The organism is Herbaspirillum sp. CF444 (assembly GCF_000282135.1).
Lineage (GTDB): Bacteria > Pseudomonadota > Gammaproteobacteria > Burkholderiales > Burkholderiaceae_D > Herbaspirillum.
This window is the reverse complement of record NZ_AKJW01000058.1, coordinates 1-57,671: the sequence shown is the minus strand read 5'-3', so window position 1 is coordinate 57,671 and position 57,671 is coordinate 1. Positions and strand designations below refer to the sequence as shown.

Annotated in this window: 44 protein-coding genes and 1 pseudogene (1 of these 45 running past the window's edge); 19 read left to right on the top strand and 26 right to left on the bottom strand. The window is 55.3% G+C overall.

Annotated features, from left to right (window positions below):
* Window positions 1-203, top strand: partial view of a chemotaxis protein CheW gene (locus tag PMI16_RS10750; RefSeq protein WP_007879344.1) — the final stretch only. Its footprint begins 2,398 nt before the window's first position; only the last 203 of its 2,601 coding nucleotides appear in the window; its start codon lies off the left edge, out of view; the stop codon is at window positions 201-203.
* Between the two features lie 74 nt (window positions 204-277).
* On the top strand, window positions 278-775 hold the full coding sequence (locus tag PMI16_RS10745; RefSeq protein WP_007879343.1) for an asparaginase domain-containing protein: 498 nt from the start codon (window positions 278-280) through the stop codon (window positions 773-775).
* Window positions 776-943: 168 nt separating this feature from the next.
* Here PMI16_RS10745 and PMI16_RS10740 read toward each other — a convergent pair whose 3' ends face one another.
* From PMI16_RS10740 to PMI16_RS10720, 5 genes are all read right to left on the bottom strand, one after another.
* A complete protein-coding gene (locus PMI16_RS10740; protein ID WP_007879342.1) occupies window positions 944-2,005 on the bottom strand; it encodes a porin in 1,062 nt (353 codons plus the stop codon).
* An 81-nt stretch (window positions 2,006-2,086) separates the two neighbouring features.
* Window positions 2,087-3,166: an ABC transporter ATP-binding protein gene (locus PMI16_RS10735; RefSeq protein WP_007879341.1), complete on the bottom strand. Its 1,080-nt coding sequence runs from the start codon at window positions 3,164-3,166 to the stop codon at window positions 2,087-2,089.
* 65 nt (window positions 3,167-3,231) lie between these two features.
* Window positions 3,232-4,989, bottom strand: coding sequence for an ABC transporter permease (locus tag PMI16_RS10730; protein ID WP_237719850.1), 1,758 nt, complete (start codon window positions 4,987-4,989; stop codon window positions 3,232-3,234).
* A gap of 234 nt (window positions 4,990-5,223) precedes the next feature.
* On the bottom strand, window positions 5,224-6,342 hold the full coding sequence (locus PMI16_RS10725; RefSeq protein WP_007879338.1) for an ABC transporter substrate-binding protein: 1,119 nt from the start codon (window positions 6,340-6,342) through the stop codon (window positions 5,224-5,226).
* Window positions 6,343-6,404: 62 nt separating this feature from the next.
* Window positions 6,405-7,373, bottom strand: a complete 969-nt coding sequence (locus PMI16_RS10720) for a tripartite tricarboxylate transporter substrate binding protein (protein ID WP_034380078.1) — start codon at window positions 7,371-7,373, stop codon at window positions 6,405-6,407.
* A gap of 369 nt (window positions 7,374-7,742) precedes the next feature.
* On the opposite strand from PMI16_RS10720, the gene PMI16_RS10715 reads away from it, so the two are divergent.
* Together PMI16_RS10715 and PMI16_RS10710 are read left to right on the top strand one after the other, a co-directional pair.
* Window positions 7,743-8,420, top strand: coding sequence for a response regulator (locus PMI16_RS10715; protein WP_007879334.1), 678 nt, complete (start codon window positions 7,743-7,745; stop codon window positions 8,418-8,420).
* Window positions 8,417-9,913, top strand: coding sequence for a sensor histidine kinase (locus tag PMI16_RS10710; RefSeq protein WP_007879332.1), 1,497 nt, complete (start codon window positions 8,417-8,419; stop codon window positions 9,911-9,913). The genes PMI16_RS10715 and PMI16_RS10710 overlap by 4 nt, the downstream gene beginning before the upstream one ends.
* Window positions 9,914-9,925: 12 nt before the next feature.
* Here the strand turns inward: PMI16_RS10710 and PMI16_RS10705 are convergent, their stop codons facing one another.
* The gene (locus tag PMI16_RS10705) at window positions 9,926-10,831 is read right to left on the bottom strand and encodes a LysR family transcriptional regulator (RefSeq protein WP_007879330.1); all 906 of its coding nucleotides are present in this window, start codon (window positions 10,829-10,831) and stop codon (window positions 9,926-9,928) included.
* A gap of 129 nt (window positions 10,832-10,960) precedes the next feature.
* Here PMI16_RS10705 and PMI16_RS10700 point away from each other — a divergent pair, with 129 nt between their 5' ends.
* Entirely contained in the window at window positions 10,961-12,028 is a 1,068-nt protein-coding gene (locus tag PMI16_RS10700; RefSeq protein ID WP_007879327.1) for a YeiH family protein, read from the top strand.
* A gap of 281 nt (window positions 12,029-12,309) precedes the next feature.
* Window positions 12,310-13,419 carry a glycosyltransferase family 2 protein gene (locus PMI16_RS10695; RefSeq protein WP_237719845.1) on the top strand — a complete coding sequence of 370 codons (1,110 nt, stop codon included), beginning with the start codon at window positions 12,310-12,312 and terminating at the stop codon, window positions 13,417-13,419.
* A 112-nt stretch (window positions 13,420-13,531) separates the two neighbouring features.
* Here the strand turns inward: PMI16_RS10695 and PMI16_RS10690 are convergent, their stop codons facing one another.
* Entirely contained in the window at window positions 13,532-14,002 is a 471-nt protein-coding gene (locus tag PMI16_RS10690) for an SRPBCC family protein (RefSeq protein WP_007879325.1), read from the bottom strand.
* Window positions 14,003-14,111: 109 nt separating this feature from the next.
* Here PMI16_RS10690 and PMI16_RS10685 point away from each other — a divergent pair, with 109 nt between their 5' ends.
* The 11 genes and pseudogenes from PMI16_RS10685 (at window position 14,112) to PMI16_RS10635 (ending at window position 26,728) form a co-directional block, all read left to right on the top strand.
* Window positions 14,112-16,175: a UvrD-helicase domain-containing protein gene (locus PMI16_RS10685; protein WP_007879324.1), complete on the top strand. Its 2,064-nt coding sequence runs from the start codon at window positions 14,112-14,114 to the stop codon at window positions 16,173-16,175.
* 108 nt (window positions 16,176-16,283) lie between these two features.
* The gene (locus PMI16_RS10680; RefSeq protein ID WP_157212604.1) at window positions 16,284-17,063 is read left to right on the top strand and encodes a class I SAM-dependent methyltransferase; all 780 of its coding nucleotides are present in this window, start codon (window positions 16,284-16,286) and stop codon (window positions 17,061-17,063) included.
* Window positions 17,064-17,313: 250 nt separating this feature from the next.
* Entirely contained in the window at window positions 17,314-18,108 is a 795-nt protein-coding gene (locus PMI16_RS10675; RefSeq protein WP_007879322.1) for a basic amino acid ABC transporter substrate-binding protein, read from the top strand.
* Between the two features lie 132 nt (window positions 18,109-18,240).
* Complete coding sequence (locus PMI16_RS10670; RefSeq protein WP_007879321.1) at window positions 18,241-18,984, top strand: amino acid ABC transporter permease; 744 nt, start codon at window positions 18,241-18,243, stop codon at window positions 18,982-18,984.
* Window positions 18,965-20,242 carry a TIGR03862 family flavoprotein gene (locus tag PMI16_RS10665; protein WP_007879320.1) on the top strand — a complete coding sequence of 426 codons (1,278 nt, stop codon included), beginning with the start codon at window positions 18,965-18,967 and terminating at the stop codon, window positions 20,240-20,242. The genes PMI16_RS10670 and PMI16_RS10665 overlap by 20 nt, the downstream gene beginning before the upstream one ends.
* Window positions 20,239-20,451: a SlyX family protein gene (locus PMI16_RS10660; RefSeq protein WP_007879318.1), complete on the top strand. Its 213-nt coding sequence runs from the start codon at window positions 20,239-20,241 to the stop codon at window positions 20,449-20,451. The genes PMI16_RS10665 and PMI16_RS10660 overlap by 4 nt, the downstream gene beginning before the upstream one ends.
* A gap of 49 nt (window positions 20,452-20,500) precedes the next feature.
* Window positions 20,501-20,887: pseudogene (locus PMI16_RS10655) on the top strand (DNA polymerase Y family protein); the annotation flags it as partial.
* Window positions 20,888-21,050: 163 nt separating this feature from the next.
* Window positions 21,051-22,358 carry a site-specific integrase gene (locus tag PMI16_RS25285; protein WP_007879316.1) on the top strand — a complete coding sequence of 436 codons (1,308 nt, stop codon included), beginning with the start codon at window positions 21,051-21,053 and terminating at the stop codon, window positions 22,356-22,358.
* A complete protein-coding gene (locus PMI16_RS10645) occupies window positions 22,355-23,872 on the top strand; it encodes a site-specific integrase (RefSeq protein WP_007879315.1) in 1,518 nt (505 codons plus the stop codon). The genes PMI16_RS25285 and PMI16_RS10645 overlap by 4 nt, the downstream gene beginning before the upstream one ends.
* A 5-nt stretch (window positions 23,873-23,877) precedes the next feature.
* Window positions 23,878-26,280, top strand: a complete 2,403-nt coding sequence (locus PMI16_RS25870) for a hypothetical protein (protein WP_007879314.1) — start codon at window positions 23,878-23,880, stop codon at window positions 26,278-26,280.
* Window positions 26,255-26,728: a hypothetical protein gene (locus PMI16_RS10635; protein ID WP_157212603.1), complete on the top strand. Its 474-nt coding sequence runs from the start codon at window positions 26,255-26,257 to the stop codon at window positions 26,726-26,728. Before PMI16_RS25870 ends, PMI16_RS10635 begins: the two co-directional genes overlap by 26 nt.
* Window positions 26,729-27,091: 363 nt before the next feature.
* On the opposite strand, the gene PMI16_RS10630 is transcribed toward PMI16_RS10635, so the two are convergent.
* The 4 genes from PMI16_RS10630 to PMI16_RS10615 form a co-directional block, all read right to left on the bottom strand.
* A complete protein-coding gene (locus tag PMI16_RS10630) occupies window positions 27,092-28,192 on the bottom strand; it encodes an alpha/beta hydrolase (RefSeq protein WP_007879313.1) in 1,101 nt (366 codons plus the stop codon).
* A 55-nt stretch (window positions 28,193-28,247) separates the two neighbouring features.
* Window positions 28,248-29,333, bottom strand: a complete 1,086-nt coding sequence (locus PMI16_RS10625; RefSeq protein ID WP_007879312.1) for an alpha/beta hydrolase — start codon at window positions 29,331-29,333, stop codon at window positions 28,248-28,250.
* A gap of 2 nt (window positions 29,334-29,335) precedes the next feature.
* A complete protein-coding gene (locus tag PMI16_RS10620; protein WP_007879311.1) occupies window positions 29,336-30,520 on the bottom strand; it encodes a (R)-mandelonitrile lyase in 1,185 nt (394 codons plus the stop codon).
* An 80-nt stretch (window positions 30,521-30,600) separates the two neighbouring features.
* Complete coding sequence (locus PMI16_RS10615) at window positions 30,601-31,452, bottom strand: aldo/keto reductase (protein ID WP_007879305.1); 852 nt, start codon at window positions 31,450-31,452, stop codon at window positions 30,601-30,603.
* 123 nt (window positions 31,453-31,575) lie between these two features.
* Between PMI16_RS10615 and PMI16_RS10610 the strand changes: the two genes are divergently transcribed.
* A complete protein-coding gene (locus PMI16_RS10610; protein ID WP_007879303.1) occupies window positions 31,576-32,517 on the top strand; it encodes a LysR family transcriptional regulator in 942 nt (313 codons plus the stop codon).
* A gap of 239 nt (window positions 32,518-32,756) precedes the next feature.
* On the opposite strand, the gene dinB is transcribed toward PMI16_RS10610, so the two are convergent.
* The 7 genes from dinB to PMI16_RS10580 all read right to left on the bottom strand — a co-directional run bounded on the left by dinB (window position 32,757) and on the right by PMI16_RS10580 (window position 41,776).
* On the bottom strand, window positions 32,757-33,917 hold the full coding sequence (gene dinB / locus PMI16_RS25280; protein ID WP_007879301.1) for a DNA polymerase IV: 1,161 nt from the start codon (window positions 33,915-33,917) through the stop codon (window positions 32,757-32,759).
* Window positions 33,918-34,345: 428 nt separating this feature from the next.
* Complete coding sequence (locus PMI16_RS25005; RefSeq protein ID WP_007879299.1) at window positions 34,346-35,536, bottom strand: RHS repeat-associated core domain-containing protein; 1,191 nt, start codon at window positions 35,534-35,536, stop codon at window positions 34,346-34,348.
* Between the two features lie 79 nt (window positions 35,537-35,615).
* Window positions 35,616-36,722: an RHS repeat-associated core domain-containing protein gene (locus PMI16_RS10600; RefSeq protein ID WP_007879289.1), complete on the bottom strand. Its 1,107-nt coding sequence runs from the start codon at window positions 36,720-36,722 to the stop codon at window positions 35,616-35,618.
* A 212-nt stretch (window positions 36,723-36,934) separates the two neighbouring features.
* Window positions 36,935-37,261 (bottom strand): integrase core domain-containing protein, encoded by a 327-nt coding sequence (locus tag PMI16_RS25275; RefSeq protein ID WP_237719844.1) that lies wholly within the window; start codon window positions 37,259-37,261, stop codon window positions 36,935-36,937.
* Between the two features lie 140 nt (window positions 37,262-37,401).
* Window positions 37,402-38,529, bottom strand: coding sequence for an RHS repeat-associated core domain-containing protein (locus PMI16_RS10590; protein WP_007879285.1), 1,128 nt, complete (start codon window positions 38,527-38,529; stop codon window positions 37,402-37,404).
* Between the two features lie 276 nt (window positions 38,530-38,805).
* Entirely contained in the window at window positions 38,806-39,858 is a 1,053-nt protein-coding gene (locus PMI16_RS10585; RefSeq protein WP_007879281.1) for a scabin-related ADP-ribosyltransferase, read from the bottom strand.
* 742 nt (window positions 39,859-40,600) lie between these two features.
* Window positions 40,601-41,776 (bottom strand): D-alanyl-D-alanine carboxypeptidase family protein, encoded by a 1,176-nt coding sequence (locus tag PMI16_RS10580; protein WP_007879279.1) that lies wholly within the window; start codon window positions 41,774-41,776, stop codon window positions 40,601-40,603.
* Window positions 41,777-41,858: 82 nt separating this feature from the next.
* On the opposite strand from PMI16_RS10580, the gene PMI16_RS26675 reads away from it, so the two are divergent.
* Window positions 41,859-41,987, top strand: a complete 129-nt coding sequence (locus tag PMI16_RS26675) for a hypothetical protein (protein WP_007879277.1) — start codon at window positions 41,859-41,861, stop codon at window positions 41,985-41,987.
* A 1,313-nt stretch (window positions 41,988-43,300) separates the two neighbouring features.
* Here the strand turns inward: PMI16_RS26675 and PMI16_RS25270 are convergent.
* From PMI16_RS25270 to PMI16_RS10540, 8 genes are all read right to left on the bottom strand, one after another.
* Window positions 43,301-44,350, bottom strand: a complete 1,050-nt coding sequence (locus PMI16_RS25270; protein WP_007879275.1) for a scabin-related ADP-ribosyltransferase — start codon at window positions 44,348-44,350, stop codon at window positions 43,301-43,303.
* Window positions 44,351-44,431: 81 nt separating this feature from the next.
* On the bottom strand, window positions 44,432-45,373 hold the full coding sequence (locus PMI16_RS25865; RefSeq protein WP_007879274.1) for a hypothetical protein: 942 nt from the start codon (window positions 45,371-45,373) through the stop codon (window positions 44,432-44,434).
* Between the two features lie 299 nt (window positions 45,374-45,672).
* Window positions 45,673-46,818 (bottom strand): RHS repeat-associated core domain-containing protein, encoded by a 1,146-nt coding sequence (locus PMI16_RS25000; protein WP_007879273.1) that lies wholly within the window; start codon window positions 46,816-46,818, stop codon window positions 45,673-45,675.
* Between the two features lie 77 nt (window positions 46,819-46,895).
* On the bottom strand, window positions 46,896-48,023 hold the full coding sequence (locus PMI16_RS10565; RefSeq protein WP_007879272.1) for an RHS repeat-associated core domain-containing protein: 1,128 nt from the start codon (window positions 48,021-48,023) through the stop codon (window positions 46,896-46,898).
* Between the two features lie 134 nt (window positions 48,024-48,157).
* On the bottom strand, window positions 48,158-52,228 hold the full coding sequence (locus PMI16_RS10560) for an RHS repeat protein (RefSeq protein WP_034379963.1): 4,071 nt from the start codon (window positions 52,226-52,228) through the stop codon (window positions 48,158-48,160).
* 124 nt (window positions 52,229-52,352) lie between these two features.
* On the bottom strand, window positions 52,353-53,546 hold the full coding sequence (locus PMI16_RS10555; RefSeq protein ID WP_007879270.1) for a hypothetical protein: 1,194 nt from the start codon (window positions 53,544-53,546) through the stop codon (window positions 52,353-52,355).
* A 569-nt stretch (window positions 53,547-54,115) separates the two neighbouring features.
* The gene (locus PMI16_RS10545) at window positions 54,116-55,327 is read right to left on the bottom strand and encodes a hypothetical protein (RefSeq protein ID WP_007879269.1); all 1,212 of its coding nucleotides are present in this window, start codon (window positions 55,325-55,327) and stop codon (window positions 54,116-54,118) included.
* A 416-nt stretch (window positions 55,328-55,743) separates the two neighbouring features.
* Window positions 55,744-56,952, bottom strand: a complete 1,209-nt coding sequence (locus PMI16_RS10540; protein WP_007879268.1) for a hypothetical protein — start codon at window positions 56,950-56,952, stop codon at window positions 55,744-55,746.
* Between the last annotated feature and the right edge of the window lie 719 nt (window positions 56,953-57,671).

Genomic DNA, 57,671 nt, shown 5'->3' with positions numbered 1-57,671 from the left:
TCCACACGCCCTTCGCCGTGCAAGGGGCGTCGATGCTGGTGACGCAGGTCATCAAGGCCAACAATGGCCAATTGCTGATCCAGGCCATCGACGTCGAACGCCTGTTCGCGCTGCTGATCGACGGCCAGATTCCGATGCCGCCGGAGGTGGCTGAACAGGCCGCCGAAAATACCGGCTCGACGCTGCAGCTCATGGCAGCCTGAGGCCGCACAGTGCTGCTGGTGCCGAGATGTGGGGTATGATGGCAACGACTCATTCTTTCTGATTCGTCACCATCATGACTTTACGCATCATCGCCACCGGCGGCACCTTCGACAAACACTACGACGAAATCGCCGGCCAGCTCGGGTTCACCACCAGCCACCTGCCTGAAGTGATCGCGCGGGCACGCCTGACCGTCCCCGCGACACTGGAAGAACTGCCCCTGCTCGACTCGCTCGACATGCAGGACATCGACCGCCGCCGCGTGCTGGCCTCGTGCGACCGCTCGGAAGAAAACGCCATCGTCATCATCCACGGCACCGATACGATGCAAGACACCGCACGCGTATTGGGCGCCGCCCAGCTCGCCAAAACCATCGTGATCACCGGTGCCATGATTCCCTACGCCATCCAGGGATCGGACGCGCAATTCAACTTCGGCTTTGCCTGCGGCGTCGCGCAGGTGCTGACGCACGGCGTCTATGTTGCGATGAACGGCCGCGTTTTCGCATGGGATCAGGTGCAAAAGAACCGCAGCGCCGGCGTGTTCGAGCCGATCGATCCGCAAGACTGATTCCGCTTTTCTGCCGATTCATAAAAAAAAGCGAGGCCGAAGCCTCGCTTTTTTAACATCATCACAACCGGTGGAAGTCGCTACAAAATGAAGCTGACTGGGCGCACCGATGCAGACAGTACTTTATCGGTGCAACAACGCCAGCTTCATTTTTAGCGGCTTCTACAATTAGAACCGGTGTTGCATGCCCAGTGTCACACCGGTCTGGCTGTTGCCAAACCCGACATCGTCACGCGACAGGCCAACCAGTTGATTGTTCTTGGCCTTGGCATAGGCACCGCTGGCATACAGATCGGTGCGTTTGGACAAGGCGTATTTCAGACGCAGCGAATACATGATCGGATCGGCATCGGTTACCAGATTTTTCTGATTCTGATAGTAGATGGCGCCGATCAGGCTCCATGCCGGCGTGAACTTGTACGTCGCGCCGCCCCAGTAGAAATCGCTGCGCAAATCAGCCGCGCCGGATGCCTGCGTCTTCTTGAAATAACGGTAGCCGAGATTGAACTTCAGTTCCTCCATCACCTGATAGCCGGCAGCCAGATGCACCGTCGTGGTCTTGTCATAGGCGCCGCCGGCAACCGCCGCCGTGCCGTTGACGCGATCGTAGGTGGTCGCCAGCGAGAACGGACCGGTACCGTAAGCCACGCCGACGCCATACTTCGACGTGTCGCTGACGCTGCCGGCCACTTCGCCGAAGCCGTACATCGCGCCGATCTTGACGCCGCCGAAATCACCCTGGTACTTGATCATGTTCGACACGCCGGTCGGCATGCCGTCCTTGCGGCCGCCGGTGGCGCCGGCGGACGTCACCCACGAATACTGCGCCGAGTAACCCATCGGGTCGAACGGCAGGATGAAGTCATAGGTGGTGCTGAACGAACGTCCGGCGACGACGCGGCCGAAGCTGCCTTCCAGGCCGACGTTGGATTGGCGGTTGAACAGTTGGTTGGCATCGCCGTCGAAGGCGCCGGTATCAAGCTTGAAGCCGTTTTCCAACTGGAAGATCGCCTTCAATCCGCCGCCCAGATCCTCGGTGCCGCGAAAACCGATGCGCGAAGTATTCATCGCGCCCGAACTCATGCGCGTCACGCTGCCGCCGTTGGCGCCGGCGTTGTTGACGTATTCGATGCCGGTGTCGATCAGGCCGTAGACGGTCACGTTGCTCTGTGCCGCCGCCGCGCCGCTCAGGGCCGACAGGATTGCTGCTGCCAATAGTTTCTTTTGCACTCTTCGTTCTCCTTGGTAAAAATCGTTTTTATGGTCCTGTGACATTTTTTTATTCATGCTCCTCCCTGCTGAGTGAATCAATTAAAAGGCCCAGAGCGCTTGCTCCGGCAGGGTCAGCCAGTACTCGCCCTGTTCCAGCTTGTGCGGCGCGTAGGCGCGCAAGCCGACCGTTGTGCTGTCCGCGCTTTTGGCTTTGAACAGGCACTCCCAGCGATCGCCCAGATACATGCAGGTCGACAGGGGAAGGCGAATGGCGTTATCGGTCTGGTGATCGGCGATGCGGACTTGTTCGAGGCGGATGATCCCCGTGACGTCGTTGCCGGTACTGCCGCCGCGCGCCGTGGCGAGCACGGTGCCGCCTTCGACCTGCAAGGTGACGCGCTGGCCGTCGCGCTGCAGCACCTTGCCGGGCAGGCGATTGTTGCTGCCCATGAATTCGGCGGTGAACAGGGTATCCGGCGTCTGGTACATGCTTTGCGGCGTGCCCTGCTGTTCGATCTTGCCGTTGTTGAGCAACAGGATGCGATCAGAAATCGCCATCGCCTCGCCCTGGTCGTGCGTCACCATCAGCGCCGACAGGCCGAGACGCACGATCAGCTCGCGCAGGAAGGCGCGCGCTTCTTCGCGCAGCTTGGCGTCGAGGTTGGACAGCGGCTCGTCGAGCAGGATGACTTGCGGGTTGTAGACCAGTGCGCGCGCGATCGCGACACGCTGTTGCTGGCCGCCGGAGAGTTGATGCGGGAAACGTTCGCCGAGATGACCGAGGCCGAGTTGCGACAATACGGCCTTCACCCGTTCGGCGATCTCGCTGCTGCCCATCTTGCGCAGCTTGAGGCCGTAGGCGACGTTGTCGAACACGGTCTTGTGCGGCCACAGCGCATACGACTGGAACACCAGGCCGAGGTTGCGTTCTTCGGCCGGCATTTCAAACTTGCGCGAGCCGTCGAAGACGCGACGGTCGGCGATGTCGATGGTGCCCGCCTTGGGCGATTCCAGCCCGGCCACCGCGCGCAGCAGCGTGGTCTTGCCGCTGCCGGAAGGTCCGAGCAGAGCGACCACTTCGCCGCGCTGCAATTGCATGGAGACGCCCTTGAGAATCGGATTGGCGCCGGCGCCGCTGCCGTAGTCCAGATGCAGGTCGTTGACGGTAAGTTCTGACATGATGATTCCTTTGGTTGCGGGCTGCGGCCGACGTCATTGCGCCGCAGCCTCGTGTATTGGATAAGTTAATCGTGGAGCTTGATGCCGAAGCGCAGCGCAATGCCGAGGCCGATCGCCACCAGCGTGATGTTGATGAAGGACAGCGCCGCCACCAGTTCCACCGCGCCGGCCGCCCACATCGAGACGATCATCGAGCCGATCACTTCGGTGCCCGGCGACAGCAGGTACACGCCGGTCGAATACTCGCGTTCGAAGATCAGGAACACCATCAGCCAGGCGCCGAGCAGGCCGTACTTGACCAGCGGCAAAGTAACGTCGCGCGTCACCTGGCCGCGCTGCGCACCGACGGCGCGCGCCGCTTCTTCCAGCTCCGGACCAACTTGCAACAATGCAGTTGTAATGAGGCGCAGGCCGTAAGCCATCCACACCACCGAATACGCCAGCCAGACCGAGAAAATGGTCGAGCGCAGCGAGCGCAACTGCGGAATGAAGCTGTCCACCAGCCAGCGCGCGACGTCGTTGTCGAAGCCCTTGAGGAAGTTGTCCAGCAAGGACGGCACGAACAGGAACACCCACAGGAAGGACAAGCCGGCCAGCAGGCCCGGCACCGCACGCGGCACCAGCACGCTGTAATCGAGGAAGCGGGTGATGCCGTCGTTCTTGCGGTGCATCGCCAGCGCGATCGCGCTGTAGCAAGCAACGGCAATCGCACCGCCGATCACGCCGATCAGCACGGTGTTGATGATGCCGCGCACCAGCGACGGCTGATCCCAGACGTCGCGGAAGTTTTGCAGCGTCAGCACGTCAAGCAATGTCACGCCGTCGCCCCAGTGCGAAACGAAGGTGCGCAAGGCAATGCCCGACAGCGGCACGATCACGGTAAACAACAGCCAGCCGGCGATCAGCGCAAACGCGATCCAGCGCCACTTGCCCAGCGGCAGCGCTTTCTGGCGCGCGCCCTTGCCCTTGATCGAAACGTACTTGTTGGCCGACTTCAGCAGCCAGCGTTGCAGCATCACCAGCGGCATCGTCACCGCCACCAGGCAGACCGCGACCGCCGCCATCAGGTGATACGAAGGCGTGCCGAGCTTGTTGGTGAGTTTGTAGAGATAGGTCGCCAGCACCAGATGGCCTTCCGGATCGCCGAGCACCAGCACCAGGCCGAACACTTCGAAGCCGAGGAAAAACACCAGCACGCCCGAATACGCCAGCGCCGGCATGATCATCGGCAGCGACACGTTGAGCGCCACCTGCAGCGGCGATGCGCCGGAGACGCGGGCGGCTTCTTCGACGTCGGAACCGAGGCTCTTGAGCGCCGCGGAGGCGTACAGGTAAACGTGCGGCACGTGCGTCAGGCCGGCGATGACGATGATGGCCGGGAAGGAATACACGTTCCACGGATCGCCTTCGAAACCGAACACCGACAAGAAATTGCGCACCCACACCGTATAGAAGCCGACCGGCCCCATCGACACCACATAGCCGAACGCGATCACCATCGGCGACACGAAGATCGGCACCAGCAGCATCGGCGCAATCCAGCTGCGTCCCGGCAAATCGGTGCGCACCATCAGGAAGGCCAGCATGCCGCCCAGCGGCACCGCGATCAGCGCCAGGCCGGATGCCAGATAAAAGCCGTTGACGAAGGCCTGGCGGAAATCCGGATCGTCAAAAATGAACCGGTAGGAATCCAGCGTCAGCGTCTTCACCGGCGCAAAGAACGGCGCCGACAAAAAGCTCTGATAGAAGATCAGCAGCAGCGGCACGAAGATGGCCAGCGACGCCAGGGCGACAACGACGCCGCGCGGCCAGTTCAGGCGCATGCGGAAACGCTTGCCGGCAGGCTCGAGGCGTTGAGGGGTTGAAAGTGTTTGCATAAATGTTGCCACCTAAGAAGAAGACAGCTCCGTGCCGCTTCCCATCCGAAAGTCCGGACAAGCCTCCGGCCAGGGAAGGCGCAAAAGCGACTTCCCACACGAAGAGAGGAACGGTGATGTCTTGAAAACTGCAGCCCGGCCGGTTAGCCGGACTGCTTGTTGCAGAAGACGCGCGGCAGCTTATTTCTTGCCGGCCGCGTCCTTCCATTGCTTCAGGAAAGCCAGACGCTTGGTCTGGTCCAGGTACTCCAGCAATTCGGTGCCGACCGGCATCGGCTTCAACGCCGATCCCAGTTGCTTGTTCAGTTCCGCCGATGTGGTGGCGCCGGTCACGTCGCCGCGGATGGCGAACAATTGCGCGTCATTGGCGATGATGGTCTGGCCGCGCTTGGACAGGATGTAGTCCATCCACAACTTGCCGGCATTGAGGTTCTTGGCAGACTTGTTGACGAAGATCACGCGCGACAGCACCAGGTTGTAATCCTTGGTGAAGGCGATGCCGATCGACGGATCCTTCTTGGCGCGGGTCAGCGCGTAAGGACCGAGGATGTTGTAGCCGATCAGGTTCTCGCCGGAGGAAATGCGTTCGAGCATGGTGCCGGTCGAGGACTGCACGCGCACCGCCACGCCGCCGAGGGCCTTGGCGAAGTCCCAGAACTGCGGATTGAGTTTCAGGTCATGGGTGATCAGGCTGAAACCGACGCCGGATTTTTCGATGTCGTAGGTCGTGACCTTGTTCTTGTACTTGTCGAGCCTGGTGGTCAGCAGTTTGGTGAATTCCGCGTGCGTGGTCGGCACTTCGGCTTCCGGTACCAGTCGCTTGTTGTAAACGATGGCGGCAGGTTCATAGGTGGTGCCGTAGGCGGTGTCTTTCCAGTTCGCCCATGCCGGGATGGCGGCGGCTTCCGGCGATTTGTAGGCCAGGCCGTAACCTTCCGACGCCAGCTTGACCTGCAGGTCCATCGAGGACGACCACATCACGTCGGCAGTGGCGCCGCCGGCAGCCGCTTCGGAGATGAAGCGGTTGTAGACTTCGGTGGAGTTCATGTCGTTGTATTCCACCTTCACGGCCGGATACAGCGCGCTGAAATCCTTGATCAGCGATTCCGCCGCCTTGGAGTCCGTCGTGCTGTAGACCACAACCTTGCCCTCTTTCTTCGCCGCTTCGACGACCTTGGCATAGTCGGCGGGATAACCGGCCGGCACTTGTGCCAAAGCGTACGAGGACAAACCGGCCAGCGGCAGAGCCAGGGCCAGGGCAACAGTGATGCGGCGCTTCACGAATACACGAACGGACATGCGAAATCTCCTTTAGGTTTTATGGTGGGCAGGAAGAGCCCGGTCAATGTTCTTCAATGTGCTTATCTGACCAGCCCCAGTTCCTGCGATTGCTTGCGATATTGCTCAACGATCTTGCGGACGTATTCGGTCAGTTGCGAGCCCGTCATGGAAAACGGATAGAGGCCGCTGGCCGCGCGTTGGCGCTTGAATTCTTCCGTCGCCATGGCGCGGTCGAAGATCGCGACCCAGCGCTGGTAATCGGCGTCCGACGCATGCGCGCTCATATAAAAGCCGCGAATGATCGGCCACACCACGTCGAAACCCTGCTCGCGCGCGGTGGCGACGCCGGACAGCACGCCGGGCAGGCGTTCTTCGGCCAGCACGGCGAGGATGCGGAACTTGCCTTCCTTGATATAGGCAGCGGCTTCCGAGGCGTCGCCGGAAATCACTTGCACGTGATTGGCCTGCAAGGCCGTGAACGAATCGCCGCCGCCTTCCAGCGCGACGAAACGAAAATTCTTCGGATCGATATCTGCACGGCGCGCAATCATCGCTACCTTGAGCCAGTCCTGGCTGCCCACCGTGCCGCTGACGCCGATGGTGATCTTGCCCGGGTCGTTGCCCATGGCCTCGACCAGCTCGCGCAGATTCTTGTAAGGCGCATCGCTGCGCACGGCGATCATGCCGTAGTCGGTGCCGACGCCGGCCAGCCAGCGCACATCCGACACCGCGGCCTTGCCGTACTTGCCCTGCGCCAGGTTCAGCAGCGAACCGCCCGAAAACGTCACCAGCGTGTCCGGCCCGCCGCGCCGTTGCGAGACCACCGAGCTCCAGGCCACGGCGCCGATGCCGCCGGGCAGATAACTGATCTTGATCTCGGGCGCACCTTCTTTCGCCGGCAGCACCTTGCGCATCATCTTGCAGGCGCCATCCATCCCGCCGCCCGGCTTGGCCGGCACGATACACTCCGTCGCCTGCGCGGACAGGGCGCACAGCGAAAGCACGCCCGCGAGCAGCAACAGCATGGAATGCCGGATGGTCGACGTCATGACGGCGATCAGGCGTAGTGCAACGGACAGGTGAAAATGCGCGCGCGAATACAAGTACAAGTACAAGTACGTATTGGGATCATGCCGGGTCTCCACTTTATATATTTTGTTTTTATTGATTCGATGATGTGGGCGCATGCTACCCGCCCAAACTTTCATTCGGCTTTCAGTGTTGCGAAACGAGCCGTCGGGCAGATCGCCTCCGCGCCAACCCGCTATTGCAAAGGCTGCGCATCTGTTAGCATCCGCAGCTATCCGTGTTTGCCGATTGCCGCCCTGTGGTGATTCATTCATGGATTCAGTCCTTGTATTTGATCCTTGTATCCGGTCCGTGCCTCATTGCACCGCACCATATTTCTCATTGTCATCATGCGCATTCTATTGGTCGAAGATCACGTCGAACTTTCCCGCTGGCTGTCGAAGGCCTTGCAGGACGCGCATCTTACCGTCGAGTGCGCCAACAACGGCGCCGATGCCGACAGCCTGCTGCTGACGCAGGAATATGCGCTGGTGATTCTCGACCTGACGCTGCCGAGGATGGACGGCCTGGAAGTCCTCAAGCGCCTGCGCGGACGCGGCAGCCGCACGCCGGTGCTGATCCTGACGGCGCGCGGCGGACTCAACGACCGCGTCAACGGACTCAACCTCGGCGCCGACGACTATCTCGCCAAACCCTTTGAACTGGTGGAACTGGAAGCGCGCGTCAAAGCGCTGCTGCGGCGCGCCCAGGGCAATGAAGCGGTCACCGTCAATTGCGGCGCACTGAGTTTCGATACGGTGTCGCGCATGTTTACCTACGGCGGCGCCATGCTGGCGCTGACGCCGCGCGAACATGCCGTGCTCGAGGCGCTGATCACGCGCGCGGGCCGCACGGTGCCGAAGGAAAAACTGTTTCAGGAAGTGTTCTCGCTCGACGACAACGCCAACGTCGACGCCATCGAGATCTACATCCACCGCTTGCGCAAGAAACTCGACGCCGTCGAAGAGGGCCGCGTCTCCATCACCACCTTGCGCGGCCTCGGTTACCTGCTGCAAGCCGCCGGATGATACGACATTTCGCCATGGCCAGGCTCGGCAGCCTGCGCAGCCAGCTGATGCGCTGGCTGCTGGTGCCGTTGCTAATCCTGGTGGCGCTCGACGCGGTGTCGGTTTACTACAATGCGCTGGAAGTCGCCGACATCGCCTACGACCGCTCGCTGCTGGCATCGACGCGCGCGCTGGCCGAGCGCGTCTCGGTGGTCAACGGCCATGTCGTGGCCGACGTGCCGTACGTGGCGCTCGACAGCTTCGAGACCGACACGCTGGGCCGCATCTATTACAAGGTCACCGGCGTGAAAGGCGAATTCGTGTCCGGCTACGACGACCTGCCGCCGTTGCCACCTGACGTCAAACGCTCGGAAGCCTATCCGGCGCTGGTGCGTTTCTACCAGGCCGATTACCACAACCAGCCGGTGCGCATCGCCGCGCTCCATCAACCGGTCTACGACGACAGCATGCGCGGCATCGCCCTGATCCAGGTCGGCGAAACCATGGATGCGCGGCGCGGCATGACGCGCAAGATCCTGTTCGACACCATGTGGCGGCAAGGCGTGCTGGTGGTGGTCGCGGCGCTGCTGGTGTGGTTTGCCGTGCGCTTCGTGCTGCGCCCGCTGATGCAATTGCGCAGCGACGTCGAGTCGCGCGCGCCGACCGATTTGTCCGATTTCGATCCCGACCGGGTGCACAAGGAAATGCGTCCGCTGGTGCTGGCCATGAACGGTTACATGGAGCGCCTGCAAACCCTGATCACCGGACAGCGCCGCTTCATCGCCGACGCCTCGCATCAGTTGCGCACGCCGCTGACGGTATTGAAGACGCAGGCGGAACTGGCGCTGCGCGAATTCGACCGCACGCCCGACCGCCTGCGCGCGCATCAAGACCTGCGCGCCCTGCGCGAACTGGTCGAAAGCATCGCCGGCACCACCGACTCCACCGTGCATCTGGCCAATCGTTTGCTGACGCTGGCGCGCGCCGAACATGGCGCGGCCGAAGGCGGCATCGCACCGGTCTCGCTCACCGGCGCGGCGCGCCAGGTGGCGTTGGAACTGGCGCAGCACGCCGTCGCCAAGCACATCGATCTGTCTTTCGATGCCGCCGGCGACGTGCTGATCGACGGCAGCCCGCTGCTGCTGCACGAACTCGTCGTCAACCTGCTCGACAACGCGATCCGCTATACGCCCGCGCACGGCAAGATCGGCATGCGCGTATTCGAACAGCGTATCGGCGACGACTTGCATGCGGTGCTGGAAGTGGAAGACAGCGGTCCGGGCATTCCCGCCGCCGACCGCGAGCGCGTGTTCGCGCCGTTCTATCGCGCCCCGGCGGCGCAGCTCGCCAATCCGCACGGCGCCGGCCTCGGCATGTCGATCGTGCGCGACATCGCCTCGGCGCATCGCGGAGAAATCATCTTGTCAGACGGCGCCAACGAGGGAGCCGACAATCCGGACCGGCATCATGGCCTGATCGTGAAAGTGCGTTTTCCCGCCTCGTCGCGCAAATAATGACGCCCGGCCTCAGCCCTGTTCGCGCTGCAGCGCCCAGTCGCGAAAGAACTCCAGCAGCGATGCCAGCCGCAGCGACAGCACGCGATGTTTGTTGCGCACCAGATAAAAGTGCCGGCGCAACACCGGCAGCGGCGTCGCCAGTTCGATCAGCCGTCCCGACTCCAGCAAATCCTTGACCACCGCGCGCGACAGGCAACTGATGCCCATGCCTTCCGCCGTGGCGCGCTTGATCGCTTCCGAATTGCCGAACTCGCAGGCCGACGGCAAGTGATGCAGGTAAGGCAGCAAGGCGTGCTCGACGGCTTCACGCGTGCCGGAGCCGGTTTCGCGCAGCAGCCAGTCGGCCTCGCTCAGTTTCTTCAGCGTGAGTTTCTTGCCTTGCGCCGCCAGCGGATGCGTCGGCGCGGCCACGACGATCAGCTCGTCCGTCATCCAGGGTTCGACCAGCACATCGCCGGCATGGCACGGTCCCTCGATCAGGGCGGCGTCGACCTCGAAATTGCTGACGGCGGCGACGATGTCGGCGGTATTGGCCACCAGCGCACGCACGCGCAGTTGCGGGTGATCGCGGCGGTAGGCGGCAACCATCGCGGGCAGCATGTAGCTGCCGATGGTGGTGCTGGCGCCGATATGCAGTTCGGCGCCAGCCTGGTCGGGCGCCAGGAATTGCTGCTCGATGGTGTGCGCGGCGTCGAGCATGTGCTGCGCCTGCGGCAGCAGCAGACGGCCGTTGTCGTTCAGCACCAGCCGTTTGCCGACGCGATCGAACAACTGCACGTTCAAGCCGCCTTCCAGTTCGTTGAGCGCGGCACTGGCCGCCGATTGCGACAAGGCCACCGCTTCCGCCGCAGCCGTGGTGCTGCCCGACTGCGCCACCGCCAGGAAAATCTGCAATTGCCGCAAAGTAATTCTCATTGGATCGACCGTTCCATCCGTTATCTACCTATTATTTGGGTAGATATTAACAAAATAACGTGTTTTTCTTTTAAATTACCGCGCGTTAAAGTGCCCTCATTCCGATCACCCAAGAATGACAGGCACATCATGAATACCTCGCCGATCTCCGCAGTCGCCGTTCCGACACCCCCGCTGGCGCGTTTCATCCCCGGCCTCGCGCTGAGCGCCGCGCTGGCATTGGCGTCCATCGAAGCCGGCAAGAACGCCTGGCTGCAGGCGCACGGTTTCAGCGCGCTGACGGTCGCCATCGTGCTTGGCATGCTGATCGGCAACACGGCATTCCCGCGCATCGCCGCCGGTTGCGGCAGCGGCGTGGCGTTTTCCAAACAAAACCTGCTGCGTCTGGGCATCGTGCTGTACGGCCTGCGCCTGACTTTCCAGGACATCTCGCAAGTCGGCATCAGCGGCGTCGTCATCGACGCCTGCATGCTGACGTCGACGTTTGCGCTTGCCTGGTTCATCGGCGTCAAGGTATTCAAACTGGAACCCCATGCCGTCATGCTGATCGGCGCCGGCAGCTCGATCTGCGGCGCGGCGGCGGTGATGGCGACGGAACCGGTGCTGCGCGCGCGCAGCGAACAGGTGACCGTTGCGGTCTCGACCGTGGTGGTGTTCGGCTCGGCGGCGATCTTCCTGTACCCGCTGTTGCACGGCCTGAACTTCTGGCAGGGCCATGCCGACTTCGGCGTGTACATCGGCTCGACCGTACATGAAGTGGCGCAAGTGGTGGCGGCGGCGCGGTCGATCGACGAGCACACCGCCAACACCGCGGTCATCGCCAAGATGGTGCGCGTAATGATGCTGGCGCCTTTCCTGCTGATCCTGTCGGCTTATGTGCAACGCGGCAAATCGGCGACGCATGCCGGCGGCGGCAAGGCTTCCCACATGGCCGGCATCCCCTGGTTTGCCTTCGCCTTCATCGGCGTCGTCGCGCTGCATTCGCTATTTCCCATCCCGGCTGCCGTCACCGGCGCCCTGCTCGACGCCGACACCTTCCTGCTGGCGATGGCGATGGCGGCGCTGGGCCTGACCACGCACCTGTCGTCGGTGCGCCGCGCCGGGATGCGTCCTTTGCTGCTGGGCGGGTTGCTGTTTGCCTGGCTGATTGCGGGCGGCGCGCTGGTCAACCTCGCCATCGCTTATGTACTGCACTGAATCCATCGACTTGCAATGAACAAATCTTTACAACTTGCAAAAGCCGCCGATGCGAACAGGACGGTTTTTGCGTTGTTTCACCCGTCGCTATTCCGCATAAAACAGCGGTTTTGACGGATATCGGATCAAAAGAAGAACAAGTACCGGATTTGACCTGTTATTGCCGCTTTGCCACATCTGCCGCCGAATTAAGATTGCGGCAACATAGACTGATGTGTCGGACGGCTTCTTCGCGGCCGGACGCGACACGGCGGAACCGCCGTTAAAGGTGCCGCAAACTCTTGCAGCAGAACCAAGTAAAAATTCATCAGGCCTTGTCCATTTCCACCGCTGAAAACGGCAAAGGAAATGACCTGATTCGCGCTGGCCCAGGGATCCCGGTTGAACATGAAAATGGCACCGCTCTCCAGGTTTCGATCTTCCGTAAAATTTACTTTGACACCGATCTATCCTCATCCATGCTGACTGCGCTCATCCCAACCAAGAATCACGGCATCTATCTCGAAAATCTCATTTCCAACGTCGTTTTCGGAGAGCACTCACCGGTATCGCAATTGCTCATTTGCAACGACGCCTCCACCGACGATACGGCCGCGATACTGGCCAAGTACGCCGGAGATTCGCGCATTCGCGTGTTTGAGAATAAAGCCAGCATCGGCGCCATGGCCTCGTTGATGACGATGTATCACCATGTCGACACGGCATATGTCATGTTCATGGCAAGCGACGATTTTTTCTACCCGGAACAAATGGGCCGGCTGCTGGAGGAAACGGTAAAGCGCGACGCTTATGTGGGATTTGGCAAATACACCATTCTGGATGGCGATCAAATCACTGAACTGCACCACCCCGGATGGCAAGCCAGGCACTTTAACGGCGCCGATGATTTTCGCGCTTTGCTCGGTTTCGACCACTATGCATTTCTCTGCACAACGGTCTTCCGCAAAGATTTTCTACCAAAGCACGGCCCGGACAGCATCCCTTACGATCTCTCGCTGAATAGGCAGGTATCTGTTGATGGCCTGGGGGAGTTTCGGGGACACGACTGGAATCTGGCGATTGAAATGGCCGCCATGTATCCCGAAAAATTTCATTTTCAAGACGAATACTGTGGGTGCTTCCGGAAAGTTGCCTCGCAACTTTCGTCGGATGAAGTTTATGTCCATACAGGCCGGGCATCATTCGAAATGGCCATCCTGATCCTGCGACATCTGTCGGACTATCGCCTGCGCAAACGAATTAAAGATGTCGACCTGTTCAGGAATTCCGTCAAAAATCTGTTTTACGCAAAATTTGGCGGAGTCACCGAAGCGGCCAAACAGTCCGACAATTTCAATGCCATATATAAGCCACTGATATTGGCCGCGGATACGCTGATCAACAACATGTAAATCGCGCGTATTGTGCAAGGCGCAAGCTGCCAAATGTCTTCGCAAACAAGGTCATATCACCAGCGCCGGTGGAAGAGTTCATCAGAAATCCCCTCTCCCCGGCGAACGACTGCTAGTGCAGCGAGCCTTTGATGATCAGATCGCGAATGATGCGGATGGTGTCGATGTCCGCCTCTTCATACGCCGAGCGGCGGAACTGGTCGTAGAAGGCCTTCTCGGTATCGACTTCTTCCGGCGCGCCGTCGTCGTATTCGAAACGCACGAACAGCGCGTCCTCCTCCGGCTCTTCGATGGTCATGCTCATTGTGGAGTTGGGGATTTCTCCCTGCGCCGGCACCTGATAATGCACACGTTGCAGCGGCTCATAGGTAACGATGTCGTGAATGCGCAATTCGCCGTAACGCAACATACGCTTGACCGAGTCGGCGGTCTTGTCGGACAGCCGGCATTCGTCGAGATGTTCCATGAACAATTGCGGCGCTTCGGCGCGCATGACGAGGCCGCGCCACAGCTGTTCGCGGGTCAGGTTGTCGATCAGCGGATTGAGCGGATCGTTGATTTGAATCAAGTGGTTGAATTTCATGCTTCGGCCTGTTTCTGGATGCCGCCATTGTCCCACAGAAGGCCCCGGCCCGGCTTGCCCGGCCTGCTACAATGGCGCGTTATCCCCACCGTACCGAATCGATCCCCGCATGTCTGCCGCCCCCGCATTTGGCCTGAACGCTCCGCAAAGCGAAGCTGTGTTGTACATGAACGGTCCTTGCCTGGTGCTGGCCGGCGCCGGTTCGGGCAAGACCCGCGTGATCACGCAAAAGATCGCCCACCTGATCGAGAACTGCGGCTACGAGTCGCGTCACATCGCCGCGCTGACCTTCACCAACAAGGCTGCGCTGGAAATGCAGGAACGCATCGCCAAGCTGCTCAAGGAACCCAAGCAGGCCAAGCACCTGACAGTGTCGACATTCCACTCGCTGGGCGTGAAGATCCTGCGCCAGGAGGCCAAGAACCTGGGGTTGAAGGATCGCTTCTCGATCATGGACAGCGACGATTGTTTTTCGCTGGTGCAAGATCTGGCGGTGACGACCGACAAACAATTGATTCGCCGCATCCAGAATTCCATGTCGCTATGGAAAAACGGCCTGGTCGATCCGGACCTGGCTCTCAGGAATGCCGTCGATGAAGAAGAGGCGGTCGCCGCGCGCATCTATCGCAGCTACGTCGCCACGCTGTCGGCTTATCAGGCGGTCGACTTCGACGACCTGATCCGCTTGCCGGTGGAACTGTTCCGCAACAATGAAGAAGTGCGCGATCGCTGGCAGCGCCGCCTGCGTTACCTGCTGGTCGACGAATATCAAGATACCAACACTTGCCAGTACGAACTGGTCAAACTGCTGGTCAGCGGCATCGGCAAGAAGCCGATGTTCACTGCCGTGGGCGACGACGATCAGGCGATCTATGCCTGGCGCGGCGCGACGATTGAAAATCTGAAGACGCTGCAAATCGATTTTCCGAATTTGCACCTGATCAAGCTGGAACAGAATTACCGTTCCAGCACGCGTATTCTGCAAGCCGCCAACTCGGTCATTTCCAACAATCCCAAGCTGTTTGAAAAGGCGCTGTGGTCGGAACACGGCCTGGGCGACCCGATCAAGGTCATGGCGATGGACGACGACGAAGCGGAAGCCGATCAGGTCGCCATCATGCTGTCGGCGCATCGTTTCGAGCGGCGCGCAAAATTTTCCGACTATGCGATTCTGTATCGCGGCAACCATCAGGCGCGCATCTTTGAAAAAGCCTTGCGGCGCGAACGCATTCCTTATGTAATGTCGGGCGGACAGAGTTATTTCGACCGCGCGGAAATCAAGGACATCATCAGCTACCTGCGCCTGATCGCCAATCAGGACGACGATCCGGCGTTCATCCGCGCCGTCACCACGCCGCGTCGCGGCATCGGACAGGCCACGCTGGAAGTGCTGGGCACGGTGGCCGGTCAATGGCAGTGCTCGCTGTTCGAAGCGGTATACAAGGGCTCTCTCGAGGACAAGCTGCCCGACAAGCAATTGCTGCCGCTGCGCCAGTTTTGCGATTTCATCAACAACCTCGAATCGCGCGCCAGCCGTCCCGGTCCATCCGGCAGCGGCGAGAACGCGGCGCAGGTGCTCGACGACATGATGGAAGCCATCAACTACGAAGGCTACGTCTACGACGCCTTCGACGAGCGCCAGGCGCAAAGCAAATGGCAGAACGTGGTCGACTTCACCAGTTGGTTGAAAGAACGCGGCAACGGCGGCAAGGACGGCGAAGGCGATGAAAAGAATCTGCTGGAACTGACGCAGATGGTCGCACTGATGACCATGCTCGAAGGCAAGGACGAAGAGCAGGATGCGGTACGCATGTCGACGTTGCACGCCTCCAAGGGGCTGGAATATCCGCACGTGTTTTTGATCGGCGTGGAAGAAGGCATCCTGCCGCACAAGGGTGATGCCGATGCGCCGGCCGAAACCATTGCTGCGCGCATTGAGGAAGAACGCCGCCTGATGTATGTCGGCATCACGCGCGCCCAGCGCAGCCTGCAGATCAGCTGGTGCAAACGCCGCAAGCGCGCACGCGAATACACGGCCTGCGATCCGTCCCGCTTCATCAAGGAAATGAACCTCGATGTCGGCGACGCCGTGCCCAAAGAGGAAGAAGTGATCACACCACAAAACCGGCTGGCGAATCTCAAAGCCTTGCTGCAAAAACCACGGGAAATTTGAATTTTTTCACACCAGGGACATCAGAATTGATACACAATGACCGCTCACGAAAGTATCGATCCAGTCCATCGACAATGCACACAAGACATTGTACAAAGGGGAATCACAATGACTCAACACACATCGCCAGTGACATGCCCTGTTTGTTTGCTTCCGGCGGGGAACTACTCCATGCAGGCAGGTGCTTACCGGATTTTCAAATGCACCGGATGCGGGTTGGAGCACACCTATCCCGTGCCGACGCTTGACGAGCTCTCTGCGTTTTATACCGGCTATACCGATATCCGCGCAGCAGATGACGTCGTCCTGCGTAACGCCGGTCGCAATATCGCCGCGCTGGCGGCATATGGCTACACACCGCAAAAATCCATGCTCGATTTCGGTACCGGTGACGCCAGCTTCGTCACCCTCGCAGGCCAACAATGTTATGGCATCGATTTCAAAGATTCCGGCGTCGAGCGCGTTTATCGACAACTCTCCGATTTACCGGTGAACTCATTCGAGTTCATTACCTTGTGGGGTGTACTGGAGCATCTGAACGATCCGATGGCGACCATCAAGGAACTGACGCCGATGCTGGAACCCGGCGGCAAGATGATCATCACGACCGTCGATGCAGAAGGGCCCATCCCCTATTACTACAAACCGGTGGAACACCTGACCTATTGGACGCACAAGGCGTTCAATACCTTGTTTGAAAAATGCGGATTGAAACTCGTTGAGCATCGTCCGTACATGATGATGCAAAAATCCGCCATTTACCTGGATCGCCTGCTCAGCAGAACCCCCGCAGATTATCGGACGGCTTTTAATCCGACCCTTGCCGGTCTCCCGGAATATGTGGAAGTGCCGACCAATGAAATCTTCGTCGTGGCAGAAAAAGCATAATCCCGACGCCGCGGTCGCTTCCGGCGGCCGGGCGCGACATGGGTCTCTTGCATGATATCCATATGATGATTGATGCAACACGCTTGTTGCGTACGACTCAACTTTCGCACACCAGACAACAGCTTACTCAGCCTATAGTGCGAAATCCATTCGTAAACGTTTACAATTCCTCCCTTTCCGAATCTCCCGAAAGCACCTGCCCGCGCGCGGCTTCGGATCTCCTGTTGTTTTCATTTTTACAAGGTTGGTCATGAGCAAGTTCTTCAAGCAAGTCGTCCCTGTATTGGCGTTGGTCGCCACCCTGTCCGCTTGCGGCAAAAAAGATGAACCGGTCGCGCAAGCGCCGGCAGCTCCGGCGACCAAGGTGTATCTGGTCGGCGTGGAGTCGGCTTATGCGCCGTTCTCCGCAGAAAACGAACAAAAAAATGTGGTCGGCTTCGACATCGACGTGATGAAGGCGCTGGCGCAAAAGATCGGCATCGAAGTGAAGTTCGTGCCGACGCCGTTTGAAGGTTTCTTCAACTTCCTCGCGCAAGGCGACCGCGACCTGTTGATCTCGGCCATCACCATCACCGACGAGCGCAAGCAGACGGTGGATTTTTCCGAGCCGTACTTTGAAGCGACGCAACTGATCGCGGTGCCGGCCAACGACGCCAAGGTGCAGAAGTTCGACGATCTGAAAACCCTGAAGGTCGGCGTGCAGAGCGCCACCTCGGGCGACGAGATCGTGCAGCAGTTGCTGGGCAAGAACAATCCCAACATCAAGCGCCTGGACTCCACCCCGCTGGCCCTGAAGGAACTGGAAACCGGCGGCGTCGATGCAGTCGTGGCCGATGACGCGGTGGTCAAGAACTACATCACCAACAATCCGTCGAGCAAGCTGCGCACCGTCTCCGACGCCGGCTTCCCGAAAGAGTATTACGGCATCGCCGTGCGCAAGGGCAACACCGAGCTGCTGAACAAGGTCAACAAGGGCATGGCCGAACTGAAGGCCGACGGCACGTTCGACAAGATCAGCGAAAAATACTTCGGCGCGAAGAAGTAATTTTTACCTGCCGCCGGAGCCAGCTTCCGATCAATAGAATCAAGGCTGGCAGCGGCGCTGCGGTATAATTCGAACAAATGCGTAATCCAGCCGGATTGCGCATTTTTCATGTCCACTACTCGACTTTTCACCATGGATTTCCGCTGGAGCATCATCGAAGGCTACGCGCCGCTGTTCGTCAAGGGCTTCTTCATGACGCTGGAAGTCGCCGTGATCAGCATCATCGCGGGCACCGTGATGGGCCTGTTGCTGGGCATGCTGCGGCTGGCCGACGTGCAGCACGGCGCGTGGAAATACGTGTTGCGCGCGACCAAGTGGATTGCCGGTTTTTACGTGGCTTTTTTTCGCGGCACGCCGCTGTTCGTGCAGATCCTGCTGATCCACTTCGCCGTGATGCCGGTGCTGATCCATCAGGACCACGGCCTGCTGATTTCCGGCGAACTGGCGCGCACCATCAAACAGGACTACGGCGCTTTCGTGTCCGGCATCGTGGCCTTGTCGCTCAATGCGGCGGCATACATTTCCGAGATTTTCCGCGCCGGCATCCAGTCGATCGACCGCGGCCAGAGCTATGCGGCATCGAGCCTGGGCATGGGTTATCGCCTGCGCATGCGCTACATCATCCTGCCGCAGGCGTTTCGCCGCATGCTGCCGCCGCTGGGCAATGAAGCGATCACGCTGCTCAAGGACTCCTCGCTGGTGTCGACCATCGGCCTGGCCGAACTGGCCTACGCCGCGCGCACCGTCGCCGGCAGCTACTCCCGCTACTGGGAACCGTACATCACCATCTCGGTGGTGTACTTCACGATGACCATTTGCCTGGCCATGCTGGTGGCCAGACTGGAAAAGAAATACAGTGCCCCATCCCGCCACTGATCCGGAAAGCGTCGCCAAGGTCGCCATCATAGGCGGCGGCCCGGCCGGCCTGATGGCCGCCGAAGTGCTGGCGTTGAATGGCGTGCAGGTCGATCTTTACGACGCCATGCCGTCGGTGGGACGCAAGTTTTTGCTGGCCGGGAAAGGCGGCATGAACATCACGCATTCGGAAGACATTGACGGCTTCCTCTCGCGTTACGGCGCGCGCCGCAACGAGATTGCGGCGATGCTGCAAGACTTCGGCCCGAACCAGTTGCGCGAGTGGATACACGGACTTGGCATCGACACCTTCGTCGGCAGCTCCGGTCGCGTTTTTCCTGCCGACATGAAAGCAGCGCCTTTGCTGCGCGCCTGGCTGCATCGCCTGCGCGAAGCCGGCGTGCACTTTCATATGCGGCATCGCTGGCAAGGATGGGATGCCAAGGGCAAGCTGCGCTTCGCCGCGCCTGACGGAGAAATCTCCGTCTCCGCCTCTGCAAGCATTCTTGCACTGGGCGGCGGCAGCTGGGCGCGGCTCGGCTCGGATGGCGCATGGATGGCGCTGCTGGGCGAACGCGGCGTCGATCTTGCGCCATTGCAGCCGTCCAACTGCGGTTTCGACGTCGACTGGAGCGAACACTTCCGCAGCCGCGCTGCCGGAGAGCCGCTCAAGACCATCGCCGCCACCGTCATGCTGAGCGACGGCACGCCCCTGCGCCGCCAGGGCGAATGCATCATCACCGACACCGGCATTGAAGGCGGTCTGATCTATGCGCTGTCGGCGCCCTTGCGCGATGCAATGACACCTTCCACGCCGGCGACGCTGTATCTCGACTTGCTGCCGGACTGGACGCCCTCGCGCGTGCTGAGCGAGCTGCAACACCCGCGCGGCGCGCGCTCGATGTCCAGCCATCTGCAAAGCCGCCTCAAGCTCAAGGGCGCGAAAGCGGCGCTGCTGCGCGAATGCACCAGCGCGGAGGATTTCCGGGACATGCACAAGCTGGCGCAGGCCATCAAGGAACTGCCGGTCCGGTTGCGCGCACCGAGGCCTATCGACGAAGCCATCAGCAGCGCCGGCGGTGTACTATTTGAAGCCATGAAAGATGATCTGATGCTGCATCGCATGCCCGGCGTATTCTGCGCCGGCGAGATGCTGGATTGGGAAGCGCCTACCGGCGGCTATCTGCTGACCGCCTGCTTCGCCAGCGGGCGCGTTGCCGCACGAGGCGCATTGCGTTGGTTGAACACGCCGTCAACCGACAAGGAGAAAACATCATGATCGACGAAGAACGTCTGGTCGACATCGAACTGAAACTGACGCATCAGGAAGACACCGTCGATGCGCTCAACAAGATCGTCTACGAGCAACAAAAGAAAATCGATGAGTTGGAAAAGCTGTTGACCACGCTGGCGCGACAAGTCAAGGACACCGCCAACAGCGTCGGCGAACAGCGCTCCATCGAAAACGAAAGACCGCCACACTATTGATTGCATTCGGCCATCCCGGCCGGATTCGATCGCCCACGCTCTCCGCCCCATGAACTCCGCCATTCGCCGCATCGCGCACCTTGACATGGATGCGTTCTACGCATCGGTTGAATTGCTGCGCTATCCGGAGTTGCGCGGCCAGGCGGTCGTCATCGGCGGCCGTTCGGTGCACCAACCGGTCATGCGCGAAGACGGCATGCGCGACTTCGCGAAGCTGCGCGACTATGTCGGCCGCGGCGTCATCACGACGTCAACCTACGAGGCGCGCGCCCTGGGAGTGTTCTCGGCGATGGGCATGATGAAGGCGGCGCAACTGGCGCCCGACGCCATTCTGCTGCCGGTGGATTTCGACTCGTACCGGCACTATTCGCGCCTGTTCAAGAAAGCCGTTGCAGGCATTGCCCCGTTGATTGAAGACCGCGGCATCGACGAGATCTTATGGCGTATTTATAGGGGGAATGTATTTTTATACTGAATCGCTCATTCAACCTGGAAAGAAAAAAGAGAAAAAATAAAAAAAGTACTTTATCTTCTTGAATTTACCAACAACGCAAACTATAGATGGAAGAGTCCTAACATCTCTTCTGTCGAGGTAAGCGATGCGCAAGATATATGGATCCCGCAATGCATATCTTCTGCATGACGACGGAACGATCCACTACCCCTTCAGTAAATTTCTGACCAATGAGCATAACAATGCCCATTCTGTTGATTCCGCAAGTCAAGCTCTCAGAATCTTTTACCGTTTCTGCTCTGTTCACAACATAGAGCTAGCCGCTCGTGCTGTAGAAGGGCGTTGCTTAACCCTTGACGAGATAGCCAGACTAATAGGGCTTTGCTTTAGGCCTCTCCCTGAGATTGAATTAGCGAGTGACTCCAAGATCGTGTCACTCACAAGTGCGCGCGCTGGAAAACGTCCCGAGAAGATGCCCCATGCAGTATCGCCGAATACCGCAAAAACGCGCCTATGGTACATAGCGCACTATATTCACTTCTACCACGATGTGTTCCTGGCTCCCAATCTCATTGCCCCTGATCTACGCGCCAATACTCGACACGAGTTTAATGCAGCAGCACATCGCATCAAGCGCGCAATTCGTGGATCGAAACAGGGCCACCATCACGATATTCAAAGCCTACCTATCAATAAATTTATGGAAATAATTCGGGCTATTTTTGTGTGGCCTGAAGAGTTTTTTCTTACAAAATCAGGGAGATTATCAAGAACAATACTTCGTGACAGAGCTATCGCACTGCTTGCATGTGAGTGTCTTCGTCCAGGAGCTATTGGAAATATTCTTCGATCAGATTTCGATTTCAAAGGCAATCGTTTGCGAGTCGAAGATCATCGCGATCGCAGAGATTTTGTAAGTTCATCAACACCCGTACTTAAACTTGGCGATAGCACCAAGGTGAACAGCGCGAGTGAAACAACCATAACACTCTGGCCGTTCACAGCATTCGCGATTCAAGAATATTTGGACACCGAACGTAACGACATTCAGCTAAAACGACTTAACAATAATAGCCGTGGATTCCTTTTTCTGAGCCAGAATGGTTCGCCGATTAAGCATCGCTCGGTAATCACTACATTGTTCAGTGAGTTGGGAGAGCGCTTGAAACTACGTGGATTACTCGATGCAACAGATGATCGCACGCTATGGAAAAGGCGACATTATCACTTCAACGCATATGTATTACGCCATTCCGCGGCCAGCTTTTTCTTGGAGTCCAAGGGGACAGATGAAAGCGTATTAGACATGATGCGAATTCGCTTTGGATGGACCGCGGGAAGCACTCAACCGCTTCGATATGCTGCCCGTGCCCTCAGCGATCAGGCGAATATTGATTTAGTAAACTTTAGCGAGGAGTTATTTAAAGGAGTAGAAAGTAGGAGCAAGAAATGACTTACTTAACTGCCGGGCTAATGACTTTCCAATGGGATGATGACCGACCATTAGTATTCACGATCTCTCAAGAATGCGGTGCAGAGGATGCGCGTTTTACGAGAATCTACGATGTCGACCTCACGTCATTGGAGGGTCACTATTCATATGACTTCCTTCTTGCGTACAAAGACATCCTCATTGAAGCAAGCTACAGGATCGTCCTTACCACGCTCAGCACCTACCATCGGAATATCTCCTCTTTGTTTTCAAAGGTGGCGGCAACAGGAAACTTGCCTCATCACCAAAAAGAAATTGACCGTGACTTTCTTTTAGTTCTCGCATCAATTACCGATGATATGTCCCACGTCGCAACCGATAGCTTGCGAAACTTTTTCAGAACTTATCCACACTCGCCATTATTCGCGCGAGAAATTATTATTGATCACTTCCCGATTAAAACACACAAGAAGGGAAATTTTGGCCGCCAAGTAGACCGTGTTCTCAAATCTTCATTGTCGACAAATCAGTGCATAGATGTACTGAAAAAGTGCAATGACCTGTACGAAACCGGTGAAATAGATATTGGCCTATACAGCCACATGTGGCTTGCCTTTTCTTTGTATTTGCGCCCAGAAAGCTACCGACAAATCCTCATTTCAGATTTGGAAAGCAGTACCACAACCAAAGACTATTTTGTGCGAATTTGCCCGGTGAAAAGCGGAGTTAATAAACCTCAAAAAATAACCTATCGAGTTAGCGAAAACGTATGGAGTTTGCTGCAAAAACAAAGACAAGCAGTTATTGCAAAGTTTGGGAACATTGTATCTTCCGAAGACATAGGAAAGTTAGCACTCTTCCCTGCCCAAAAAATGGTGACGGACGGTATAGGATGGTTCCACGCATATCCGAACACCCATTACGGGCAATTAGAGACGTCCAGTTCGTTTGTCAGCTCCTATGGCAAGCCAATAAACAAGAAGCTTGCTACAGACATCAAAATTAATGCACGAAGGCTACGCCATACAATTGGCACCCGCATGGCAAAACTAGGCTGCTCGGCAACTTCGATAATGGCAGTATTAAAACATGTTACTGACTCGACAGCTAGGATCTATGTCGATATTACATTTCACGGTTGGGACGAAAAGTTAGGACAATCTATCAAACCGTCCTTTGAGCAGCATCTTCCGTCTGTCATAAAAATGCGTTCTAAAAATGTCCCAGTGGCAGTAGACAAGGCCATATACTCGGACGATGTGGACACTGGGGAGACCATTCTCACGGGGGAATGTGGACGAACGTTAAAGTGCCAATTTGCGCCATTCACTTGCTACGATTGCGACAAATTCATCCCCTGCTTTGACGTCGACCACAGCTTGAACCTGAAAGTAATCGAACTGGAAATCAGTGATTACAAAAAAATGGGAACACCCTACCAGGTAATGGTGGAAAAAGCAGAGCGAATCAAGATCCGCATCATGTTAATCATCGCTGTCTGCGATCGATTCTTAGATACACAATCGCGGAGTTGAAAATTATGGATATAGCCGCCAATTCCATATCATTTCGCCATTACTCAGAAAAACTTGAGGAGTGGGAACATGAATGCAAGCGACGTCTTACTCTTCGCCTCCCAAGCCTTATCTTCGATTCTGATATCTGGCATCTACGTAGCACGTTTAGCGAAAATTTCCCGGACTTTCATTTCTCCACTCCCCTCTCAGATTTTTCGGGGAAAGATAAATCATTTGAAAAGGTAATTCGCTGCCTTGCCACGGAAGAATTATTGGCCAGTAAAAATCACATCGAAAAATATATCCGAACTTTTCGCTACTTAAATAGATGTAATTCAAATGCTATTTGGGAGATCAATCTCGCAGACATATGGCGCCTGGAAGACATGTTTATAGAAGATGCACTTGCCGACCCAATAAAAGCATCCCCATTACAGAGCGCCCTCTATACCCTGCAGAGACAAATAACATTACTTGGCGAACGTGGCGTAATGCCTTCTTTAGGGTATCGCCTTCGTACTGCCACAAGATCTCATCTGAATAAGATCTTCTCTGAATATAATAAAAAGTCAAAAAAGGAGAGGTTCGAAAATATTGATCGGAAATTTGAAGCATTGAACGATGCATTCAACGCCGTTGTGAACAACGACAGCCGATTATCTAACTCAGAGCGTATTGCTGTTGCTGCCTGTATGCGACTCCTGTGCGCTCCTAGCAGAATAAACGAACTTGGATGCTCCTCAATTCACGATCATATAGTGCTCGAAGACTACACCCAACGAAGCACCGACGAGGCTGGCCAAGACCTCGATCTCGTTCATCAGCTGCTATTGATCAACATGAAAGGATCTAAAGGTACCCAATGGGGTCCCAAACCAGGTCTCTCTTTCATGATAGATGTCTTCAACTATTCAACCAGACTGATTATTGAATGTGGTAAGAATTCTCGGATGCTAGTCGAATGGTATGAAGCTAATCCAAACAAACTTTATCTACCTCAGAATTTAGAACACCTTAGAGGTACACTTATTTCTGTCACCGATTTGAGCATGATCATCTTCAATCGGGAAGATAAAGCTAGCCACTCACCACATTTGATATTCGAGCGAAATAAAACCCACGTGGTCCGCCGCCAAAATCCACGCACGCATAACAAGGTCGGTCGACCTACATGCATGAAGGAGATTAACTTCATTCCATTTGAAGTTGCTGAAAAGGATCTCCTCCAGCAAGTACATAGAGCACTGAAAAAATGCAGGGAGTTCTCCCGTTTTGTTACCTATAAAGGAAAGTTATCTCACATGCTAGTGTTGTGCGATAGAGAAGACATGCCCTGCATCCCCTGGGCATTGGACTACAGGACGATTCGGCGACGCCTCAAGGAAACCGTATTCAAAAAATTAGGCATCACCATGCCAGTGAATGGTGTGAGTCAATACGCGGAACTAGATGCACATGATCCTCGGCGATGGCTGACCACTCAAGCCCTCATCCATGGTGAAGGGCTTTCCGATGCCATTCTCAATAAATGGGCAAATCGGTCATCTATGTCGCAAATCCGCTCTTACGACGGACGTACCGAAAGCGAATTGGCCTCATTCGGTAGCATGCCGAATCCAACCGAATTGGAAGATTTATCGCGAGGAATTGAGAAAACAAAGAAACTGGCAGAGCGCTATTCCACGCATTCAGAATTCATCACGGCAGCAGATGCAAATATCAGCGTGACCAGCATGGAACGAGTGATGACTGCCATAGAAGATCGCCCCATTGCTCGCGTAAGCGAACAGATCATTATTTTGTATCCACAATGGTACGGCATATGCCTTCATCAACATCACGAGATCGCCTGCACAAATTACGACTCATGTGCACCTTGCAATAACAACATCGTGACGAAGGGGCACCTCCCAACTAATGAACGCTTGCGCAAACGCGCAATAATGATTCAGAAGTCTGTCGCAGTCCAACTCGAACGTCTCATTCGCGAACACAACCGCCAGATTGCCGACGAGCCGGATGCATTCGCAAACCACATTCTACTCTTGGCAGAAAAGGGCCTGAGCACAGATGAGCTAGCAGATTCACTTATTGATGATTTTCATGCGTTACGCGATCTACTCAAAGATAAGTTGCTTGCCAAGAGATTAGAAGAGGCATTCGTAACAAGGGGATTTGTAAAGATCTTTGATGACGAATTTGTACCGTCTGGAGCCTTAATCCGATATAACAATCCCTCCTACAATGCAACACCTGGACTTGAAATGGCAATACAAGCAAATGGTGGTCGCGAAAAGATCGCCGAGACTGAAAAATGGCTTATTTCAAAGTACCCGCAGTTCGCCCCTACTGCAGCCCCGCTTCACGACGAGCGTTCTAAACTCAATAACGGAGATGAAGATGACGACAGCGTCAACAACGACTGACATAAAACCTTCACAAACAGTTGGGCGCAAAGAAATATTGACTAAGACCCTCGCCAAGCGCATATGCAAAATAATCGAGCGGATGCCAGACAATGATGACCCGATCACCTGGAAAAATGTAATTGCTCATACAGAACATCTCTGTAAACACAAATTTACGCGGCAGATGCTTAGTCAGAAGGAATGGGAGGGGCGTAAACTGATTGCAGAAGCCTTCTCGACAGCTAAAGGACTCCAGCGGCAGACAGCTGGAACGGCAAAATTGAAATACTCTAGCGCCCCACGTAATATATTGGTAAAAAAAATCGCAGATCTGAACGCAAAATGTTCTGTACTAGAGGATGAACTTGAGAAATTCAGAGCTCAAAAAATGGATGAGTTAGACTGGTTTCTGAACACCCGATGCGATCTACGAAAGTTGATGAAAAAACGAACCTCAAATTTTTAACACTCTTTTTGTACGTCTGCTGGCCACGTTCGTCGCGCCGAATTACTTATTTACGCTAGTGAGTTTTTTGCATAAATTGCGGTCACTCTGATTCAGAGTGACCGCCCATTCCGGGCGAACGTGACCGATTTTGCATAATCCTGGAATCATCGATAACTGCAGGCGACAGTAGATTTTGGACACTTAATCCGGTCTGAGCTGGACACTCAAACTGGATTAAATTGGTCACCTAGTCGAGCAAGAAGCTAAGAGGCTGACAAACCTCCCTTTTGACAATTCATCGCAAGGGGGCTGCGGTGGATGTCACTGGATCCCAAATCGAACTCTTTACGCGATTCTTGCCCTGAGTTCCTTACCAAGACTTCATAGGTTCTTGCCGTAGAACGGCGTAAGTTTGGCTACCGCAGTCTCCACGTACTTGGGCACCCAGTAGGTCTCGATGTGAGTGGCGCCTTCGATCTTGAATAGTTCCTTGTCCTTGGCACCAATCGCTTTGGCGAACGCCTCTTCCGTCATGTAGAGGCTATCGGCCTTGCTGCCAGCCATCATCAGCAGTGGTTGTTCGATCAGCGCGATCTGATCTGTGGCATCCCATCGCATCAAGTCGAGCAGGCTGCTCGTTGTGTACTTGAAGGTCGAGTTGGGATGCGCGTGAGTGCGCCAGTAGTATTCATAGCCCTGCCGATACATCTCGAACGGCAACGCTGCTATTTGCGCGTCTGTCATGTCCGCATCACCGGAATAGAGAATCTTGCCGCCGGCCATCTGCTGGGTCCTTGCATCCGAAGCTTGCTTCAGACGCTGCTGGATCGTAGTGAGCTGCGAGTCGGCAAATCCGTTGCGTCGGACGCGACCTGAATTGAACATGCTCAGTGTTGCCACCGCCTTGAAGCGCTTATCGGTTTTGGCAGCAGCCAGCGAATAGCCTCCGCCGCCGCAGATGCCGAGCAAGCCGAGGCGTTCCGCGTCCACGCCAGGATAAGCGGTGATGAAGTCTGCCATCCCGTGAATATCCTCAATGCGGTTCGTGGGTGTGTCCACGGAGCGCGGCAGTCCGCCACTGCCTCCCTGGAATGCTGCATCGGCTGCAATCGCGATATAGCCCAGTTCCGCCAGGCGCTGCGCGTATAGGCCGGCGGTTTGTTCCTTTACCCCGCCATTGGGATGAGCAACGACGACCGCGGGGTACTTCTTCGCCGGGTCGAAGTTCGCCGGCGTGTAGACGTTGGCTACGATGTCCAGGCCATTGAGCTGGTACTTCACAGGATGGATGTTGACTGCGCCCGGCACATTGGCGGTGATTGCATCACCGTACACCAATGTAAAGGGGTTCTTTCTATAGTCGGCTGCAGCCGCGGGGGTTGCAAGGGTCATCAGTGGCACTCCAAGGGTTATTGCGGAAATAGCGAGCGTGGAGCTTCCGAGGAACTCGCGGCGCTTCACGTCGATGGTGTTGTGGGTCATGTGGAATCCGATTTTCTAGGACACGGACCGCAAAAGAGCGTCCAGGTATAAGAGCTCAATCGAGCTTCTTTTGGATGAGGAAGGAGGACACCAGGTCGGCGATCTGCACATTGTTCAGGTCGGACATGATGAAGTGCGTGTTTCCGTGGATACCCAACTCGGGAAGATGCACCAGCCGGGCGTCGCCGCCATGCTTGTTAACCGCATCCACCCAGATGCGGGCCATGGCAAGTCGCACGCGCCAGTTGTCTTGGCCTCGCTCGGCAGTTGGCTCTGTCGGGAAGTTGTCGCCGTAGTAGATGGCGATAGGGATTCGAGTCAGCTTCTCGAAGTCTTCTGTCGACACAGCTTCCGGCGCCAAGGGGCCTGCTGTACTGGGCATTGCAGGTGGAAGTTCTCCCTGCGGGAAGATGAAGCCGCTGCCAGGCTCGAATGCGATGATGGCCTTGACGTTGGGTGTCTTGATGGCTGTCAGCCACCCTGGGCCTCCACCCTGCGAGTGCGTAAAGAGGATTGCTGGTCCGGTCTTCGTGAACAGCGCTGCCATGGCGTCCGAAATCACGTCGGCATCGTAAGGGCCGGTGTTGGGCGTAACCGAGCGGAAGAACTGGTCCAGCGTCTCCGGCTTGCGGTCGAATTGCACATTATCGAAGTATCGCGGCCATTTTCCGATGCGAAACTGGTCAAAGAACAGCTGGTCGTTCGGTGCTGGAGCGACTGATGCCGCAACGGTGCTATTGCCGGCACGACCACGGCGCGGTTGGTCGACCAAATAGACTGGGAAGCCGCGGCGCAGGAACAAAGTCTGAAAACCCTCCCGGCCGTCCGAAGTGGTTTCCCAACTGCGCGCCGACTGGAAGGCGCCATGCAGCATAACGATGGGCAAGGGCTTGGGGTGCAGCGGCACCTGATAGAAGGCGTACAGGTGGTCACCATGGAAGCTCTGCCCCGCAGTCGTCGGTTTGTTGTTGTCGTAGTTGCCAGGAGCCTTTAACACGGCGCCTCCGACAGCGAAGCTACCTTGCGCTTGGATCACCAGAGGGGCGGAGGCGTTTCCGGAACTGTTGGGCTGGATCGCGCAGCCAGTGACGAAAGTTGTCATGGCGATGACGGTAGTCATCAGGGTTCGATTGATGTTCATGCTTAGCCTTTCGATGCAGCGGCCAGGACTTGTGTGAGCGCTTCGTTCGCACGAGCGGCAACTTCGGGGCTGACCTCCTCGGCCAGAGCTCGCGTCAGCTGGCCCAACTGCGCGGCGGTCAAGCCCACGCGCAGGCTTGCCCGCATGTGGGAGCGTAACTGTGCCTCTGCCCCTGGGGTTGCTGCGAGTGCGCCCACGGTCGCCAGTTCGCGGCTCTGCCAATCGAGGTTGTCGCGCTCGAAAATGTCGCCGAACAGATGAGCCTGCAGGAACTGATTGATGGGAGGTGCGAAGTCGAACACAGCTCCTTGTACCGGTCCACCGGAAATCTCCGTCTGGTTCGCTCTGCCCACCGTCACCAGCTCCTCGCCTGTGGCAACCTTTCTGCTGGGCTCACGCCCTTGGGCATCCTTGATCCCACGCTGCTTGCGTACTTCGACTACCGCCAGCAGTTCACCGAGTGCATTAAGACTTCTTGGGAAGCCTGCGTAGGCATAGAGCTGCACCAAAATCTCCTTGGCCTCGCTGACGGTCAAGCCGGCATCGAGCCCTTGATTCAGCGCGAAGTTCAGTCTGGGCATATCACTGCTCGCCACGAAGGCTGCAATGAGCGGAATGGCACGCTGCCGGGGCGACAAGGTTTCGGATGAGGGGTACGCATGGGATTTTGCACCTACAGTGGGACCGGGGTCCGCACTGCTCACGGCGGCCAGATACTCTTGATCGGTGACCTTGTCTTGCCAAGTCACCGAGATACCGTTTTCCTTTTCCGCGATAGCAACATGCGTCATTGAGCCGTTGGGGCCGGCACCATGCCAGTGGAGCACGTTCGCGGGAATGGTGACAACGTCGCCGGGGCGGATCACCTGTGCCAGCTGCCCCTTTTGCTGAACCAGACCCTCTCCGGCCGTGACGATCAGGGTCTGTCCCAGAGGGTGGCTGTGCCAAGCCGTTCTGGCGCGGGGCTCGAAGGTCACCGTGGCGCCTGCAGTCTTGCCTGGCTCCAATGCCTGGAAGGGCGAGCTGATGCGCACACTCCCGGTAAAGGTATCGGCCGCTCCCGTAGCGACGGGCTGAACTGACGCCGAACGTACCTCGACAACCGGAGCAACCGCGGCGGTACCGATGGACTGCGCGTCGGCAGCGGCTGCCGCTCCAGTCAGGGCGATGCAAAGGAGTGATTTCATGAGAGAGCCTTTTGCTTTTGAGCCTGCCGGTTACGGTACGGCACGATGAGACCTTGGCAGAGCGACGTTCATGTCGTCACTCAGATGTCGAGCTTGCGCTCGGACATCCATTTGACAATGGAAGGATCGCGATGCGAGAAGAAGCTGCTTGTGTTGGTGTCGAGCGTTGCGATGCGAGTCATATCGGCCTCGTCGAGCGCGAAATCGAAGATGGCGATGTTTTCGGCCATACGTTCCTTGCGCACTGACTTGGCAAGAGCGACGATCCCTCGTTGCACGAGCCAGCGCAGCACCACTTGACCGACCGACTTTCCGTGCCGCGCAGCGATACCTACCAACGCTTCGTTTTCGAAGAGACCGTTGCGGCCCTCCGCGAACGGAGCCCACGCTTCAGCCTGTACTCCGATTTCAGCCATGAACGGGGCCGCTTCCAGCTGCTGCTGGAACGGGTTGACCTCGACTTGGTTGACCGCCGGCGCAATTTCGTTGAACGCTTTGATATCCATCAGGCGGTCCGGATGGAAATTGCTGACACCGATGGCGCGCAGCTTGCCGGCGCGATAAGCATCTTCCATCGCGCGCCACGACCCGTGGACGTCACCGAACGGCTGGTGGATCAGGTACAGGTCGAGGTAATCGACTTGCAATCGCCGCAGAGACTTCTCAATGGCCTGCTGCGTGCGCTCGTAACCGGTTTCCTGGACCCACAGCTTGCTGGTGACAAACAGTTGGTCGCGCGCGATGCCGCTTGAGCGCAGTCCTTTGCCGACGGCTTCTTCGTTCATGTACGAAGCGGCGGTGTCAATCAATCGGTAACCAGATTCGATGGCATCGACCACGCTGCGCTGACACTCATCGGCGTCGGCAATTTGGAAGACACCGTAGCCAACGATAGGCATGTGAAGACCATTGTTCAGGACAACATGTTGCATGAATCGCTCCTCATTTCAAATTCAATGAAAGAAGTGTAGGCGACACACTGGCATCTGAATAGTGACATTCAGGTTGCTGAATTGGCATAAAATTGATGATAATTGTGGCTATAGGAGGCCCTCATGGCAATCAACGAGCTCCGGTCCATCACGACCTTCATCAAGGCGGCAGAGCTGGGCAGCCTTCGCAAAGCGGCTTTGGCGCTAGGCATCAGTCCACAGGCGGCAAGTAAGGCGCTGGCCCAGCTGGAGGCTCATCTGGACGCACGCTTGTTCCATCGCACCACGCGAGTGATGTCGCTGACGGATGCGGGGCAACGGCTGTTCGAAGACGTCCAGCCGTCGGTACTGGGAATGCAGCGAGCACTTCAAAGGGCGAAATCGGCGAAGGACGAGTTTGCCGGTCCCCTTCGCATCACTGGACCGCGAACGACGTTCCAGCCTATTCTTTGGCGCTTGGTCGAGGAATTTTGCGACATGCACCCAGGAATTCAGCCTGACGTACTTCTGGATGACCGGATCGGCAACTGGGTGGAGGATCGGGTGGATGTGGGTTTTCGCCTCGGGCCTTCGCCCCATGAAGGAGTCATCGCGCGGCGGTTGTTCCCGGTACAGATGCCCATCTGCGGTTCACCTGCGTACTTCGAACAAAATGGAGTACCTGATTCCGTGGCAGCCCTTGCTTCACATCGCTGCAGTGCCTATCGGCATCCGAGCACAGGAAAGGTGGTTCCCTGGCGTGTAAAGCTTGGCGACCAAATGATCGACCAGCCGGTCGTACCAGCGCTCTACAGCAACGACGAGCTCTTTGAACTACAAGCAGTCCTCGCCGGCAAAGTAATCGGACAGCTCGCTGGTGTAACGGCAGCACCCTACATCCGATCGGGTCACCTGATTCCCATCCTTGTCAGCCACATGCCGGACTACGCAAGCTATTTTGTTTATTTCGGCAGCAGGTCTTCGCAGCCGGCCCGCGCACGGGCATTCATTGATCTTGCAGTTCAGCGGCTCAACGATACCTCGGAGTACGTGCTCACTGAAAGAGATTTACAGACCAGCGGGTGATGGCGGTCAAATAGGCGAAGTTTCGTCAATATGAGGCGGAGTGACTTTCCCCCTCGGGTCGATTTCAGACGCAGCGCTTGCGTGCTAAGTTGATCTTTTGCTATCGAGTTTAGCGTGTGCGTTCGCGTTGTTGAACACGGTATGTCCATCTTGCTGAACTGTGTGACCAAGCTCACTGGAATATGCAATAACAATGGCGGAATTGCGTCATACATGTAGCAATGGGTTATGAATAGGCCTCAACTGAACAGATCGCCCTGATTCGACAGAGTATGGTTAGCGAGGTCGGCAAGGCGCACTAATCCGCTTGCGCGCACTCCTAGCAAGCGGATTCTTTGATTAAGTGGGATTCGTTTCAAACACTCACCAGCAGCCTTTCGAATATTCGCTCCGTCGGTAACTGGAAGAGATAATGTAATGTCTCTAGTTACTGAATGAAAATCCGAATAGCGCAATTTAATACCTACAGTCTTGCATGCGTATCCTTTGCGTTTGAGATCCTCAGAAACACGCATACACAAGTCGGTGAATATTTCAGATAGTTTATCGCGGTCTACTTTAGCGTGAAGATCTCGCTCAAATGTACTTTCGCGGCTAATTGATTTTGGCTCCGATTCCAATATGACAGGCCGATCATCAACACCTTGTGCGGAGCGATTAAGCCATTCGCCAGTCGTATTACCAAAATGCCGCATTAAAAGTTGCGGTGATGCTTTAGACAAATCACCAATGGTGTGTATACCCAAGCTCTTAAGCTTTTCGAAGGCTTTTGGTCCAATCCCGTTTATTTTTTTTGTTGAAAGAGGCCAGACTCGTTCTTTCATATCTTCAAAGTGAAGAATGGTTACACCATCGGGCTTCTCAAGATCTGAGCAAATCTTAGATAACAACTTATTCGGCGTTATACCGATTGAGCAGGTTAAACCCGTAGCATCGAATACGGCTCGTTTTATACGAAGAGCAAGCGATTGACTTTCCTCTTCGAGATCGGTTAAATCGATAAAAATTTCATCGATACCTCGGTTCTCAATTTTCGGAGCTATAGAAGCAACAGCTTCTTTGAATTGCCTCGATTTTTCTCGATACTCATTAAAATTGGCAGGCAGAATGATAGCGTCTGGCGCAAGCTTTGCGGAACGCATCAGGCCCATGCCAGAAAATACGCCAAGCTCCCTGGCTTCATAAGTTGACGTCGTCACCACGCCCCTACCGACGTAATCTCCAAGTCGTGCAAAGCACTTATTACCATCTTCCAGAATTATCGGCCTATCGGTGTTTCGCCCTCCCACTACGACAGCCCGACCACGTAATTCTGGATAGGTAAGCAATTCCACCGATGCAAAGAAAGCATCCATGTCCAGATGGGCTATCCGGCGATGGGGAATATGATTTTGAACCATACCTAGAACTGGACTTCTGAAAATCAGTGCAATGGCCTATAAGATCTGGCATTCATACAACCTCAATGCCAAAGGACCACTATGCATGCGCTCATTTTTTAGCAAAATTAGCCCAAACATATTTGACGCCAACGTTCACAATCGACTCAGAAGTTCGCTCCCTTAGACTTATGTCGTACCAGCCAGCGTAGCATTGAACCGACATTGTATGCTTTTAGGCAAAACGTCTGTCATTTCCATGTTTTCTCCTACTTGATGTGATGAGGCTCGGCCTCTATTCTCCCATGGCTCGCCTGCTCCAACTCCTTGGCGAAACTATCGACTGCCAATGGCAGAAGTTAATCTACATCATCAACTCCGTACAGCCCTGCCTGCAGTCTGTAACTGGACTTACTCCTGTATGACCAGTCATGCAGGAGCAAGTCCAGCTATATTGTCCCATTGAAATCAGTCGGCCTTGCCCCAGGAAAACGAGCCCAGTCGTTTGATGTTGAGCCATAAAAAGAGGCTTGCCAATCCGCAAATTCAGCCGCTGCTTCGTTTAAAATCGTAGCTATATGTTGGTCAGTTATTCCTACCCCCGGGTAGTTGCGTTGTACGTGCCCATTACACCACCAGTGCAACAGGCAATCGTCAAACGCGCCATTTCCGCGACAAGCGATCACCCGTATGGGATTCTCTGCCGACGCACGTAGATTTTCGCGAAACCTTGATGCAAAAGCAGCGGTAGTACCATGCGGCATTCCTGCTTGATCCATAAGCAACCGGTATTCAGCAAAATAACCTGCTGTAGGCCCAAGTCGATCCTGGTGGACGCGTCTGACGAATGCGTCAACACTCATCTCGCCTCCCGCGCCAGAACTTATGACCGCATGCAAAGTATTGTCCCTGCGCACAGTTCCAGCCACGATATTCAGACGCGGCAGCCCCCCAGCACTGGTCCCGTCTATCCTAGGGGCTGTTCCGTCTATGAACGTATATGCGAGGCGCTCTTCATTATTATCACTTACATAACGACCTAACAGGTGAGGCAAGCGAAATTGGCCTGAAGCAAGAGGATTGACTAAACCTCCGACCGCCCCCCGGCCGCTCAACCCCGTATGCATGAGATTGCCCAGTCGAGTCCGGAGACCTGCTGTTGCCCTGATGGCCATCTTTCCTCCGCCCCACCCGATCAGCGAGCCGGCTCCTCCCAACCCGGCCGCCCACCCCACGCTAGCCCAGTCCATCCGCTGACCGTCCACCGCCTCTGCCACGCCTTCGGCTGCCGCGCCAATGGCGGCATCCCCCGTGACCGTAGCTGCCAGGCTGAGCACCGCCGGCAGCGCCGCCCCCTCCGTCGCGATACTCAGCACAATGCCGGCCACCAGCCCAAGACCAAGACCGATCCATTGCCCCGTGCTCATGTGGCCCGACGAATCCGCCTGATTGATCGGATCGCCTGCGCAGTACGCATACGGATTGATGCCTCCAATCCCAAATGGACTCCAACTGTCTGGACAATTAAAACGCATCAGCACCGGGTTATATGCCCGGTAGCCATTACCCAAGTGATATGTACCGCTCACCGGGTCGCGCCGCTGGCCGTTATAGCCCAACAGAACGTCTGCTATTTCCATCTTTCGTATTCCTTTTCTCGATGATGCCTTCAAATGGCCGACTCAACGCCATCTTGCGTTGGCGCTAGTCATCAATCGGTCAGAATCCCACCCAAAATCCACTATCCGATCGGTCCCAACGTCTCAGAGCTTGCCAAAAATCCTCCCGGTATCCCCGTAGAAAACCAAGAAATTGCTGACGGTAGGGGCCATAAATAGCTTCTGACGGCAAATCAAAACCTGTAATTTCATACTCACAAAAATGCACCTCTAACATGTTTGGCCAACAAGTACTACGATCCGGGCGGCTTCTTCCTAGGCCAAGGAAATTTTTCTCCATCCATGACCTGAATGCGGGATTCACGATTAGCCTTTCACGATCCCTAACATGCGCCAGCTTGCTCTCGAGCTCATTGGCTGACAACCTGGACCAGCGCCTGACGAAATCCTCATACTTGATTTCAGCAGGCGGAACACCGGTTTCTTCTAGGCGCCCCCGGCGCACCATCGCACTGCTCGCAGCCTCTCCGAAGGTCTCTTCTGATGCTTGACGAAGGTTATGGATAGACTCGGTGTCGAGGAAATCCAGAATGCGTTTCTCAACGGGGTAATACCTCCCACTGAATAATGTTGTAAGTTTAGGCTTAATCACCTGCATTTCAATTTCGTGAACTACTGGGCTCCCAGCAGATTGCCCTGCCCGTGCTGCCCCCCGCCCGAGTCGTGCTATTGCTCGAATACCCCTCGCCCCTCCCCATCCAATCAGCGAACCAATTACACCCACCCCGGCCCCGCCCCCCACGCTAGCCCAGTCCACCCGCTGACCGTCCACCGCCTCTGCCACGCCTTCTGCTACCGCACCAATAGCGGCATCCCCCGTGACCATGGCCGCCAGACTGAGTACCGCAGGCATCGCCGCCCCGTCTGTCACGATGCTCAGCGCAATGCCGGCCACCAGTCCAAGACCAAGACCGATCCATTGCCCCGTGCTCATGTGGCCCGACGGATCCGCCTGATTGATCGGATCGCCTGCGCAGTACGCATACGGATTAATCCCTCCAGCTCCAAACGGACTCAAACTGTCTGGACAATTAAAACGCATCAGCACCGGGTTATATGCCCGGTAGCCATTGCCCAGGTGATATGTACCGCTCACCGGATCCCGTCGTTGGCCGTTATAGCCCAACAAAACGTCTCTCATTTCCATGTTTTCTCCTGCTCAATGTAAGGTTCGGTTTCTATTCGCCGTGGATTTCAATTCCGTATCCTGCAACGTAGTCGCAACCATTCGGAATAAGACTTGGCGCAAATAGGAGAACAGGAGGGAGCATATAGATTTACTGAGATGAACCCGACATCACCGCTAGGCCAAGGTTGATCGAGAAATGAAGCCGCTTGCCGAGCGTATTGTGCTTCGAATTAGTTAGGTGTCTGATACCCAAGCGCTGAGTGCATGCGCCGTTCGTTGTAAATCTCTTCGATAAAGTATGGCAACCTAGCGGCTACATCGCTGAATTTCTCATAACCTGCCAGATAGACCTCTTCGACCTTGAGCGTCTTCATGAAGCTTTCGGCCTGCGCATTCTGATAAGGATTAGTCGACGAGCTCATCGAACCAAGCAAACCGAACTGTTCCAACGCATCGCGATACAAGGCACTAACGCATTGGCATCCATGATCGGTGTGATGAATGCATGTGCCAAGCGTCGGCTTTCGGCTATTGTAGGCCGCCGTCAGTGCAGCCAAGGTCAGAGGCGTAGAGCAGGCTTGGGGCCGCTGATGGTCGATGAGTTCTCGTTGTTGCTGACTGAAATCAACCACCGCTCTTGGATAATGGACGCCTGACTATACGGCATCCGGAGCAAAATCACCGTTTGGCGGCAGTGCTATGACGAGCGCCATGACTGGACGGGATATTCTGATGGTTCAGGCATGTGTTGATTCAAGTAGGTCGCATAATCATGATCCCATAACCTATCCTCTGGTGAGAGCTCGGCTCCTTCTGGGAAGAAACGGGCGTGAAATAGCGATCTTGGATGAAAACGTATGAGCTGTTCCTCGCCGCTTAGCCCTATATGAGGTATCCCCCGACTTAACACTAGTCTTGCCCGATACGGGGCCCTCCCCATAACGGTCGCCTGTGCCCACCGTAGAGTGTCTCGAAAGTAAGCAATAGGGGCAAAAATGGGGTCTGCTCTCATCAACTCTTCTATACGTATCAGGCCAAACCTACCATTTATCTGTCTGACTAACCTCGTGTTTGGCCCCACCCAAGATGGCCGAATTTGAGTTATGCCAGTGAACTGAAGATCCTCATAACCCAACACGTTTGCATGAAGGGTTCTGGAGGTTTCCGCTAGGGCTTGAAGATCCCTTCCATTCAAATGGAAGGCAATTTCATTAAATGCTTCGGGAGGAATTCCTTCCAGCGATGCCGTGGGAATAACGACGTTCTCGGCCATGGCGGCACCAGCAGCCGACGCTCCCCGCCCGCTTAAGCCCATATGCATGAGATTGCCCAGTCGAGTCCGGAGACCTGCTGTTGCCTTGATGGCCATCTTTCCTCCGCCCCACCCGATCAGCGAACCGGCTCCTCCCAACCCGGCCGCCCACCCCACGCTAACCCAGTCCACCCGCTGACCGTCCACAGCCTCTGCCACACTTTCTGCTACCGCACCAATGGCGGCGTCCCCCGTGACCGTGGCTGCCAGGCTGAGCACCGCCGGCAGCGCCGCCCCCTCCGTCGCGATGCTCAGCGCAATGCCGGCCACCAGCCCAAGACCAAGACCGATCCATTGCCCAGTGCTCATGTGGCCCGACGGATCTGCCTGATTGATCGGATCGCCTGCGCAGTACGCATACGGATTGATGCCCCCTGCCCCAAATGGACTCCAACTGTCTGGACAATTGAAACGCATCAGCACCGGGTTATATGCCCGGTAGCCATTGCCCAGATGATATGTGCCGCTCAGCGGGTCTTGCCGCTGGCCGTTATAACCTACGGCCATTTCCATGTTTTCTCCTATTTGCCTACTTGATGTGAAGTCCGGCATCTATTCGCCCGTTGGATTGCCTGTTCTGCGCCCTTGGCTAAACTATCGCCTGCCAACAGCAGAGATGATCTACATCATAAAACTGCGTAAGCTCTGTACACAGTCAGTGACAATGCTCATCGTAGTCACCTCCATTTTGAATAAGACTCGGCCCAAATAGGAGAGATTGCTCCCCGAAGGCAAGTACCCAGGCACAGTAAAAAACAGGAGTGCCCCTCCCCGCCTCGGCGGCTCCAATCACTTACAAGAGCCACGCCAGATAACGGCCACAGGAAGCTGCTCGTCAGCGGAGGTCAATGTCAGTGCATCGGCGGTCGCCTCACTCCGTCGAGCCGCGTTAACGTACCAGCAGTGCATATCACTGTTCGATGAATCAGGGGCGGTGAGAGCAATGGTCACTGGCGAGCCCTTCTTGTAGCGATAGGCAATGCTGCCAACTGCAATCCCTTGCGGGGTGACGCTGATCGTAGCCCGACGGCCGTCTGCATCCATTACACTCGACAGCACGACATCAAATTCATCATCCTTGGGTTGCGTGTCCAGATAATTAGGATTGGACAGATACTCGACTTGCTTTGCAGCATTTTGGCGAAATACCCCTTTGATATACTCGCGTCGGATTCCACCCGGGAAAACCACTACGTTATACGCCATATAGCCAAGAGTATTTGTCTCAGGCATCGTAGCTATCTCCTGTTTTGGCAAATAATCATCATTGCCAGCAATAAATTTTCTTGATGTATCCTGATTAATTCCTCCCGGAGCATCGATAAGATAAGCTTCCAAACCATGCAAAACCCCAAAGGCTGAAGCAAAATCATAACTTGCCAGATAGCCCGTGTTAACCAGCGCGCTGCGCTTATTCTCCCCACCGGTGGGCATTACCAGCTCGCCGTCGTATTTCCAAGGGTAGAAGCCCTCGGTGAAGATACTCTCCGGTGGGCGCCCGGCCCCGCCGCGAAACAGGGGCCGACGATCACCGCGCCATATAACACGTGCAACCAAATCAGCGTCGAACGTCCCCGTTGCAACCGCAGTCAGATCAGTACACCGGCTCAGCGTGACCATTTCCCATGCTTTATACCAAGGCTGATTGAGATAATCTACCGCTGCAAGTTGTCCTTTCTTTACGCGCGCACGAAGCCAAGGCGGTAAGGTCTTGCTACTCGGCTGACACTCCGCTGGATACTGACTTGGGTGAAGTACTACGTCGTCGGCGAATGCTGCGATATGAAAACCCGCCGATAGGAGTATCGTCAAAAACAAGATGCCTGGTGTTCTAGACTTCATCGGTTCTATCCTTTGACAGAAAGTTAAATCATAGGAGGATGGAATGCTCCTTTCCCAAGTCATTCTTTATCAACAAAATACGCGTGAAACCACACTACCAAAAAATACTTGATCGATGCCCGTCAAATTTTTGTGCGTCTCCATTCGGACTTCATAATCATGTGAATTGACATCGTGCTTTGTGAAACAAGATAAGCACTTATTTTGCTATGGCAAATAATTTTTCTGCATATTACTCGTTGAATTAGATATTCAATTGGGATTTAGCCCAAGTGCGAAGCGAAGTCCGCAAGGCCATCAAAGACAGTGCACTAGGCTGCTTGGACGCTATTGATGGCAGCTCAGATGAGCAACGCGTCCCAGCAAGTGAGCGAAAGCCCCGCATGGTTTCATTGTGACCTGCGATAAGAAGACTTATCGAAAGTGTGTTTCATGCAATTTCCACGTGGTCATTCTGATTTCAGTCCGATCCGGCAGAACTTCGCGCGTCTAGTGCCCGTCGGCTAGCTAACACACCCTGTTCGTTTGACACTCAGGGCATCGTTTCATCGACCGCCTTATTTAGCCCGGCTGGTTCGGGTAAGGATTATCTTAATTTTTTGAGGCCGCTGTCTCTGTGAAAACAGTACCCAGCACATCACCCACACTCCCCTTGATACACCGTGGACCTCACTCTACACCCGCGTTCGCGAGGGCGAGTACAGCAAAAATAAAAACCGCCATGGGAATCCGATGGTGGTTTTTAGTTTGGGTAGGAGAACGATGACTTGAACATCAGGCGCAGCGAGTCCCACACTCGGCCCAAGAAACCGCCCGGGCCGACCGATTCCAGCGCTACCACCGGTAGCGCTGTCACGGTCTTGTCACCGAGCATGACTTGCAGGGTGCCGATCTTGGCATTTTCGGAAATCGGGGCTATCAACGGACCATTGCGGTTCAATTTAGTCTTGACCTTGTCGGCAGTGGCTCGAGGAATGGTAATGTAGACATCGTTTTTGAAACCAACCTTGATCTTGCCTTGAGCCCCCTTCCACACATCAGGCGTATCGACCGGCTGGCCCTCTGCGTACAACTTCACCACATCGAAGTTCTGGAAGCCCCAAGCCAAGAGCTTCTGACTTTCCTGCGTACGCGCTTGGTCGGACACGGTGCCGATCACCACCGAGATCAAACGACGCTCACCGTTGGACACCGGACGATGAGCCGAGGTGATCAGCGAATAGCCGGCGCTAGAGGTATAGCCGGTCTTCATGCCGTCCACCGTCGGGTCTAACCACAGCAGGCGGTTGCGGTTCGGCTGGGTGATGTTGTTGTAAGTGAATTCCTTCACCGAATAATAGCGTTTGTAATATTCATTAAAATCGTTGATCAGGTTGCGGCACAAAATGGCCAAGTCATGCGCGGAGGTATAGGTGCCCGGACTGGGCAAACCGTGCGGATTGCTGAAATGGGTATTGGTCAGGCCCTGACGCTGAGCTTCTCGGTTCATCAATTGCACGAAAGCATCTTCAGTTCCGGACACGGATTCGGCCACGGCTACAGCAGCATCATTGCCGGAGACTGATATCAGTCCATAGAGCAGATTGTCGATCGAGACAGACTTGTTTGGCTCAACGAACATCCTAGAACTGCTCGGATCAACCTTCCAAGCACTCACCGAAATATTGACTTCCTGCTCCAGACTCAAGCGCTTGTCGCGCAGCGCAGCGAAAGCCAGGTAGGCGGTCATCAGCTTGGTCAGCGAGGCTGGCTCGATGCGCAGGTCGGGATCGGAGGAGGCGATCACCTGGTTGGCCGAGGCATCCATCAGCAGCCAACTCTTGGCGGCGATAGTCGGAGGCGACAGAGTTTGCGCAGAGGCGAAAAGTGCGAATAGGGAAAGTACGGTGGCGGCGAGCGCCGCGAGAAGTTTTTTCATCTGAACCTAAAAGAAAATACCCACACGGGAAACATCGCTGCCGTTCAAGAACCTACAGCCTTCGCTTCACAGAAGAAGATAAATGAATCCCAAGGTAGAAGCCTTTGCTGAAACCTGGCACAACGCCGACAAAAATCCGATAATTGTGCCCGATGATTATCGCGCCTGCTTTCTGGGGCATAACGCAATCAGCAAAAAAAACGGCTGGTGACTACAAACGATGATGTATCGAAGAAGTCACCAACCCAAAAACTCCAGCTCATCAGGGAGGGTAGGGAACGCTGGAGTCTGATACCAGTGTAGCAATGAGCTTACGTCCGCAAAATAAGACTTGGCCCAAAAAGCCAACTCAATCTAGAGATGGGATTCAGGAAGCAGCGTGCCATGGATGCATCCAATAGATAAGTGGATGCGATGCCATATAAAAGAAAAGACAGATGTCAATGCGAATGGAAATTCACATGTCTCATTGATGCAAAAACATTCCATTTTATGGATCCCTGAAATCTCCGAGAATTCACTACTCTAGTTTCAGCCCATTAAAAGGAAACTTGGATTTTGTCCGGTAGTCACGACAATTTGAGAGGGAGTTCTCGTGTGGGCGTAATATACAATTGTTCGATGCGGAACTCATCCGACATGCGGGCTTGGAGCGTCTACGTAAGATCATACGTGGCACACATCCGCCTCGCCCGCTTCGGCGGGGGACACTCGCTAAATTCATACGCCCCCGGCCAGCTCTGCCTGCCGGCATTCTTTCGGTCAATGATGCAGCCTTAAAGGCTCGCTTGATGATGAATCCTCTGGCGACCACCACGCCCGCATTGCCTGCACTTCATCGAGAAAAGATTAATACCCCTCCAGCAATCGCTAGGCAACCCAGTGCGCGCGACACCTTGGATCGATGAGTTTATGCCGCATACCATCAATTATTCTTTATAGCGAAATTCGGGTATATCCCAGTTCTCGTTCCATTACTCCCCCTACTCGGTGGGCAAATGAACGTGCTCCTGACTTTGCCAAAGTCCCATCCACAACATGTTGTTGCGCTGCGTGCAGATGAGGTTGCGCGACATCCCGCAGTCCTAAGCGGTGATCGGGCGTAGACCTGACTGTAATGATGAAAGGCCTCGATATAGGAATTGTTCGGAGCACCGTCGCGAAAGATGATAACGATCTCGTCGCCACCGAGCGCCGAGAAGTTGCATATCAGTCTGCTGTGAGGCGGCGAAGGGTTTGGCCAGACACAGAGGCACACCTAAGTTGAAGCGCTCCCGTAGCAACCTTTCGCGGTGAAATAAATGGGCATAGGGGGACGGACCTGGCGAGGCGACTTGGGCCAAGAGAGAGCCACCGATTCGAGGCCAAGCCCCCCCCTCATTGAGGGGGGAAAGCCAGTCGACAGGTATCGCTCGGAAATAGCTGCGGATACACGGTTTCGCGCGCAGATGTGGGCGGCGTCCATGATCACCAATCCTGTTCGGCGCGTGAGGCTACGTCAGATCGGTGTGCGCATTAGGGCCACTACCGATTCGTGGATAAGCTCATTGCCCTGCATGACCCCCTCCAGACCACGAATACCGGAAGTACTTCATCTTCGGCAGTCAACGACAACGGCTCTGCTGTTGCCTGGCTTCGCGGAGTCGTATTGACATGCCAACAGTTGTCCGAGCTAAAGATGCCGCCATCCTTGAGAGTGATCGTTACCTGTGTTCCCTTCTTGTAGCGATATGCAATGTTGCCAACCCGAGCCCCCTCCGGGGAAGCTAAGAGACGTGCATTACCTCCATCGATAGCAAGGGCATCAGCCAAAACAATGTCAAATTCATCAGCTCCAGGTTGGGAGGAAGAATAGTTGGGATTAGGCAAATACTCCAATTTATGGTTCTTGGTATTGACCTTGAATGCACCCTTGATGTATTCACGCTTAATCCCTCCGGGGAAGACGACTACATTGCGATAAACGCCGATATTCGCTTCTGCCATGGCATGCTTCGGCAGCTCCCCTTGGGAGGCATACCCACTCGATTCGCTCTGGTTAATACCACCCGGCGCATCAATCAAATAGGCCTCGTTACCCGACAAGACGCCAAAGCCAATATCAAAATCGTATGAGGCTTGATAACCCGTGTTTACGATGGGCGACTCAAGGTTACGCGAGCCACTGTACAACTTCACGATACCATCATACTTCCAAGGGTAAAATCCATAAGTAAAAACCTCATTCGGATCTCGACCTACACCACCGCGAAATAGTGGAAGTCGATCCCCTCGCCAGAGAACCTTGCCAACCAGAGGGCCGTCGCCAGAATATACATGCGCCAGGTCGGGACATACACTTAGCGTTGTGCTTAGCCATGTCTCATACCAAGGCTGATTTAAATAATCTAATTCGTTGACCTGCCCTTTCTCCACCAGAGTATGTAACCAACCTGGCATGCTCTTACTTCCCGGTTGGCACTCTTTCGGGTATTGATCGGGTCGCGGTATATCTTGAGCGGGTGTCCCCGCAATTATTCCAACGGATAGAAGGATCGCTGGCAACAATCGCCACGTTGATTTTACGAAACTCATAGTGCCTCCAGTACACTGGGTGGTTAAATTATGTTACACAGCGGTCGCCAGATCCATTTTTACGAAAAACTGAAACAACGACTAAGGCTGTACTGACTGGTCGTCATGCTGATATGTGAAGGTCATCTTCCCAGGTTCTGGGCCTGGCGAACTTACTTTAATTACGGGCAAGAGCTGACCGGTTTCCTTGTAGAACAGCCCTTGATCGTTCATTGCATACCGCTTCCCCGCTTCTGCAGTGTAAAAAAAGGCTTGAATGGGCAATTGATCTCGAGCACCGTTACCCCAAGTTCTAACAATAATTTCATTATTTATATTGTTCTTGAATAATGGTCCGATATCGGCCCAATTTTTCCACATTAATGTGGAGGCGAGAATGCCCTGATGGAAAGCCTTTTGTGCATTTCCCACAGCACCATCTCGATAATCTCTTACATTAAATCCACATAATCTCAACAAACTTACAGACGGTTGAAAATATTTTTCATACCAATCCTCCGCTGTGTAGATACCTTGAAGCTGACAAGGGCTACTGCCGGAAAAATAATAAACTGGCCTGTTATCGATGTAGTCAAGGAGCTCTCCGCATCCACTTTCCCCACCTCGATTAACGCTTGCCGCATTCACCGGGAAATAACAAAGTACATATGGCTGTTTCTTTCCATTTGCCTCCGCTCTTTCTGGAGCATTCCATACATATCCATTGGGTAAATCACCGAATACCCCAGAAATAATATCTGCGCGCCAATATGAAAAAGAAATACCGCCCGTCCTCAATGAAATAGGGCTGGGATCCCATGGGTCATAATCCCCGTGTCCTGTGGCGCGAAACATGATTCCGCTACACTCAAATGCCGGCAATTTCTGATTGGCACCACAACCCACTGTTGTGTTTTGGTATCGGTCACGCAGATCTTTAACCACCGCATCCCCAACCTGATCGATATCGATGGCGCGCGCTGGGATCCACAGAAGAACAAGCATCAAGCATGTTGTCCATTTCATGAAATTGAGTCTCATCATTTCTGCATCTCCATCAGGTTAAAAACCGATGTCATGACACAAGAAGTGTCAAACTAACCAAATTGGCGAAGAGGAAGCCATCAGACTTCGATTAAGGTCGGTCGAATTCGAGGAAGCGTCCATATCCCCCGATAACGTTGAGCCATGCATTTAGCCGATAAAGCCATGGACCTGAATGTTCCGTTTCTCGTATAAAGACTAGCCGTCCACGCAAAGCCCAGTACACAGACAAGAACGACGCCAATGATGCCGAAGCAATCGGTAGGTTGTGGCTCAGTACCTTGCTCGAGATCTTACTCCTATCCATCGAAACTGCTCGCCACACCATAAGGATAGCGGACCCAGTCGGGTTCTGATCGTAGGGTAAAAAGATTTGACTGCCCCGCAAACGCCTGTTCAGCACCGTCAAGAATCCCCTGTAAAGCATCGGCATTTAATGGCAAATTCATCTGATTCATCCGATCTCCAATCCACATATCAACGGGACTGTCAATCCTGACTTCACCCCGAGAAGCGATCACCCCCACAGTACGACGATCCACATTAAGAATTCTGATCAGCTCATGACGAACGTATGCTGCAAAATTTTGAGTTCCATATTGCTGTGCCGCGTAATTCATCACCAATCGGTACTCACTATAAGTATCACCTACAACTCCGCTCGCCTCGAGGCGCCTGACGAGCGAGGTAGGGCTAAGAAAATCGCCGTCACCTCTGATCGCGCGCATACTGTTGAAGTCCAAATCAAGCAGAGTTCCCACTACGATATTAAGGCGCGGCCCCCCGTTAGTCGCTTCATCTTCGAAAGTGAGTGACATTTGGAAATTTCCGTAAAGGCCCCAAAATCGTGGACGACGAAATTCCCCCGACATAGGGATGCCAATTCGGCCGTTGACCCGCTGCAATTTACTGACTAACCTAACGCCGGTCTCGTAAAGCGAATTTGCCCGCCTGGCCAGCGCTATCCCACCTTGGACCAGGCCTACCGCTCCGGTTCCCATCGACACCCACCCCAGGATCGCTGACGCTTGCGGATCCACATCCTCGCTTGCCCCACTGGCAATGGCGCTCACATCCGCAAGCGCACCCGTTATTCCTACCGCCAGTGAGACCGCCGAGGTCGACTCGATGGCGGCCATGACACCACCAGCGGCCGCCATCGAGGCTCCCGCCGTCACAATCGTCAGCGCCAGTCCGGCAATGCCCATACCGATACCCAGCCACGCCTGCCAGCTCAGGTGTCCCGATGGGTCCGCATAATTGACTGGGTCGCCTGCGCAGTACGCATACGCATTGATGCCTCCGGCCCCAAACGGGCTCCACGCATCCGGACTGTTGAATCGCATCAGCACCGGGTTATATGCCCGGTAGCCATTACCCAGGTGATACGTGCCGCTCACCGGGTCTTGCCGCTGGCCGTTATAGCCCAATATGCTCGTGTTCATTGTCAGATCCTCTTGACTGCTCCGGCTTGCGTCATGTCGCCCCGGCGCCAGCCGGATTTCGCATTGCCAACTCCCCATCAGCTATACGTGCGCAAAAACGTGCTCCAAGACTGATTTGCAGTAATAGCAGGGTCTGGGTAAATCACATTCACTTCGTCGGCAAAATCGTTTGCTATCACATCAAACTGGCCTTGCATTAGGGCAGGAGACGGTATAAGTCCATTGTTGTTTAAATTATTCATCCAGAGGCGCATATGGTCGACAACAGGCCCTTGGACATGCACCGGGAGTGCAGTAGCAATAACGGGGCTATCTATTCCCCTCACTTCCAATGCCCTTCTAAATGCCATGGCCAAGCTGCGACCGCGTGCTCCCTGAGCAGCACGGGATACGAGCAACCGGTACTCTGCATAATCGCGATCAGGGGTCCTGTCAACAATCGTCGCAGCACGATACAGTGCGCGCACATATTGCTGCCCATTCCACCGGCCCAAAGCGAAGCGTGTCGGATGGGCGTCAGGTATGCCTCGTATGTTCCCACTGCGCATTACTATATTCAGGCGAGCCCCCTCCCATATCTGGTCTTCGTAGGTGAATGCGATATCCTCAACTCCCCCCCCTTGCCCCTGATACAGCCCATGAAACCGTGGATTGCGAAATAGGCCTGGCAAAGGTATAGCGGCCCCGCCCCCCTCACCTTCCATCATCAGGCCCCCAAACGGCCTGCTGGCTGTACCCTTGAGTGCACCGAGCACCTTGCCTACCACCGCCCCGCCGACTGATGCCAGCAGGGAGCCACCGGCAAGTAACGCCCAGCCACCCGCGCCCATGCTGTCCAGGCGTTCGTGGTCAATGGCCATAGCAATACCCTGAACCGCCACCGCAAACGTCGCATCAATTGCAATCACAGCGGGTAGCGCCAATCCAGCGGTCAATACGCCAAGTACGATGCCGCCGATCAACCCTCCAGCCAACCCAAAAATGCTGCCATTGCTCAGGTGTCCTGACGGATCGGCCCGGTTGACCGGATCACCATCGCAGTACGCATACGGATTGATGCCGCCCGCACCGAACGGACTCCAGCTGTCCGGACAGTTAAAGCGCATCAGCACCGGGTTATATGCCCGATAGCCATTGCCCAAGTGATACGTGCCACTCACCGCGTCCCGCCGCTGGCCGTTATAGCCCAATATGCTCGTGTTCATTGTCAGATTCTCTGTGACTGCTCCGGATTGCGCTGTGTCGTCCCGGCACAAGCCGAATGTCACCGGGCGGGCCGCTCCCCACCGCGCTTGAGATCCAATCCCGAGTAGCGTAGAAGCTTCGTCAGTTACTGTCGTCAGTCAGATTGGTGGCCGCCACTGCTGTCACAGTAGCCGTACGGTGTATACGTCCGACCTTCGGTCTGCTGGCCGGAGGCCAGCATCACTACGCTCTGTTTGCCATCCGTACCCGTCAGCACCGTGGCGGTCTTGCCATCCGCTGATGTGGCCTGTGCCACACAGGCGCCCCCCGCATGAACCAGTCGCACCTGCTTGTCTCCTGGCTTCGGGCTCCCGCCACCCTGCGTGATCCATTCATACACCAGTCGCTCTCCCCGGTAATAAAGACGGTGCGCTTCGTCCGTGGCATTCACCTTCTGATACACCATGCGGTTATGTGCATCGTAGCCATAGGCGCCTGCCTCTCCGACCGCCTGCAGACGTCCCAGCGCGTCATAATCCAGTTTGCGCCCTGCTTCGTCCTTCTTCATTCGCCCCGCATCGTCATACTCCAGCTGGATTTCCGCCGGATATCCATATTTCGTGTCCGTCTGACTGTGCGTCACACGACTGAGCTGACAGGGATCCTTCGCATTATCGAAGTGATACGTGGCCGTATTCTGGACATTGCTCTTGAGGGTCGTCTCGCAGGTCCGGATGTTGCCCAACGCATCAAACGTGAAGTGCTGGTGAGTGAATTCGTTGCCGTAAGGATCAACAGGCAGTTTCGTGCCCGCACAGGTATAGTCGAACAGACGGTTTCTGTTGTCGTAGTCGAAAGTCTCGGTACGCACTACCACTCCGTTCTCGATGAGCACGCACTTGGCAAGCAGCCCGTTAACTTTCCAGTCCCTCGATAGCTCCTGTGTGAAGTGCGTCGCCCCGCTGACATAGGCAAGCGTCCGGCCGATCTCCCGCCCGAAACTGTCGGGCGTGAGTGTTGTATCCAGGGTTGCTCCCGTGGTTTTATCCGTTGCCTTCCACGACTTGAGCTGTTGCAAATCGTCGTAATCCAACGTCACATCGACTGACGGATCGCTGACGCTCGCCAAGCGCCCTTTGGGCGATAGCAACCGTGTCTGCGTCACGCCACCCGGACCTTTCCAGGATTGCACCTGTCCGCCAAGCGAATACTGCCACTGCGTCTCTACATCACTGCTGCCGTGTATCTGCGTCGATTCGGTTTTCTGCAGCCCCGACGACCAGGGCGCCCAAGTAACTTTCGTTGTGCCCTCGGTGGCCTCGGTCGGCATACCCGTCGGCTTTTCGTAGGTGAAATCCTGCTGAATCGCAGTGCCTCCCCCTTGTGTCGTGATGTTCTTCAGCGCCTCACCAAGCGCCGCATCCGTTATCAACGTCCGTTTAACACCATCCGGTCCCGTCGACGTAGAGGGGCGAATCTGCCATGCCTGCTCATAGGTCTGCGAAGTGGTGCGACCTCCGGCAGTACTTTCCCGCAAGCGCCCCAAGCCATCAAAGGTTTGCGTTCCAAGTTCAATTTCCTTATCTCCGGCAGGCGTCAGGCTGATGCGGGTCGCCAGCGCCGCCAGACTGAACGGCGCATATCCCCGGCTCACCACGCTGCCGTCCGCGTACTGCGTCGAGACCGTGCGCCCCATCGCGTCATAGCTGTATGTAGTGACACGCCCAAGGGCGTCGGTACTCGTACGCAGACGGTGCAGGCCATCCCAAGTCTGTACCGTGGTGCTGTAAGGCGTCGATTTCCAACCCGTACCGTCAGTCGTCACCTCGAAGGTTTCCGTTACCACCGGCCGCCGGGCGCTATCGTAATACGTGCGGGTTTTCGCACCCAACGCCTTGCCTCCCGATATCCAGCTCTCCGACGAGGTCAGCCAGCCTAACGGCTTTTTCACTGCGTCCGTGTAGCTCTGACCAACCGGGTCGATCATCTGGTTCCGAACGATGCCATCCTCCTTCCCCGTCTCCGTCGACAGTGAGGACCAATCATCCCAGGCCCGTGTCATCGTGAGCGCCAGTTCCCCGCTGTTGCTTCCCGCAACCTCCCGGAATGTATCGGCATGCCGGGACTCGTGGTTACGCCCCTTGACATCCCATGCATGGGTCTGCATGGTCCGCCAGCCCAGCGCGCCATCGGCATCCAGTATTTCCTGCTTCACGATGCGTCCCAGCCCATCGTAAGAAGAGCGAGCCCGGTTTCCACGAATATCCGTCACCGTGGTTTGCGCCGGAGTCGTCTTGCCCGGAAGCGCATAATCCCACGACTGGGTCGCCGTATAGGCACTCTTGTCCGGGTGATGAGTCTGCTTCTTCGGGCGTCCAAACGCATCGTATTCGTACGCCACGGTGTTACCAACAGCATCTGTCTCCGACTGCAGCCGCCCACTACAAACCGATTGGATGCGCGTCGAAGTCAACGTCAATTTCGGGGTATCCGCCTGCCCCGGCGTCTGGTCAACCGATGCCCCTACCGTCTGCTTCAGATGTCCGTTTGCATCTACCTCAAAGGCGAAGGTCTGGGTCGCCTTATATGCCTTGAGATCCGGCCCGTATGTCGTAGTTGTCTTCTCCGACATCCGGCCATGCTCCAGACTCTGGCTGCTGTTCACGTAGCTGAAGGATTCGACGTAAAGCCGCTGACTATCCGACCAGTGCGTGCATGTCCCCTGCAGTACGCCCTGGCCAGACGAGCGCCCCTTGTACGGTGCAAGGCTCCTGTATTCCCAGACATCTTTTACTACCGGTACATCGGTATAAGCACCTGATGGCGGGGTCACCGTACGGCTCTTCATGAACCGCACGAACCCGTTCGGCTCGGGCGGACACAGCACAGTGTTTCCGTCCTTTTCGCCGGCTGCAGGATAGTACTTGTATTCGGTCTTGGTACCATCGGGATCCATCCGTGTAAGCAGGTTGCCCGCATCGTCAAACGTATTGGTCGCGGTCTCGCTTCGGCTTTTCTGCCCCACAGGTCGGCTTGAGTCCGTCCATGTAACCTTCTGCTGTTTCGGGCACAGGAACGTCTTCGGCTGCTTCTCCAACGTCTCACCCTGTTCAGCAAAATAGTCTGTTTCGCGCAAAACCGTACGACTGCCGCAATCAGTCTGTTCGCTGACGAGCAGGTGAAAGGTATTGTAGGTTCGACGAGTGGCGATGTACGGCTTGTCATCCACAACAAGCTGTTCCTCGCTCCAGTACGTGTAATCGCTCACCCGGCCATAAAGCGGATCGAGCGTATCTGACCAGTCGACGCTGGCTCCGGAGGCCAGGTAGCTATTGCTGGAGTACGTATAGGTTCGCACGATCGCGGCCTGACCGGCCCCCGGCGTCTGTTCATATCGCACCACGGCAGGCAGTCCGCTGCTGCGTCCGGCACTGCTGGCAAACTGGATGGCATCGTCCTGATACTTCACCTCCTCGAGCAGCCCGGTCGGGTGGTGGATGGAATTGAGCCACGAGACGGTGTCGCCTCCGCTAGACAACGTCTGGTATTCCAGTGTTGTACTCAGGCTATCGTTATCAATCTGCGTAACCTGACCGTTCTCGAACGACAAGACTACTGTATACGCCTCCGCCGTATCAGGCCAAAAACGGAAAGATACATTCTGACCGTAGTCAACCCGCAGCAGTGTGGCGCCCGTATCATCGCTCACCTTGGCAAGCCGCGGCCCCTTCAGGTCATCGTAATTCCACTTAAGGTCCAGTGCATAGCCCAGCGGACTGAGCATGCGCGACGGCATCTTGATGTAATCCGCCGTCTTCGGACCAGCCAGCAGTTCGATCCTGCCGTCCTTCCAGACAATGCGATAGACCTCATCTCCATCTACAGTGGCGTATTCGAAACGGAAGTGATCCGTGTGTTTTTGCCGAAGCTCCGGATTCTCCGGCGTGCCAGCAACCCGATACTGCTCACCGCTTGACAGCACCAGCGCCCCTGAGTGTGTGTCATAGTACGAGTGCCCAAGCGAAAACCCGACGCCATAGCCCAAATCGACCGCCTGCAATGGCGAATAACCCAGCGCCACCAACATCGACGGCCCCTGATTGTGATTACCCACCAGTTGACCCAGTGTCAATCTAGGATTGAACAGGCCAGTGCGCGGATCCACGCCCCCCGATACTGCATCGACAAAGTTCACTGCCTGAGTGGAAAAATCTTCATTCATCATTAATCTCCGTATTACTACTGTTCATTCTGTCCATTGCGGCCCTCAGGCCCGCCATCAGGCACGTCGCCACAGTACACGCCTGCCTGCCGTGTACTGTGCTTTCCCTCAACAAATCACGGGATGTCTATTCCGGACGAAGCTTTGGCGTCACCGGCCAGACCGGATCAGCCTCAAACCATATCTTTAGCTTGCCCGTGTTGCCACGACTATCTTCGACATCCACAATGGCGTCGTTAATAAACATGTCGCTCTTCGGGCTATCACCTCCCTGCCAATACCGTGTCAAACCACTCTCTGGAAAAGACAGGTGCCATACGCAGACCGAAATGGAGTCGTCCTCGTGTTGGGCCATGTCATACTTCTGATGACGCATGTCCTTGTCGCCAATAACCAGTTCGTACCAGTGATCGGGAGCTTTGTAAGGTAGTGATGAGCCACGTTCGATACCGAAAACCCCCGGCTTCACGAACCAAGCCAAAACGTCCTCACTGTCACTGTGCGAACCACAAACTGCGTGTGGCGCGCCCGCAAAACTGAATGTCGTATCATGCGCAAGAGCGGCGCCGTCAAATCTCGAGCTGATTTTGTCAACCGTCCTACCTGAGACAGTTGTTTTCGTGAACTTGAATCCATTAGTTTTCGCCTGAACACTACGGATCAGGAACTTCTTCCATCGGCTAACGCCCTCGTACTTGTTATTCCAGTCTGCAAGTGTACCGAGAGCACGAATGATCGAACGAACCAGAACGTCGCTGACAACGACATTCCACTCCCCATCGGATACAACCTCCCAATGCTCAGACTCGCTATAGTCGATGGCCGGGGTCGTCGTGATCGTGACAGACGATTCAAGCCCGTTCGTTCCGCCATGAGCGGTACTGAATGTCTTTCGGTTCGCCTCCTTCCCTTCAGGATTCCAGCTCACCTGTGCGGCCACCTGCATGGTGGGCTGCGTCGTATCAGCATCACACCTCACGTAAAACCTGATGCGGTTGTGGCCGACTCCGGTCAGTGGCACAACCACATTGGGGACATTTTCTGTTACATAACCCCAGTCCTCGTAATCCACCATCCACTCTTTGTAGTACGCTCCGGTCAGCCTCTCCGACGTGTTGAACTCAACCAGTTGTACTACGCGAAGCAAATCTGTCCCGCTCAAATCCACCACCGTGCGATTCGCGTCGACGGCTGTGACAAATACGTCGACGTATGCTTGATGCTTTCCGTTACGATAGATGAGAGGTGCGCCACCTTGCCCCGTTCGAACCTCGAGCGCAGTAAGGTTCATGACCTTATCCCACGTTGCTGTTTGATCCATTTCTAACTCCTTCGTCGTCCACAATAATAAGACGGCAATGCCAAGAGCAATACGCCTAACCGAGCAGGCCGCCTTCCCACTATCGAGACAATCACGACCAATGACGCGCCCGCATAACCATGACTTCCTTCAAGATAGTCACAATCATCGCCATCTCAAATAAGACTTGGCGCAAATCACTGACAGCCTGCTGAAATCCGCTCGACGAAATCCGACCGTGCCTGGGCGAGAAAAATAGCGGCATGCCCACACTCATTGGTTCGTCGTTGTCGACCTGATTCCAACATCCCCTCATCCAGCTTTGCGACATGCGCCTACTCTTCCCAAAAACTGCAACGATCCACCAATGATTTGCGCCAGGTCTTATTCGAGAGGGTTGTGATCGCGATAATTGCTCTGGCTGGGAGCTGGCCATGCAAATCAGCCCTGCTATTAACAGAGCACCGTCATCTTGCCCGAATCCTCGTGCAACTCGGCTGGCGCAGGAGTATGACAATCACGTCAATAAAACCTATCTCGCCGCTCAGCTTCGTACGGCGGTATTGGGCGATATTGCATTGACGGGACATCTATTCCGGACGAAGCTTCGGCATCACCGGCCAGACGGGGTCAGCATCAAACTGGACTGTCAGTTTCCCTGCGTTCCCGTGATCATCCTCGACATCGACAACGGCGTCGTGAATGAACATGTCGCTCCTCGGGCTATCACCACCCTGCCAATACCGCGTGAAACCGGTCCACGGAAAAGACAGATGCCATGCATAAACCGCGATGGAGTCGTCCTTGTTATGATCCGGGGTTATATGATGACGGTCATCTTTGGAGCCAATGTACAACTCAAGCCAGTGATTTGCACTTTTGTAAGGTAGCGACGAACCAGCAGCAATACCAACAATGAAATCCGGAACTGGCTTCACAAACCACACCAGTACGTCTTCGTTGTCACTGCCAGTAGAGCCTGATACCGCGTGCGCATAGTTAAAAGGTTCAATCCGGAAATTGGTGTCATGCCCAAAGCTGGTATTAGAGTCCAGTCTCGATTTGATGTTGTCAACTGCTCCTTTCGTAACATGCGTTCTTCTAAACTTCATCCCATTATTCTTTGCCGGCATACTACGGATCAGGAATTTCTTCCACTCACTCGTACCACCATAGTGGTTGTTCCAGCTTTGGGCCTCGCCCGAGGAGCGAACCATCGAACGGTAATCAAGCTCTCTAATTACATTGTGCCAGTCGCCATCAGACACGACCTCCCAATGCTCTGACTTGCTATAGTCGATGGCCGGGGTCGTCGTGATCGTGACGGACGATTCAAGGCCGTTTGTGCCACCGTGAGCCGTACTGAATGTCTTTCGGTTCGCCTCTTTCCCTTCAGGATTCCAGCTCACCTGTGCCGCTACCAGCATGGTGGGCTGCGTCGTATCAGCATCACACCTCACGTAAAACCTGATGCGGTTGTGACCAACTCCCGTCGTGGGTACGACCACATTGGGTACATTTTCTGTCACATAGCCCGAGTCCTCGAAGGCAGCCGCCCATCCTTTGTAGCCATGCCCGCCCAGAACCTCCAACGTGTTGAACTCAACCAGTTGCACTACGTTACTCAAATCTGTCCCGCTCAGATCCACCACCGTGCGATTCGCGTCGACGGCTGTGACAAATACGTCGACGTATGCTTGATGCTTTCCGTTACGATAGATGAGCGGTGCGCCACCTTGTCCCGTTCGAACCTCGAGCGCAGTAAGGTTCATGACCTTATCCCACGTTGCTGTTTGAGCCATTTCTAACTCCTTCGTTATCCACAATAATAAGACTGCAATGCCAAGAGCAATACGCCTAACCGAGCAGGCCCGCCTTTCCACTATCGAGACAATCACGACCAGTGACACACTCGAATAATCACGATGATTTTCCTAATTAAAGATAGTCGCAATCACCGCCACTTTCAAATAAGACCTGGCGCAAATCACTGACAGCCTGCTGAATCCGCCGACGTAGTCGGATTGTGTCTGGGCGAGGGAAATAGCGGTATGTCCACAATCGGTGGTTCGTCATTGTCGACCCGATTCCGATATCCCCTCATCCATCTCCTCGAGCAATTCAGTTGGCGCTGGAGTATGGCAATCACGTCAATAAAACCTATCTCGCCGCGCAACTTCGTGCGACGGTATTAAGCGATATTGCATTGACGGGACACCTATTCCGGACGAAGCTTCGGCATCACCGGCCAGACGGGGTCTGCATCAAACTGGACTGTCAGTTTCCCTACATTCCCGCGATCATCTTCAACATCGACAATGGCGTCGTGAATGAACATGTCGCTCCTCGGGCTATCCCCACCCTGCCAATATCGCGTCAAATTGGTCCACGGAAAACTCAGATGCCATGCATAGACAGCGATGGAGTCGTCCTTGTCATGATCTGGAGTTATATGATGACGACCATCTTTGGGGCCAATGTATAACTCGGCCCAGTGCCACGCATTCTTGTAAGGCAGCGACGAACCAGCATCAATACCAAAAAGAAAATCCGGATCTGGCTTCACAACCCATACCAGTACGTCTTCGTTTCCACCAGTAGAACCTGATACCGCGTGCGCATAGTTAAAGGCTTCAGTCCGGAAATTGGTGTCATGCCCGAAGCTGGTAGCAGAGTCCAGTCTCGATTTGATATTTGAAACTGTTCCTTTCGTAACATGCGTTTTTCTGAGCTTCATCCCATTATTCTTCGCCGGCACACTACGAATCAGGAATTTCTTCCACTCGCTAGTACCAATGTAAGCATTAACCCAACTTTGGGCTTCGCCTTCGGAACGATCCATGCTACGGATATCTACGTCACTAATTATCCTGTGCCAGTCACCATCAGACACGACCTCCCAATGCTCTGACTTGCTATAGTCGATGGCTGGGGTCGTCGTGATCGTGACGGACGATTCAAGGCCGTTTGTACCACCATGAGCCGTACTGAATGTCTTTCGGTTTGCCTCCTTCCCTTCAGGGTTCCAGCTCACCCGTGCCGCTACCTGCATGATGGTCTGCGTCGTATCTGCTTCACACGCCACATAAAACCTGATGCGGTTGTGACCGACTCCCGTCGTGGGTACGACCACATTGGGTACAATTTCTGTCACGTAGCCCGAGTCCTCGTAGTCAACCCTCCACCTTTTGTAGTAGTCCCCGGTCAGCCTCTCCGACGTGTTGAACTCAACCAGTTGCACTACGTTACTCAAATCTTTCCCGCTCAGATCCACCACCGTGCGATTCGCGTCGACGGCTGTGACAAACACGTCGACGTATGCCTGATGCTTGCCGTTGCGATAGATGAGCGGCGCACCACCCTGCCCTGTTCGAACCTCGAGTGCCGTAAGGTTCATGACTTTATTCCACGCTGCTGTTTGATCCATTCCTAACTCCTTCGTTATCCACAACAATAATAAGACGGCAATGCCAAGAGCAATACACCTAGCCGAGCAGGCTTGCCTTTCCACTATCGAGGCAATCGCGACCAGTGACGCCCCCCCCCCCCCGCATAACCCCGACTTCCTTCAAGATAGTCACAATCACCGCCCTTTCGAATAAGACCTGGCGCAAATCACTGACAGCCTGCCGAAATCCATCCGATGAAGCTAGACCGTATCTGGGCGAGGAAGATAGCAGCATGGCCCAACAGTCCTTTATGGCACCGCAGATCTGCCACAATAGACGGCACGCCCACACGCGTTTTTGTCGTTGTCGACCTGATTCCGACATCCCCTCACCCAGCTTTGCGACATGCGCTTACTCTTCCCGAAAATTGCAACGATCCACCAGTGATGTGCGCCAGACCTTATTCGAAAGGGTTGTAATCGCGATTAATGTTCTGGTTGTGAGCAGGCCTTACGCAAATCAGTCCAGCTATTGACAGGGCACTGTCATCTCATGCCCACCATTGGCTGCACGTCGCACATGCCTGGGGTGTACTGTGCTTTCCCTCAACAGATCACGCGACGTCTATTCCGGACGAAGCTTCGGTGCCACCGGCGAAGCCGGGTCAGCTTCGAACTGGATTGTCAGCTTTCCTGTGTTCCCGTGATCATCCTCAACATCGACATAGGCGTCGTGAATAAACATGTCGCTCTTCGGG

Excerpts from the sequence above, each read along its gene's own strand:
- PMI16_RS10745 (WP_007879343.1), top strand. The coding sequence starts at position 278 with ATGACTTTACGCATCATCGCCACCGGCGGCACCTTCGACAAACACTAC.
- PMI16_RS10735 (WP_007879341.1), bottom strand. The coding sequence starts at position 3,166 with ATGTCAGAACTTACCGTCAACGACCTGCATCTGGACTACGGCAGCGGC.
- PMI16_RS10730 (WP_237719850.1), bottom strand. The coding sequence starts at position 4,989 with ATGCGCCTGAACTGGCCGCGCGGCGTCGTTGTCGCCCTGGCGTCGCTG.
- PMI16_RS10725 (WP_007879338.1), bottom strand. The coding sequence starts at position 6,342 with ATGTCCGTTCGTGTATTCGTGAAGCGCCGCATCACTGTTGCCCTGGCC.
- PMI16_RS10720 (WP_034380078.1), bottom strand. The coding sequence starts at position 7,373 with ATGACGTCGACCATCCGGCATTCCATGCTGTTGCTGCTCGCGGGCGTG.
- PMI16_RS10715 (WP_007879334.1), top strand. The coding sequence starts at position 7,743 with ATGCGCATTCTATTGGTCGAAGATCACGTCGAACTTTCCCGCTGGCTG.
- PMI16_RS10710 (WP_007879332.1), top strand. The coding sequence starts at position 8,417 with ATGATACGACATTTCGCCATGGCCAGGCTCGGCAGCCTGCGCAGCCAG.
- PMI16_RS10705 (WP_007879330.1), bottom strand. The coding sequence starts at position 10,831 with ATGAGAATTACTTTGCGGCAATTGCAGATTTTCCTGGCGGTGGCGCAG.
- PMI16_RS10700 (WP_007879327.1), top strand. The coding sequence starts at position 10,961 with ATGAATACCTCGCCGATCTCCGCAGTCGCCGTTCCGACACCCCCGCTG.
- PMI16_RS10690 (WP_007879325.1), bottom strand. The coding sequence starts at position 14,002 with ATGAAATTCAACCACTTGATTCAAATCAACGATCCGCTCAATCCGCTG.
- PMI16_RS10685 (WP_007879324.1), top strand. The coding sequence starts at position 14,112 with ATGTCTGCCGCCCCCGCATTTGGCCTGAACGCTCCGCAAAGCGAAGCT.
- PMI16_RS10680 (WP_157212604.1), top strand. The coding sequence starts at position 16,284 with ATGACTCAACACACATCGCCAGTGACATGCCCTGTTTGTTTGCTTCCG.
- PMI16_RS10675 (WP_007879322.1), top strand. The coding sequence starts at position 17,314 with ATGAGCAAGTTCTTCAAGCAAGTCGTCCCTGTATTGGCGTTGGTCGCC.
- PMI16_RS10670 (WP_007879321.1), top strand. The coding sequence starts at position 18,241 with ATGGATTTCCGCTGGAGCATCATCGAAGGCTACGCGCCGCTGTTCGTC.
- PMI16_RS10660 (WP_007879318.1), top strand. The coding sequence starts at position 20,239 with ATGATCGACGAAGAACGTCTGGTCGACATCGAACTGAAACTGACGCAT.
- PMI16_RS25285 (WP_007879316.1), top strand. The coding sequence starts at position 21,051 with ATGCGCAAGATATATGGATCCCGCAATGCATATCTTCTGCATGACGAC.
- PMI16_RS10645 (WP_007879315.1), top strand. The coding sequence starts at position 22,355 with ATGACTTACTTAACTGCCGGGCTAATGACTTTCCAATGGGATGATGAC.
- PMI16_RS25870 (WP_007879314.1), top strand. The coding sequence starts at position 23,878 with ATGGATATAGCCGCCAATTCCATATCATTTCGCCATTACTCAGAAAAA.
- PMI16_RS10635 (WP_157212603.1), top strand. The coding sequence starts at position 26,255 with ATGACGACAGCGTCAACAACGACTGACATAAAACCTTCACAAACAGTT.
- PMI16_RS10630 (WP_007879313.1), bottom strand. The coding sequence starts at position 28,192 with ATGACCCACAACACCATCGACGTGAAGCGCCGCGAGTTCCTCGGAAGC.
- PMI16_RS10625 (WP_007879312.1), bottom strand. The coding sequence starts at position 29,333 with ATGAACATCAATCGAACCCTGATGACTACCGTCATCGCCATGACAACT.
- PMI16_RS10620 (WP_007879311.1), bottom strand. The coding sequence starts at position 30,520 with ATGAAATCACTCCTTTGCATCGCCCTGACTGGAGCGGCAGCCGCTGCC.
- PMI16_RS10615 (WP_007879305.1), bottom strand. The coding sequence starts at position 31,452 with ATGCAACATGTTGTCCTGAACAATGGTCTTCACATGCCTATCGTTGGC.
- PMI16_RS10610 (WP_007879303.1), top strand. The coding sequence starts at position 31,576 with ATGGCAATCAACGAGCTCCGGTCCATCACGACCTTCATCAAGGCGGCA.
- dinB (WP_007879301.1), bottom strand. The coding sequence starts at position 33,917 with ATGGTTCAAAATCATATTCCCCATCGCCGGATAGCCCATCTGGACATG.
- PMI16_RS25005 (WP_007879299.1), bottom strand. The coding sequence starts at position 35,536 with ATGGAAATAGCAGACGTTCTGTTGGGCTATAACGGCCAGCGGCGCGAC.
- PMI16_RS10600 (WP_007879289.1), bottom strand. The coding sequence starts at position 36,722 with ATGGAAATGAGAGACGTTTTGTTGGGCTATAACGGCCAACGACGGGAT.
- PMI16_RS10590 (WP_007879285.1), bottom strand. The coding sequence starts at position 38,529 with ATGGAAATGGCCGTAGGTTATAACGGCCAGCGGCAAGACCCGCTGAGC.
- PMI16_RS10585 (WP_007879281.1), bottom strand. The coding sequence starts at position 39,858 with ATGAAGTCTAGAACACCAGGCATCTTGTTTTTGACGATACTCCTATCG.
- PMI16_RS10580 (WP_007879279.1), bottom strand. The coding sequence starts at position 41,776 with ATGAAAAAACTTCTCGCGGCGCTCGCCGCCACCGTACTTTCCCTATTC.
- PMI16_RS26675 (WP_007879277.1), top strand. The coding sequence starts at position 41,859 with ATGAATCCCAAGGTAGAAGCCTTTGCTGAAACCTGGCACAACGCCGAC.
- PMI16_RS25270 (WP_007879275.1), bottom strand. The coding sequence starts at position 44,350 with ATGAGTTTCGTAAAATCAACGTGGCGATTGTTGCCAGCGATCCTTCTA.
- PMI16_RS25865 (WP_007879274.1), bottom strand. The coding sequence starts at position 45,373 with ATGATGAGACTCAATTTCATGAAATGGACAACATGCTTGATGCTTGTT.
- PMI16_RS25000 (WP_007879273.1), bottom strand. The coding sequence starts at position 46,818 with ATGAACACGAGCATATTGGGCTATAACGGCCAGCGGCAAGACCCGGTG.
- PMI16_RS10565 (WP_007879272.1), bottom strand. The coding sequence starts at position 48,023 with ATGAACACGAGCATATTGGGCTATAACGGCCAGCGGCGGGACGCGGTG.
- PMI16_RS10560 (WP_034379963.1), bottom strand. The coding sequence starts at position 52,228 with ATGATGAATGAAGATTTTTCCACTCAGGCAGTGAACTTTGTCGATGCA.
- PMI16_RS10555 (WP_007879270.1), bottom strand. The coding sequence starts at position 53,546 with ATGGATCAAACAGCAACGTGGGATAAGGTCATGAACCTTACTGCGCTC.
- PMI16_RS10545 (WP_007879269.1), bottom strand. The coding sequence starts at position 55,327 with ATGGCTCAAACAGCAACGTGGGATAAGGTCATGAACCTTACTGCGCTC.
- PMI16_RS10540 (WP_007879268.1), bottom strand. The coding sequence starts at position 56,952 with ATGGATCAAACAGCAGCGTGGAATAAAGTCATGAACCTTACGGCACTC.